The organism is Clostridium senegalense JC122 (genome assembly GCF_000285575.1).
In the GTDB taxonomy this organism is placed as follows: Bacteria; Bacillota; Clostridia; order Clostridiales; family Clostridiaceae; genus Clostridium_J; species Clostridium_J senegalense.
This window is the reverse complement of sequence record NZ_HE611054.1, coordinates 44,678-97,668: the sequence shown is the minus strand read 5'-3', so window position 1 is coordinate 97,668 and position 52,991 is coordinate 44,678. Positions and strand designations below refer to the sequence as shown.

The 52,991-nt window shown below is 27.6% G+C and carries 48 protein-coding genes, 1 tRNA gene and 1 riboswitch; of the genes, 36 read left to right on the top strand and 13 right to left on the bottom strand.

Annotated features, from left to right (window positions below; all coding sequences use genetic code 11):
* Window positions 1–33 precede the first annotated feature (33 nt).
* Window positions 34–219: a hypothetical protein gene (locus tag CSGHG_RS23415; protein ID WP_147582285.1), complete on the bottom strand. Its 186-nt coding sequence runs from the start codon at window positions 217–219 to the stop codon at window positions 34–36.
* Between the two features lie 1,203 nt (window positions 220–1,422).
* On the opposite strand from CSGHG_RS23415, the gene CSGHG_RS16475 reads away from it, so the two are divergent.
* Window positions 1,423–2,355, top strand: a complete 933-nt coding sequence (locus CSGHG_RS16475) for a PhzF family phenazine biosynthesis protein (RefSeq protein WP_010297833.1) — start codon at window positions 1,423–1,425, stop codon at window positions 2,353–2,355.
* Between the two features lie 52 nt (window positions 2,356–2,407).
* On the opposite strand, the gene CSGHG_RS16470 is transcribed toward CSGHG_RS16475, so the two are convergent.
* The 3 genes from CSGHG_RS16470 to CSGHG_RS16460 form a co-directional block, all read right to left on the bottom strand.
* Window positions 2,408–2,749 (bottom strand): hypothetical protein, encoded by a 342-nt coding sequence (locus CSGHG_RS16470; protein WP_010297830.1) that lies wholly within the window; start codon window positions 2,747–2,749, stop codon window positions 2,408–2,410.
* Window positions 2,750–2,773: 24 nt separating this feature from the next.
* Window positions 2,774–3,025, bottom strand: a complete 252-nt coding sequence (locus tag CSGHG_RS16465; RefSeq protein ID WP_010297827.1) for a DUF1871 family protein — start codon at window positions 3,023–3,025, stop codon at window positions 2,774–2,776.
* 178 nt (window positions 3,026–3,203) lie between these two features.
* Complete coding sequence (locus tag CSGHG_RS16460; protein ID WP_010297824.1) at window positions 3,204–4,574, bottom strand: aldehyde dehydrogenase; 1,371 nt, start codon at window positions 4,572–4,574, stop codon at window positions 3,204–3,206.
* 472 nt (window positions 4,575–5,046) lie between these two features.
* On the opposite strand from CSGHG_RS16460, the gene CSGHG_RS22165 reads away from it, so the two are divergent.
* From CSGHG_RS22165 to CSGHG_RS16430, 6 genes are all read left to right on the top strand, one after another.
* A complete protein-coding gene (locus tag CSGHG_RS22165; protein WP_010297823.1) occupies window positions 5,047–6,171 on the top strand; it encodes a sensor histidine kinase in 1,125 nt (374 codons plus the stop codon).
* A 141-nt stretch (window positions 6,172–6,312) separates the two neighbouring features.
* Window positions 6,313–6,939: a response regulator transcription factor gene (locus CSGHG_RS16450; RefSeq protein WP_010297820.1), complete on the top strand. Its 627-nt coding sequence runs from the start codon at window positions 6,313–6,315 to the stop codon at window positions 6,937–6,939.
* Between the two features lie 869 nt (window positions 6,940–7,808).
* On the top strand, window positions 7,809–8,744 hold the full coding sequence (locus CSGHG_RS16445; RefSeq protein ID WP_010297817.1) for an ABC transporter ATP-binding protein: 936 nt from the start codon (window positions 7,809–7,811) through the stop codon (window positions 8,742–8,744).
* 9 nt (window positions 8,745–8,753) lie between these two features.
* A complete protein-coding gene (locus CSGHG_RS16440) occupies window positions 8,754–9,875 on the top strand; it encodes an ABC transporter permease (RefSeq protein ID WP_010297814.1) in 1,122 nt (373 codons plus the stop codon).
* On the top strand, window positions 9,875–11,023 hold the full coding sequence (locus CSGHG_RS16435) for an ABC transporter permease (protein WP_010297812.1): 1,149 nt from the start codon (window positions 9,875–9,877) through the stop codon (window positions 11,021–11,023). The genes CSGHG_RS16440 and CSGHG_RS16435 overlap by 1 nt, the downstream gene beginning before the upstream one ends.
* Window positions 11,024–11,235: 212 nt before the next feature.
* The gene (locus CSGHG_RS16430; RefSeq protein WP_010297811.1) at window positions 11,236–12,546 is read left to right on the top strand and encodes a Na+/H+ antiporter NhaC family protein; all 1,311 of its coding nucleotides are present in this window, start codon (window positions 11,236–11,238) and stop codon (window positions 12,544–12,546) included.
* 52 nt (window positions 12,547–12,598) lie between these two features.
* Here the strand turns inward: CSGHG_RS16430 and CSGHG_RS22160 are convergent, their stop codons facing one another.
* Window positions 12,599–13,477, bottom strand: coding sequence for a CAP domain-containing protein (locus tag CSGHG_RS22160; protein ID WP_010297809.1), 879 nt, complete (start codon window positions 13,475–13,477; stop codon window positions 12,599–12,601).
* Window positions 13,478–14,551: 1,074 nt separating this feature from the next.
* On the opposite strand from CSGHG_RS22160, the gene CSGHG_RS23410 reads away from it, so the two are divergent.
* From CSGHG_RS23410 to CSGHG_RS22155, 6 genes are all read left to right on the top strand, one after another.
* Window positions 14,552–14,725, top strand: a complete 174-nt coding sequence (locus CSGHG_RS23410; RefSeq protein ID WP_155844784.1) for a hypothetical protein — start codon at window positions 14,552–14,554, stop codon at window positions 14,723–14,725.
* Between the two features lie 31 nt (window positions 14,726–14,756).
* Window positions 14,757–15,071, top strand: a complete 315-nt coding sequence (locus CSGHG_RS16415) for a hypothetical protein (protein WP_010297807.1) — start codon at window positions 14,757–14,759, stop codon at window positions 15,069–15,071.
* An 87-nt stretch (window positions 15,072–15,158) separates the two neighbouring features.
* A tRNA-Pro gene (locus tag CSGHG_RS16410) sits at window positions 15,159–15,234 on the top strand.
* A 411-nt stretch (window positions 15,235–15,645) separates the two neighbouring features.
* On the top strand, window positions 15,646–16,989 hold the full coding sequence (locus CSGHG_RS16405; protein WP_010297806.1) for a [Fe-Fe] hydrogenase large subunit C-terminal domain-containing protein: 1,344 nt from the start codon (window positions 15,646–15,648) through the stop codon (window positions 16,987–16,989).
* Between the two features lie 154 nt (window positions 16,990–17,143).
* On the top strand, window positions 17,144–17,800 hold the full coding sequence (locus CSGHG_RS16400; protein WP_010297804.1) for an HAD family hydrolase: 657 nt from the start codon (window positions 17,144–17,146) through the stop codon (window positions 17,798–17,800).
* A 75-nt stretch (window positions 17,801–17,875) separates the two neighbouring features.
* Window positions 17,876–18,322 carry a hypothetical protein gene (locus CSGHG_RS22155; RefSeq protein ID WP_010297801.1) on the top strand — a complete coding sequence of 149 codons (447 nt, stop codon included), beginning with the start codon at window positions 17,876–17,878 and terminating at the stop codon, window positions 18,320–18,322.
* Window positions 18,323–19,632: 1,310 nt separating this feature from the next.
* Here CSGHG_RS22155 and CSGHG_RS16390 read toward each other — a convergent pair.
* Window positions 19,633–19,938, bottom strand: a complete 306-nt coding sequence (locus CSGHG_RS16390) for a hypothetical protein (protein WP_010297796.1) — start codon at window positions 19,936–19,938, stop codon at window positions 19,633–19,635.
* 170 nt (window positions 19,939–20,108) lie between these two features.
* On the opposite strand from CSGHG_RS16390, the gene CSGHG_RS16385 reads away from it, so the two are divergent.
* Entirely contained in the window at window positions 20,109–20,618 is a 510-nt protein-coding gene (locus CSGHG_RS16385; RefSeq protein WP_010297793.1) for a GNAT family N-acetyltransferase, read from the top strand.
* A gap of 131 nt (window positions 20,619–20,749) precedes the next feature.
* Here the strand turns inward: CSGHG_RS16385 and CSGHG_RS21215 are convergent, their stop codons facing one another.
* From CSGHG_RS21215 to CSGHG_RS16355, 6 genes are all read right to left on the bottom strand, one after another.
* Window positions 20,750–21,940 (bottom strand): PLL family lectin, encoded by a 1,191-nt coding sequence (locus CSGHG_RS21215; protein ID WP_010297790.1) that lies wholly within the window; start codon window positions 21,938–21,940, stop codon window positions 20,750–20,752.
* Between the two features lies 1 nt (window position 21,941).
* Window positions 21,942–22,358 carry a hypothetical protein gene (locus tag CSGHG_RS16375; RefSeq protein WP_010297787.1) on the bottom strand — a complete coding sequence of 139 codons (417 nt, stop codon included), beginning with the start codon at window positions 22,356–22,358 and terminating at the stop codon, window positions 21,942–21,944.
* A gap of 298 nt (window positions 22,359–22,656) precedes the next feature.
* Window positions 22,657–24,042 (bottom strand): L,D-transpeptidase family protein, encoded by a 1,386-nt coding sequence (locus CSGHG_RS16370; RefSeq protein ID WP_010297784.1) that lies wholly within the window; start codon window positions 24,040–24,042, stop codon window positions 22,657–22,659.
* 290 nt (window positions 24,043–24,332) lie between these two features.
* Window positions 24,333–24,491, bottom strand: coding sequence for a hypothetical protein (locus tag CSGHG_RS23405; protein ID WP_155844783.1), 159 nt, complete (start codon window positions 24,489–24,491; stop codon window positions 24,333–24,335).
* A gap of 418 nt (window positions 24,492–24,909) precedes the next feature.
* Window positions 24,910–25,488 (bottom strand): Ltp family lipoprotein, encoded by a 579-nt coding sequence (locus CSGHG_RS16360; RefSeq protein WP_010297782.1) that lies wholly within the window; start codon window positions 25,486–25,488, stop codon window positions 24,910–24,912.
* A 341-nt stretch (window positions 25,489–25,829) separates the two neighbouring features.
* Entirely contained in the window at window positions 25,830–27,386 is a 1,557-nt protein-coding gene (locus CSGHG_RS16355; RefSeq protein ID WP_010297780.1) for an ABC-F family ATP-binding cassette domain-containing protein, read from the bottom strand.
* 260 nt (window positions 27,387–27,646) lie between these two features.
* A riboswitch (Fluoride riboswitch) is annotated at window positions 27,647–27,719 on the top strand.
* A gap of 124 nt (window positions 27,720–27,843) precedes the next feature.
* On the opposite strand from CSGHG_RS16355, the gene CSGHG_RS16350 reads away from it, so the two are divergent.
* Together CSGHG_RS16350 and CSGHG_RS16345 are read left to right on the top strand one after the other, a co-directional pair.
* On the top strand, window positions 27,844–29,082 hold the full coding sequence (locus tag CSGHG_RS16350; protein WP_010297776.1) for a chloride channel protein: 1,239 nt from the start codon (window positions 27,844–27,846) through the stop codon (window positions 29,080–29,082).
* Between the two features lie 250 nt (window positions 29,083–29,332).
* Entirely contained in the window at window positions 29,333–30,511 is a 1,179-nt protein-coding gene (locus CSGHG_RS16345; RefSeq protein WP_010297773.1) for a class I SAM-dependent rRNA methyltransferase, read from the top strand.
* 373 nt (window positions 30,512–30,884) lie between these two features.
* Here the strand turns inward: CSGHG_RS16345 and CSGHG_RS16340 are convergent, their stop codons facing one another.
* Window positions 30,885–31,067, bottom strand: a complete 183-nt coding sequence (locus CSGHG_RS16340; protein WP_010297770.1) for a hypothetical protein — start codon at window positions 31,065–31,067, stop codon at window positions 30,885–30,887.
* Window positions 31,068–31,502: 435 nt separating this feature from the next.
* Between CSGHG_RS16340 and CSGHG_RS16335 the strand changes: the two genes are divergently transcribed.
* The 20 genes from CSGHG_RS16335 (at window position 31,503) to CSGHG_RS16235 (ending at window position 52,616) form a co-directional block, all read left to right on the top strand.
* Window positions 31,503–31,787 carry an ArsR/SmtB family transcription factor gene (locus CSGHG_RS16335; protein ID WP_010297766.1) on the top strand — a complete coding sequence of 95 codons (285 nt, stop codon included), beginning with the start codon at window positions 31,503–31,505 and terminating at the stop codon, window positions 31,785–31,787.
* A 53-nt stretch (window positions 31,788–31,840) separates the two neighbouring features.
* A complete protein-coding gene (purR, locus tag CSGHG_RS16330; protein ID WP_010297763.1) occupies window positions 31,841–32,674 on the top strand; it encodes a pur operon repressor in 834 nt (277 codons plus the stop codon).
* A gap of 559 nt (window positions 32,675–33,233) precedes the next feature.
* On the top strand, window positions 33,234–33,521 hold the full coding sequence (gene spoVG, locus CSGHG_RS16325; protein WP_010297759.1) for a septation regulator SpoVG: 288 nt from the start codon (window positions 33,234–33,236) through the stop codon (window positions 33,519–33,521).
* A gap of 451 nt (window positions 33,522–33,972) precedes the next feature.
* A complete protein-coding gene (glmU, locus tag CSGHG_RS16320; protein ID WP_010297756.1) occupies window positions 33,973–35,331 on the top strand; it encodes a bifunctional UDP-N-acetylglucosamine diphosphorylase/glucosamine-1-phosphate N-acetyltransferase GlmU in 1,359 nt (452 codons plus the stop codon).
* A 23-nt stretch (window positions 35,332–35,354) separates the two neighbouring features.
* A complete protein-coding gene (locus CSGHG_RS16315; RefSeq protein WP_010297752.1) occupies window positions 35,355–36,311 on the top strand; it encodes a ribose-phosphate diphosphokinase in 957 nt (318 codons plus the stop codon).
* A 516-nt stretch (window positions 36,312–36,827) separates the two neighbouring features.
* Complete coding sequence (locus tag CSGHG_RS16310) at window positions 36,828–37,514, top strand: response regulator transcription factor (RefSeq protein ID WP_010297747.1); 687 nt, start codon at window positions 36,828–36,830, stop codon at window positions 37,512–37,514.
* Complete coding sequence (locus CSGHG_RS16305; protein WP_010297744.1) at window positions 37,514–38,941, top strand: sensor histidine kinase; 1,428 nt, start codon at window positions 37,514–37,516, stop codon at window positions 38,939–38,941. Before CSGHG_RS16310 ends, CSGHG_RS16305 begins: the two co-directional genes overlap by 1 nt.
* A gap of 131 nt (window positions 38,942–39,072) precedes the next feature.
* Entirely contained in the window at window positions 39,073–40,122 is a 1,050-nt protein-coding gene (locus CSGHG_RS16295) for a S1C family serine protease (RefSeq protein WP_155844782.1), read from the top strand.
* A gap of 328 nt (window positions 40,123–40,450) precedes the next feature.
* On the top strand, window positions 40,451–41,023 hold the full coding sequence (gene pth / locus CSGHG_RS16290; protein ID WP_010297738.1) for an aminoacyl-tRNA hydrolase: 573 nt from the start codon (window positions 40,451–40,453) through the stop codon (window positions 41,021–41,023).
* Window positions 41,024–41,344: 321 nt separating this feature from the next.
* Window positions 41,345–44,869, top strand: coding sequence for a transcription-repair coupling factor (mfd, locus tag CSGHG_RS16285; RefSeq protein ID WP_010297736.1), 3,525 nt, complete (start codon window positions 41,345–41,347; stop codon window positions 44,867–44,869).
* 177 nt (window positions 44,870–45,046) lie between these two features.
* Window positions 45,047–46,102, top strand: coding sequence for a peptidylprolyl isomerase (locus tag CSGHG_RS16280; protein WP_010297731.1), 1,056 nt, complete (start codon window positions 45,047–45,049; stop codon window positions 46,100–46,102).
* A 148-nt stretch (window positions 46,103–46,250) separates the two neighbouring features.
* A complete protein-coding gene (spoVT, locus tag CSGHG_RS16275) occupies window positions 46,251–46,802 on the top strand; it encodes a stage V sporulation protein T (protein ID WP_010297729.1) in 552 nt (183 codons plus the stop codon).
* A gap of 273 nt (window positions 46,803–47,075) precedes the next feature.
* Entirely contained in the window at window positions 47,076–48,611 is a 1,536-nt protein-coding gene (locus CSGHG_RS16270; protein ID WP_010297726.1) for a putative polysaccharide biosynthesis protein, read from the top strand.
* An 89-nt stretch (window positions 48,612–48,700) separates the two neighbouring features.
* Entirely contained in the window at window positions 48,701–50,146 is a 1,446-nt protein-coding gene (gene yabN / locus CSGHG_RS16265) for a bifunctional methyltransferase/pyrophosphohydrolase YabN (protein WP_010297722.1), read from the top strand.
* Between the two features lie 132 nt (window positions 50,147–50,278).
* Window positions 50,279–50,554, top strand: a complete 276-nt coding sequence (locus CSGHG_RS16260; protein WP_010297719.1) for an HU family DNA-binding protein — start codon at window positions 50,279–50,281, stop codon at window positions 50,552–50,554.
* 104 nt (window positions 50,555–50,658) lie between these two features.
* Window positions 50,659–50,919 (top strand): RNA-binding S4 domain-containing protein, encoded by a 261-nt coding sequence (locus tag CSGHG_RS16255; protein WP_010297715.1) that lies wholly within the window; start codon window positions 50,659–50,661, stop codon window positions 50,917–50,919.
* 90 nt (window positions 50,920–51,009) lie between these two features.
* Complete coding sequence (gene yabP, locus CSGHG_RS16250) at window positions 51,010–51,303, top strand: sporulation protein YabP (RefSeq protein ID WP_010297712.1); 294 nt, start codon at window positions 51,010–51,012, stop codon at window positions 51,301–51,303.
* A gap of 5 nt (window positions 51,304–51,308) precedes the next feature.
* Window positions 51,309–51,707 carry a spore cortex biosynthesis protein YabQ gene (yabQ, locus tag CSGHG_RS16245; protein ID WP_010297708.1) on the top strand — a complete coding sequence of 133 codons (399 nt, stop codon included), beginning with the start codon at window positions 51,309–51,311 and terminating at the stop codon, window positions 51,705–51,707.
* 136 nt (window positions 51,708–51,843) lie between these two features.
* Entirely contained in the window at window positions 51,844–52,125 is a 282-nt protein-coding gene (locus tag CSGHG_RS16240; protein WP_010297705.1) for an FtsB family cell division protein, read from the top strand.
* 83 nt (window positions 52,126–52,208) lie between these two features.
* Entirely contained in the window at window positions 52,209–52,616 is a 408-nt protein-coding gene (locus CSGHG_RS16235) for a S1 domain-containing RNA-binding protein (protein WP_010297702.1), read from the top strand.
* The last annotated feature ends 375 nt before the right edge of the window (window positions 52,617–52,991 follow it).

Sequence of the window (52,991 nt, the reverse complement as noted above, 5' to 3'; positions counted from 1 at the left end):
AGTTTTATCATAGACCTTTTTTTATGTTTTAAATTATAGCTTTTTATAAGATTTTATACTATTTGGTATTTTCAATGCAATAAGTATAGTCAAAGCACCGGATATGATAGATTCTAAATATAATCTTTGATAAAATCCGTATATTGAGGTAACAAGCATTAATATAAAACATGTAATTTGACAGATAGCCCTAAATAAACTTTTATTGTTCTTATTCATATGCACCTACCACTTTTTATTTAGTAATAACAATATATACAATATCTTTAGTCATTTAGTAAGGATACTAATTTAATTTTTAATAAAATAATAGAAAATACTAGTACTAATACGCATTGATAAAAGGATATAGTATAAAAATAACGATTAAAATAATAAATTCCAAACACTATTATTAAAGATGGTAAAGATTCTATTAAATCTTTAAATCCTAATTTTATATTTTGCTTCACTGAATAATTATTAGACCTTAATTTAGAAGGTTTATTATGAAAAATAAATATAATATTATTTAAAGATATAACACAAATACCTAATATTGTAAGTGTTAAATAATAATTTATGCTAAATAACTTATTTGTAATAACAAACTGTAATAGAAAAATAGTTGACATTGTAAAAAAGGTTATTAGAAAAGATAATATATTTTTACTAACTATATAAGCTATAATATTTTTGTTTGTAATTAAGTTTTTAATATCTAAACTAATTATATAATCAGCAACAAAATTGTATCTACAAACCATTGTTAACATAGTTAAGATACCTATTGTGTACACATTTTCAAGTTGGGGAGCTTTTAAATAACATCCTATAAATAATATAATTACTCCTAAAAAAAAGAAATTATCTCTTTTTTTTCTGCTGTGAAAAATAATTTTAAACTTTCTTTAAACCAATATCTCATATAAATCTCCTTATTTGTTAATTACAATGTATACAAATATGATTACTGTTAATATTGAAAAGGATAAGTATATAATATTAAAAATACTATCTATTTTTTATTAGAATAATCTATGTTTTTAATGGGCTTAATTTTTAAAAATAAATCCATTAATATTGATAGGATTATTAAAAAACAAGATATAAATATATTTAAGAATAAAGATAATATCCCTGCAAAAAGTAATAATAAACTTAATACACATATACTCTTTTTTATAATATAAAATTTTTTCATGATACCTCCATAATTATAGAGCTTTAAAATTAGTATTAAATATATATATTTGTAAGAAGAACATAATAATAAATGTACTTTAAAAGCTATAGGTATTATTTTGAAAAATAGTAACATGAATCCAATATGTAGTCAACTGAAAATTTACAGTTTTATAATATGTGTCTATAGTATAATAAATCTAGAAAATATAATCCTAAATTTTATGGGATACAAAACTAAAATAGGGAGTGAAAAACATGGGGATAAAAGTTTATAAGGTAAATGCTTTTACTAAGGATAGTAAAGGTGGTAATTGTGCTGGAGTTGTTTTAGATGGGGAAAAAATAAATGAATTAGAGATGCAAATTATAGCTAAAAAATTAAATTTTTCTGAAACAGCATTTGTAATACCAAAGGATAAAAGAAAAAGAAAAAATAATAAAGAAGTTTACGATTATGAGGTTAAATTTTTTACACCTACAGAAGAAGTTGAGTTATGTGGGCATGCCACAATAGCTACATTTTTCACATTGGCTAAAATGGGATTATTACCACAAAATAATGTTTCTTTAAAACAAAAAACAAAGGCTGGAATTTTAGATGTAGATGTAATTTCAAAGGATGAAATAGAGGTTGTTATGTCACAAGCTGAACCACAATTTTCAGATGAGTCTTTAAATAAAGAGATATTGTCTAAAATCTTAAATTTATGTGAAGATGAAATTGGATTTGAAAATTTGAAACCACAAATTGTTTCTACCGGTCTTAGAGATATATTAATTCCTATTAAAAGTGAAGAAGATTTAAAAAATATAAAAATAGATAATGATTTATTAATAAATTATAGTAGAGAGCTAAAAGTAGTGGGAATTCATGCATTTACAATAGATAGTAACAATAATGAAAGATTTATTGTAAGAAACTTTGCACCAGCAGTAGGAATACCAGAAGAAAGTGCAACAGGAACATCTAACGGTGCATTACTTGCTTATTTAATTAAAAATAATTTTTATGAATTAAAGGGCAATGAAGAAAAAACTATAATTTGTCGTCAAGGTATGTATATGGGGAATGCAAGTGAAATTATAGCAAAAGGAAGTATATCTAATGGAAAAATATCTATAAAAGTTGGTGGTAAATCTTATATAGAAGGTGAAGAAGAGATAGAGTTAAAACCATTAGAAATTTAATGTAATAAAAAGGGAAAGCTAGGTAATTCTAAATTACCTAGCTTTTGGGGGGTTAGATTTTGAAAAAGTTCATTTCAACTGTGTACTCATTAATTAGTATAGACAACTTTTTAGAAAAATAATCAATTTCAAAGTTACAAATTGTAGAATGTATGCCTTTATCTTTTAAAAAGTGGATAGTTCCTATGTTATTATCATCTTTACGTAGTCTTATTAAGATACTTTCTACCTCATTAAACTGCATTCTAGAGGCAATATTATCAGAATCTAGAATAAGATTTAACGTTCTATTATTTAAAGGAATAATTAAATCAATATCACATTCTCTATCTTTGAAAACTTTTATTTCAAAATCACTTACTAAATTTAAATTGTACTGTTTAAATTCATACATATATATAACCTCATTTTTAAATTATTATTTTATTAAAAGAATCTCCTTTGCTACACTTAAACATTCATCATAGGAGTTTCTAAAAGCATCTTCAAAAAAGAATAGAAAAACTTTCATGATTTTATTAGCTAACACAGCTATTTCTTTATTATCTGTGTTTTTAATAAAGTTGAAAATTTGTTCCGTTTCATAGTCATATTCATCGCTTGGTGCCGTATCTAGCAAACCAAGAGGGTCCCATTTATCAATTATTTTTTTTATATTATAAAACGTCATAGAATATCCTCCTTTTACATAATATAACTAAGTAATTTTATTATATACTATACAGAGTAGCTCTTTAAAATTAATTACCATAAATAAAAAAAGTTAATAGTTAAAAAATACTACAATTCTTAACTAAAAAAACTATTAATATAATTTAGATATACTAATAGTTTTTTTGTATCAATATTTATTTAAATATCTTTTTTAATTTAGCAAACTTTGTTGAAGTAAAAGGAGGATATCTTAGTGGAACATCCATAGCGAAATCTTTTTTTACAATAGATTTTATATGAGAAAAAGTTTCAAAACTATTCATTCCATGATATTTTCCCATTCCGCTTTCACCAACACCTCCAAAAGGTAAGTATAAAGAAGCTACATGAACTATAGTTTCATTTATACAAACTCCTCCAGAGGTTGTTTTTTGTAGTATTTTAGATATATTTTTTTCATCTTTAGAGAAAAAATATAATGCAAGTGGTTTTGGTCTATAGTTTACAACAGCAATAACTTCATCTAACGTATCAAATTCAATTACTGGTAAAATAGGTCCAAATATTTCATCGTTCATTACCTCATCATTAAAGGTTATATCATTTAAAATTGTTGGTGATATATAAAGTTCATCACGATCAATTTCACCACCAAATTCAATTTTACCGCAGTTTAAATATTTTACTAATCTATCAAAAGCTTTTTCATCAATTATTCTAGGGTAGTCTTTTGATTTTTTAAAATCTAGTCCATAAAATTTATTAATATAATGTTTTATATATTTTATTAAATCTTCTTTTACAGAACTATGGACATATAGATAATCTGGAGCTACACAAGTTTGACCAGCATTTAAAAATTTGCCCCAAACAAGTCTTTTAGCTGTTAGTTTTAAATCAGCTGTCTTATCTACAATACAAGGACTTTTTCCCCCTAACTCAAGTGTTACAGGAGTAAGGTTTTTTGAGGCTGCTTCCATAACCACTTTTCCAACAGGAACACTACCTGTGAAGAAAATATAATCAAACTTTTGATTTAGTAGTTCTGAATTAGCATCCCTGCCACCATTAACAACAGAAATAAATTCTCTAGGGAAATTTTCACATAAAAGTTTTGTAAGAACTTTAGATGTGTTAAGACTTTTTTGAGAGGGCTTTAAAATAACTGTGTTTCCTGCAGCAATAGCACCTATTAATGGAGCTAGTGAAAGTTGAAATGGATAGTTCCAAGGCGATATTATAAGTGTGACGCCATATGGCTCTGGATAAGTAAAGCATTTAGCAGGAAAATGAGCTAGTTGTGATTTTACCTTTGTAGCTTGCATCCAGTTTTTTAAGTTTTTTATAGTGTGATTAAGTTCTTCAAAAACAATGCCAAGCTCTGTTGCGTACCCTTCAAAATTAGATTTTTTTAAGTCGTTATAAAGAGCATCTAGTATTAATTGTTCATTATTTTGCAGAATAACTTTTAATTTATTTAATTGAGTCAATCTAAATTGAGTAGTAAGAGTACTACCTTTAAGAAAATAATTACGTTGAATATCAACAAGTTCTTTTATATCCATAAACAAAACCTCCATTCCTAAATTATAATTCTATAAAACATAAATTTTGCCATCAAAGTATTTGTATTCTCTTAAATAATTTAATTTTAAGATAGTCTATTTATAGGATTGCAAATTAAATCTTAAACTTATTCATTTATCAAATGAGAAAACACAAATTAATATTTTTTTTCAATAACTAACAGATTATTTTAGTTAAGAGTTAATAGTGAATAATTCTTAACTAACTATATTTGTACTTTATCTTAATAATATACCTAATAAAGTATATTATTAAGATAAAGTATATAATATACCTTAGAATTAAATAAATAATATCATTGAACTTATGTATATTCAAGAAAATAAAACAATTTAAGTAAAAAGCAATTTAATAAACAATAAATTTAAAATTAAAAAGTTATAAAGGAAAGACTGCAATAAATAAAGAATTAGTAATAAAGTTACTATAAAAAATAGGAAATGGTGTAGTATGAAAAAGATAAATGATTATAATATTTATATTAAAATTTTAGCGTTGATATTTATAGTTACTAAATCTATACAAGGAAAAGCCCCAATATTATATGTAGTTATATATTTTTTATTATGTTTAATAATTAATTTTAGTGTGTATTTATTTAAAGACAATATAGAAAAATTATTATTAGTATCAGGGATTATAATATCTTTTATAACTTCCATTACAGTAATTCCATTAGCAATAATATTTTTCTTTATAAATTTAATTGAATTTTTATATTTAATTAAGTTGTCTAATGCTTTCTTGCTAATTTTAATTTGTAGTATAGTAGTATTTTTAAAAATAGATATTGATTTTTTTTCTTTGTTTATTTTTATAGCTATATATTTTATTTATTATAGATTATATTGGGAATTAAATTTTATTAATTATGATTTACCACTAAAGATAGAAATGCAACGAAAAACTATCGACGAGTTGAATCTAAAATTGAAAAAACAAAGTAAATATAGAAAACAGGCAATATATACTTACAAACTAAAAGAAAGAAATGAACTATCTAAAAAAGTTCATGATAAAGTAGGGCATACTATAGCTGGAAGTCTTTTGCAATTGGAAGCATGTAAAATTGTATTAAATAGCGATATGGATAAAGGAAAAGAAATGATAGATGGAACTATTGACGTATTAAGGAGAGGTATGGACGATATAAGAAAGATTTTAAGAGAAATAAATCCCACTGATGAGCAAATAGGGATAAATAGAATTAAATTAATTTTAAATGAAAAAACACAGAATACTAACTTTACATTTAATGTAATTCATAAAGGGGATATGGAAAAGATAAGTAAAAAACAATGGATGCTTTTTTTAGATGTTATAATGGAGGCTTCTACAAATTCATTAAAATACTCTGAAGGTAATCATATAACTGTAAAAATAGAAGTGTTTAATAAATTAATTAAACTTCAAATAGCTGACAATGGCATAGGGAATTTAAATTTTAAAAAAGGAATAGGGTTAAATAGTATAGAACAAGAAGCGATGGAGTTAAATGGGAAATGTATAATAAATAGTTACAAAGGTTTTGAAATAATATTATTAATGCCAATGGAAACTAAAGTTAGTTCATAGTATTAGTTAGTTAAAAGTAATGGATAAAACTGAAAATCAGTTTCTTAATATAAAAAATACGTTTAGTATTACTATGAACATAATGAGTAGTAATAACCTAAACTGTTAACTCTTAAATAAAGTAAGGTAAAGGGGGAAGTTATGCTTAAATTAATTATTGCAGATGATGATTTACTTATAAGAGAAAGTTTAAAAATAATATTAAGTGCAGATAAGGAATTAGACGTATTAGAGACTTTTGAAAATGGCAAAGAAGCTGTTAATTATATTTTGACAAATAATGTTGATATAGCGCTTTTAGATGTAAGGATGCCAGTATTAAATGGAGTTGAAGCTACAAAGGAAATAACAGAAAGAACTAACACAAAAGTTGTTATACTTACAACTTTTGATGAGGATGAATATATAGACAATGCATTAAAGTTTGGTGCAAAGGGATATATATTAAAAAATAATGCACCAAATGAAATTATAAACACTATAAAAATGGTTCATAAAGGTAATTCTGTAATACAAGATAATGTACTAGAACGATTAAAGTGTAATTTTCAAAATAAAAGTGAAATAAAATTAGATAAAGAACTATTTACTCAAAGAGAAATAGAAATAATAAAATTAATATCACAAGGACTTAGTAATAAAGAAATATCATCAAATTTATATATAACAGAAGGAACAGTAAAAAATTATATATCATCAATACTCAATAAAACAGGATTGCAACATAGAACTCAAATAGCTATATATTATTTAAAAGGAAACTTGTAGGGAGTAAAATTTGGGGTTTATAAAAATTGACAATGGATAAAGGATAATTAAAAAAATTAAGAATTAAAAAAATTAAGAATTAAGAACATTATATAATTGACATTTGACAATGGACAATTGACAATGATGGAGGAAACTGGACTGCCAGTTTCTTTTTAATTTAGGGGAGTAAATTCTAAGTTTGAGAGGTTAAACTAACAAAAAACTAAATTCAAAGTTCACATCCATAACAAGAAGGACAGGCGTAACAAAGTGAAATTTCTATAAGTTATTTTCACAGTGAAATCGAAAAGTTATCAATAAAACCTAAATTAATCAAAGCCGGTCCTTAATATAGTTAAAAGTTAACAGTTAAGAATTCAGGATGAAACTGGATCACCAGTTTCTTTTGAATTTTTGGGGACTGGCTTTGATTTATTAGCTAAGAAGTGCAAAGCTAGGAGAGCATATAATTTTAAGCGAAGTAAATAAGTTTACCGTGCCTGTCCCATTTGTGATGGAGTTGAAATTTTGGTGAATTGCTTACTTAGATTTTGTTAGTAAAACTAGATTTTAAAAATACGTTCAGTATTACTAGGAGCAAAGAGAGTAGTAATAACCACAATTATTAATTATTAACTCTTAACTCTTAACTGACAAAGTTCCTCTTGTGATGGATGTAGAACTTTGGGTGATTGCTTTCTTAGGTTTTTTAGCAAAACTAGGTTTAAAAATACGTTTAGTATTATTAGGAACAAAGCGTAAATACTTTAACAATATGACTAAAGTCACATAAAGATTATGACCTTCTCCACGTTATTTGGAGAAGGTTTTTCTATACAATAGAATTAAGAAGATAATGATTGAGGAAATATAAGGAGTGTTTATATATGAAAGCTATAGAAATACAAAACCTAACTAAAAGATATAAAGATTTTTTAGCAGTAGATAATATTTCACTATCTATTGAAGAAGGAGAAATATATGGGCTTTTAGGTCCCAATGGGGCAGGAAAAAGTACAACTATAAATATAATATGTGGGATTTTAAATTCATCTTATGGAGAAATTAAAATTTTAGGAGAAACGTTAAGTATTAAAGACAAATCTGCAAGAAAATATTTAGGTTTAGTGCCACAACAAGTAGCTCTTTACAATGAATATAGTGCTTATGAAAATGTAAAATTTTTTGGTAGTCTTTATGGATTAAAAGGAAATGAACTAGAAGAATGTGTAAAAAAAGCTTTAGAGTTTACAGGACTTTTAGATATGAAAGACAGAAGGGCATCAGATTTTTCAGGTGGTATGTTAAGAAGGTTAAATATAGCCTGTGGAATTGTTCATAATCCTAAAATAGTTATTATGGATGAACCTACTGTAGGAATAGATCCACAATCAAGAAATCATATATTACAATCAGTTAAAAAGTTAAATGAAAAAGGGACAACAGTAATATATACCACTCACTATATGGAAGAGGTAGAAGAGATATGTAGCAAGATAGCCATTATGGATAATGGTAAGGTTATTGTTGAAGGTAGTAAGGAAGAATTAAAAAGTATAGTTTCAGATAAGAAAAGTTTAATCCTTAGAATTGATAACTTTGAAACCATAGATGAAAAAGAAATTAAAAATATAAAAGGTGTTACTGATGTAATTATAGATGAAAATGAAATAACTATAAATACTGAAAAAGAAATAAATAATTTAGATAAAATAATAAACTATTTTACAACAAATAAAATTGAAATAAGAGATATTGGCTATGAAGATATAAATCTAGAAACGGTGTTTTTAAGTTTAACTGGAAGACGTTTAAGAGAGTAGGTGATTTATATGTTTAAAATTATAAAAAGGATTTTTTTAGGACATATTAGATACCCGAAAAATTTATTGTTTAATATGCTATTCCCAATATTTTTAATGACATTAATAGGATTTGTTTTAATAAATCAATTTGACACTAGCAATCAAATAGAAAATTTTACTGTTTATTATAATAATGATAGTGGCAGCAAAGAAAGTAATCAACTTTTAGATGAAATAATAAAGAATAATAAAACTGAAATAATTTATTTTGAAAAAACAGATAGTATATATAAGGGGAAAGATATAGTTAGAAAATCAAGAGGAAGCTTTATTTATTTAGATGGAAATACCATAAAACTATATTCAAATGAAAAAAATAAAATAGAATCAGGAATTGTAAGTGGATTATTTAAGACAGTTAGTAATAGATTTAATGCAATAACAGAAGTTTATAAAATAAATGATGAAAATGCTATAAATATTATAAATGACAAATTAGAAGAGGATTATATAAATGTTGAAAAAGTAGAAAAAACACAAAGTCCTACATCCTTTGATTATTATGGAATAGCAGAATTGACGTTAATGAGCATGTATATATTATTCTTCTCATTATATGGTATACAAAGGGATGATAGATTATCTGTTAAAGATAGAATACTTTTAACAAAATTTTCAATAGAAAAGTATTATCTTGCAAATATTATAGGAAATTTTATGCTTTCAATAATAATAACATTACCAGGATATTTATTTTCAATATTTGTGTTAAAAACTAATTGGGGAAATAATTTAATAATATCATTTTTAATATTACTTTCTTTAAATTTAATGGTAGTTACAATGGGAACTTTTTTAGGTGTAATATTTAAAGAAAATGGTAATGCTTCTGCATTTATAGACCGTGTAATATTTCCTGTAATGAGCTTTTTAGGCGGAAGCTATCTGGCTTTCCCAGATAAATTACCAACAGTAATGCAAATAGCTACAAATATATCACCATTAAGATGGATAAATAGAGGATTTTTCAGAATGATATATCTGCATGATAATTCTATAATAACAATATCAGTTGCTTTAAGTTTAGGTATAACAATAATAGCATTAATTTTATTAACTGTTTTTGTTAAAAAGGAGAGTGTGGAGTAATGAAAAAAGTTTGGGCTCTATTTAAAAATAACTTAAGGATTTTAATTTTAAAAAATAAAGGGACTTTTATCATAACTACAATAGCTCCAATTATTATTTTACTAATCATATCAAAATATATTAGCACTGGATCTGGTTATATGAATGCAGTAGTTAAAGACGAAGATAATACGAAAAGTTCCTTGGCTATACTATCCACTATAAAAAATAATGAAGGGTTAAATGTTGAAGAAGATAGTGATATTAATATAGAGAACTCCTTTGCACAAGGGGACATAGATATTGCTATAACTATACCTAAAGGTTTTGAAAATAATTTATTAAGTGGAGAAAAACCATATATAGATATTAAAGAAAATGAAATGGGAAATTTAAATAAAGGTATTAAGACTTCATTAAACTTAGAGATTAAAAATCTTAAAGATTTAGCAGTAGCTAGTGATAAAAATTATGATGGTTATATTAAAGCTTTAGAAAATTACAGTAATGGAACTATTAAGATAGAGAAGCTTAATTTAAACGATTTAAAAGGTAATTATGTAAAAACACAAGTATTTTTGGGATTTTTAATAATGTTCATGTTTTTTAGAGCAATGTCTGGAGCAGAATTAATAAATTCAGATAAGCAAAAAAATATGTACACAAGGATATTTGTAGCAGATATTAAAAGTTCACAATATTATTTAGCAAATATATTATCTAGTTTTTTTAGTATATTAATACAGGTTATATTATCATTAATAGGATTAAAATACATTATGAAATTAGAAATAGGCATGTACTATTATCAGCTAGGAATAATATTATTATTAGTAACATTAATAGCTGTGTCACTGGGAACATTCTGCATATCAATAACAGAAACTAGACAGGAAGCAAGTATGCTTTCTAATATAGTAATTATAACTTTTCTAATGATAGGTGGATGCTTTGTTCCTGTAAGTTTATTCCCTAATTTTATAAATAAAATATCCTATTTTACACCTACAAGATGGGCAATGGATTCAATATTAGATTTACAGCAAGGTGTGCCTTTTAATGATATAATAATAAACTTATTTATAATGATATTATTTGCTTTAGCATTTTTTACAATGTCAGCATATAAAACATCAAAAACTGAAAAAATATATAAAGATTATAATTAGTTGTTAACTTATAAATTTAATTTAGTAATTTCATTAATATAAAACCTATAGATAATTAAATATCTATAGGTTTTTACAATAATTGTAGAAAAAGGTATTATTATGTTTACAATAAATTAAGAGGGGATGTTATGCCCTCTTAATTTATTGTAAAAAAATAATTATTTTACGGTAAATAAAAGTAAAAAGTGGAATTGGGAGAGGGGATTATTATGAAGAAAAAATCAATAATTGCATTAATGCCACTTTTAGTTTTTATAGTTATATACTTTGGAGTAGCTATAATACTAAAAGATTTTTATGCTATTTCGGTAGTTGTACCATTTTTAATAGCTTCAATAGTTGCATTAATACAAAACAGAGAACGAACCTTTGATGATAAGGTAATTAGTTTTTGCAAAGGTGGAGGCAATCCAGACATAATAATGATGTGTTTAATATTTATATTAGCAGGAGCTTTTGGGGAAACAGCAAAATCAATGGGTGCTGTAGAATCTACTGTTAACTTAGGTATAAATTTTTTACCATCATTTTTATTAGTTCCAGGAATTTTCTTAATGGCAGGATTCATATCTACTTCAATAGGTACTTCAATGGGAACTATAGCAGCTTTTGTGCCAATAGCATTAGGAATAAGTGAGAAAACTGGAATATCACTTGGATTAATTGTTGGTGCAGTTGTAGGAGCATCTATATTAGGAGATAACTTATCTATGATATCAGATACTACAATAGCTGCAGCTAAGACTCAAAATGCAGATTTAAAGGACAAGTTCAAGGTGAATTTTAAAATAACCCTTCCATCAGCAATTGTAACTATGGCTATATTAGTTATACTTACTCTTGGTAAAACTGCAAATATAGGTGGGGTATATGAATATCAAATTATTAAAGTAATTCCATATATATTTGTATTAGCATCAGCACTTATGGGTGTAAACGTAATAACTGTATTAACTGGTGGAGTTGTAATGTCAGCAGTAATAGGATTTATAACTAAAGATATGACTTTAAAATTGTTAGTTGATTCTATAGCAACTGGAGCTTTAAATATGGGAGAACTTATAATAGTATCTATACTTATTGGTGGTATAGTTGAGATCATAAAAGATAACGGTGGAATTGAATTTATAATTTCTTTTATAGCATCTAAAATAAAGTCAAAAAGAGGTGCAGAACTAGGTATTGCTATTTTAGTAAGTATAGTAAATTTATTTACAGCAAACAATACTATATCTATAGTTACTGTTGGACCTATGGCAAAAGAAATATCAGAAACATATGATTTAGATTCTAGCAGGGTGGCAACGCTTTTAGATGTATTTTCTTGTGTTATACAAAGTTTAATACCTTATGGAGCACAATTATTGTCAGCAGCGGCATTATCAGCACTATCACCATTTGCTATATTAAAATATACATATTATCCTGTGGTAATGGGTGTATTTACTATAATCTTTATTTTGGGAGTAAAAGGTAGTAAAAAGGATAATAAAGTATTGACCGAAGAAAAGGCAGTATAGGCCTAAAGAAAAAAAGGATGTCTAAAGTTTAGACATCCTTTTTTAATATACCTTAATCTGCAAATAATTGTGATTCATAAGCAATATTTCCGTTAGGCGAAAATACAACACCTATACCCATTCTATTAAAACTTCCATTTAATATGTTTGCTCTATGACCTGCAGAGTTCATCCAATTGTTTACAAGATATTCAGCAGTAACTGATGCTTTATCATAGCCTGTACTAGTTTGAATGTTTTCACCAGCAGTACCGTAGCTAACTCCAAATTTATTTAATAAATCGAAGGGGCCTCCGGTATAAGGTGAAGTATGGTCAAAATATCCGTATTGAAGCATTTCTTCTGCTTTATATCTAGCAGCACTTCTCATAGTTTCGTCCATTGATAATGGAGATAATCCTGCTTTTTGACGCTCTACATTACAAAGTTCTAAAACTCTATTTTCAACAGCTGTTAAGTATTCAACTGAATAGTTTTTAGGTATGCTAGGCAATCCACTAGGATTACTATTTGATGCGCTTTCATAGTTAGAATTATCTTCTGATGGTGTTTCTTCTGGAGTAGGTGTAGGTTCCGGTGTTGGAACAGATTCTTCTTTATTTCCTGATTCATTATCTGTAGGTGGTTTAACATCAGGTTTACTATTATCAGCTGGTGTTGTAGTAGTTCCAGTTGAATTGCTATTTGAAGAATTGTTATTTACAGCAGTAGAATTGTTAGTATCTACTTTAGTAGGTTCAGTAGTAGCTTCTGAGTTGTTACTACTTGTACCTTGTATTTCAGGTGTTTTCTTTTCTGTATCTTTAGAAATAGTTTCTTTAATAGCGGTTTTCGTATCGTTTATTACATCATTATCTGTATGGGCATATTTAATTCCTAGTCCCGTGCATAATGATGCCGATAATAAAATACTTATTATTTTAAATTTCATGTTGTTCACTCCCCCTGTGACTAATAGGACAATATGATATTTATTTTTGGATTTTATTCACAATATGTTGTGAGTCCTATTTAATGAGTAAAGTATAGAATAAAAAGGAAAGCCTGTACACAGGGAACTATTTCACGTAAACGTATGAAAAGGCAATGATGGATAACTTTACAAATAAACAGAAAAAACAGAAATTTGAATAATCCTAGTAAACTAGTTGGGATTACTAAGTTTACAGCAAATATATTAAAAAAGGTAAAACATGAATAATATAGAAACATAACCAATAAACTTAGATGATAAAAATTTACTTTTAGTTACATATTTGATTTAAAAAAGGATTTAAAAAGGGGTAAGACGAATTGATACAAAGTGGAAATTTAATTAAGAGTTTGTGTTGAATTTAGACTTTAACATAGTTGTTGGGATTGGCTTTGAAATTTTAGGTAGAATTAGTTAATAGTTAAATAGTTAATAGTTAAGAGTTTAGGATGAAAGTGGCAACCACTTTCTTTTAAATCTATAAATATAATTTGCTTTGCAAATTTATATAAAATTACGTTTAGTATTACTAGGAGCAAAGTGAGTAGTAATATCCTCAACTATTAACTATTCCTTCTTAACTCTTAATTGACAAAGTTCTTCTTGTGATGGAAGTAGAACTTGGAGGAATTGATTGGTTAGTTGAGGTAGAGTGTTTTAAAAATTGACATTTGACAATGGACAATTTAGGTTGAAATTGGACTACCAGTTTACTTTGAATTTAGGGGAGTAAAGACTAAGTTTATTATATAAAACAAACAAAAACTATATTCAAAATGTAAAGCCGTAACAAATGGGACAGGCACGACTAATGTAGTTCCATAAAATAGATAGTAGCTTTTTAAATTTAATTGCCATAAATAAAAAAAGTTAGCCAGTCCCCAGGTAGCTACTATGTAGCGTAGTTGTTCGGGACTGGATTTGAATTTTTAGATATAAGTATAAAGTTAGAAGAGTATCGAGTGTTAACGAAGAAAATAAACTCATCGTGCCTGTCCCATTTGTGATGGAGCTAATACTGTAAGGACTTGATTGTTTAGGTGTTTTGCTAAAACTAAGGTGTTGGGACCGACTTCGAGTATTATTGTAGAAAAACAAAAATCAATAAAAGCATCAAAACTAAAGTATAATAAAATAGCCCAAAACGCGTCTGTCCCTCTTGTGATGGTGCTAGAATTTTGGGATAGTTCTTTGCTTAGCAATTGATAATATATAAGAAAATACTGGGGGAGTTATTATGGAGAAGATATGTAATAAAAATAGTAATATAAAACCAATGGCAACAATGATTTTGATTTTAATTATTAATATTGTAGGTGGTAGAATTGATGCTTATAATAGCAATAGATTATTAATTTATATATATTGCATAGTGTTAGCTATTCTTATGACAATTGGAGTTATTGAATTAATTGAAAGTATAACTAAATATATTAATGCGGAAATTAAAACCATTAAAAGCAAAGTTTATTTAACTATTAATATATTATCTTTAGTTTTAGTTTTATGGGGTGGTGTTTTAGTAATAATGGATAAAGCTAGTTTTTTATAAGATTTTCAAAATAACATTAAAAAATGAAAAAAATTTAAAAAAAATGTTGACACAAAAAAAAGTTTGTACTATAATAAATCTTGTCGCCGGGGTGTGGCGCAGATGGGAGCGCGCGTGGTTTGGGACCATGAGGTCGCAGGTTCAATCCCTGTCACCCCGACCAAGAGAGTTGCATAGGCAACTCTCTTTTTATTTATAAAATAAATAAATAATAAATGAATAATTAACCTTAACAGGAAGTGATCACAATTTTGGTCACTTTTTGTTAAGGTTTTTTTTATTTATAAAGTTTTAAGTTGATTTTTAAAATTATCCATTTCAAAACTTTGATACTTAAAATAGTGAAATATGCTCCGAATCACCTAGAGTTCAACATTACATTTTATATAAAAATATTTTAAAATTATTAAATAAAGTTAAATTGGAACTTATTTCTATATATAATTAAATATATATGTTATATACATCTAGGTATAAAAGGGCAGTAAATGTAAAAACTAAATAGTGATTAACTAAAAAGTAATTTATGTTATATTTAAAGATAAATAACAAATAAAAGGGGCTGAGAATTGTTATGAATAGGAATTATAGTGAATATTTTAAGGATTTAATATTAGCTTATAAAAATGGTGTTTTTGAGACAAAAATAAACGAACTATTAGAAAATGAAAATGAAGATAAAGAAAAATTATGTAGACAATTATCAAGTTTATGTGGTGTTGATTTAGGATATAGTGAGGATTTTGCAGAAAAATTAAAGGATGAAATAAAAAAATATACAGGTAAAGAAAAGATAGTAACTAAGATAAACAGTACCTGTGAAAGTTGTGCGCAGGGGGAAGGTGCTTGTGAAGCTTCTTGTCCATTTGATGCAATTTTGATGAATGAAGAAAACACAGGAAGATATATTGATGTAGAGCGTTGTACTGATTGTGGTAAGTGTGTTGATGCTTGTAAAAGTGGTAATATAGTTGATAAAGTTCAGTTCTTACCATTATTTGAACTTATAAATAGTGATAAACCTGTTATAGCAGCAGTTGCACCAGCTATAGCAAATCAATTTAATGGTGCTAATTTAAATAAGATGAGAACTGCTTTTAAAAACATAGGATTTACAGACATGGTAGAAGTAGCATTTTTTGCAGATATGTTAACTTTAAAAGAAGCAGTAGAGTTTGATGCAATGGTAAAAAATGAAGATGACTTTATGATAACATCTTGTTGTTGTCCTATGTGGGTAGCAATGATTAAAAAAGTATATGGAGATTTGATAAAACATGTTTCTCCATCGGTATCTCCAATGATAGCAGCAGGAAGAGTAATGAAAAAATTGAATCCAGATATTAAAGTAGTTTTTGTAGGGCCATGTATAGCAAAAAAATCTGAAGCAAAAGAACCAGATTTATTGGGAGATATCGATTTTGTGTTAACATTCCAAGAAGTACAAGAAATTTTTGATGCTTTAGATGTGGACCCATCTAAACTTTCTGAAACTCCAACAATAGAATATGCGTCAAGAGGTGGAAGGCTTTATGCAAGAACTGGTGGTGTATCTATTGCTATAAAAGAGGCAGTGGAGCTATTATTCCCTAATAAATATGAGAATCTTACAGAAGTACAGGGCAATGGGGTTAAGGAATGTAAAGCTCTATTAAACAAGGTAATCAGTGGAGAAATACAGGGTAACTTTATAGAAGGTATGGGTTGCGTTGGAGGATGTGTAGGTGGACCAAAAGCCATTTTAAAAATGGAAGAAGGAACAAAAATGGTAAACGAATGTGCGGAAAATGCAGAGTTTAAAGTAGCAACTCAAAGTGAAAAAATGCAAGAGATATTAAAGGATTTAGATATAAAGGTTCTAAAAGACTTTTTAAATCATGATAAAACCAATATATTTCATAGAAGTTTTAATAAATAATCATATTGCCCTTTAAAGTGTAAAGAGTAAAGAGAGTCTTAAGGATAAAAACTATTTTAAGACTCTCTTATTTTCTGATATACTGAATATATGTTTATTAATAAATTAATCATTAATAGATAAAAATAATTTATAAACTAAAGAGGTGAGCGTTATGTTAACTAATATAAAAGCGGCAATATTTGATATGGATGGAACTATTGTAGATTCTATGTGGGTATGGGATAAAATTGATATAGATTACTTAGGAGACCATAAATTAGAGAAACCAGAAAACTTAAAAGATGATATAGCACATTTAAGTTATAATGAAGTAGCTATATATTTTAAAGATAAATTTGAACTTCCTTATACAGTAGAAGAAATAAAAAAGCACTGGAATGATATGGCTTATACAGAGTATGAAACAAACGTAAAGCTTAAGTGTGGAGTAGAGGAATTTTTTAAGATATTAAAGAAAAATAATATAAAGATAGCATTGGCCACTAGCAATAGTACAAGCCTTCTAGAAGCTTGCTTAAAAGCCAATGGTATTTATGAATATTTTGATGTTATAACTACAACAAACGAGGTTAGTAGAGGAAAAGACTTCCCAGACGTATATCTTTTAACTGCAGAAAGATTAGGAGTAAAACCTGAGGAATGTTTAGTATTTGAAGATATACTTCCAGCAGTAAAAGGTGCAAAAGCTGCTAATATGAAAGTTGTAGGTGTTCATGATGAACATTCTTTAAAAGATCATGAAGAAATGAAAAAGCTAGTTGATATATTTATAGCTGAATATAATGAGCTTATAGAAAAAATAAAATAGCAAAAGCATAAACCTTAATAAGTATACATATAATAAATTACATATTATAGTAATATTTATTAGGGGGCAGGAATATTGAGATTTATTTTATTGTTAGCTTTAATTTCATTTGGGGGACTAATAATTTATTCATATAATCTTACGTTAAAGCTAAATAAAGAAAGTACTAGATTAAGGGTTTTAGCTAAAATAAATAACGAACTTAAAGGTAAACTAAAGGCGTTTGAAAAGGAAAGTGGTAGTGTTGAAGTATCATATATTCCTATAAGCTCATATCATGGAAAAACTATAAACAAAACAGAGCTATACATTGCTCCAATTATAAATATGCCTAAATTAAGAGATTTAGAAATAGACACTAATTTAGAGATATTAGATTGCTGTGAAGTTTATAATATAATATGGTATGAAGTAAAAGTTATAATCCCAGGAGAAAATAAGAATACTAAAGGGTTCATAAAAGAAAAAGATATAAAAACCTTACAAGTAGTTGAAAATAATATATATTCATATAAAGCATAATCAAATAAATTAATAAATATTTATATGCGTAAATTAAAACAGAGCAAAATTGCTCTGTTTTTTCTGTGGAAAAAATAAAAGTTATACACAAATAAAATACAAAAACACAAACTTATCAACAATTTATTGAAATTTTAATTTAAATTGTTGATAAGTTTATTTGTAATTTTAAAATATTGGTTTAGGGTAAGTGAAAATTTAAAGCGCTATTTAGAAAAATGGAAAAGAAACTCTAATGAATTTATTATTTAATTTTCAAGACTAAACGGCTGAATCGACGTCCTGTCTAGGCAGTCGCTGCCCCCGTCCTTGGGGTCAGGTCATGAAAATAAAATATAACTTCATAAGACCTTCTAATTCAATTTTAAATAAAAGACTAATTTAAATTTCCACTTACCATATGTAAAATTAGGTGATATATTTAAGAATAATATGAATCAGATATAATAAATTTTGAGTTGATATAAATCTAACTAAAGCTAAGTTTAAAATGTGTAGCCATAACAAGAAGGACAGGCGTAGCAAAATATATTTCCATAAGTTATTTTCACAGTGAAATCATAAGGTTATCAATAAAATTTAAATTAATCAAAGCCGGTCCTAAAAAAATACGTTTTAGAGACAAAACAAACTAAAACTATATTCAAAATGTACAGCCGTAACAAATGGGACAGGCGCGACTAATGTAGTTCCATAAAATAGATAGTAGCTCTTTAAATTTAATTGCCATAAATAAAAAAAGTTAGCCAGTCCCCAGGTAGCTACTATGTAGCGTAGTTGTTCGGGACTGGCTTTGAATTTTTAGATATAAGTATAAAGTTAGAAGAGTACCAAGTGTTAACGAAGAAAATAAACTTACCGTGCCTGTCCCATTTGTGATGGAGCCAAGACCATAATTTATTGCTTAGTTAGATTTAAAAAACTAAATTTTATAAATACGTTGAGAATTACTAGGAACAAAGTGAATAGTAATAACCATAACTATTAATTATTCACTCTTAACTTTTAACTATCAAAGTCGAATTTGTGATGGAAGTGGAACTTTAGTAAATTACGTGTTTGAAAGTTTTACTAAAACTAAAATAGTGGTACTGGTTCTTTTCTTATTTTATTGTGGAAATAGAGCAATTGTGGAATCTACAGTTTAACCGAAGAAAATAGCCATAAGTGAGCCTGTCCCTCTTGTGATGGAATAAAAATTTTGGATAATCAATTACTTAGAAGTTTTATTTTTTCAGATTTAATAATATCCACAACTATTCACTCTTAACTCTTAACTAGTAAACTCCCTTTTGTGATAGATATATAAATTAGAGAAAATTATATTCATCTAATTCAAGTTTTGTAAAATAATAAGATACAATAACTAATGAAACTATCCAAAGTATTATTAAAACAATATTTTTAATTCCAAATGTTTTACTTAGGAAGCTTTTAAGTGCATATAAAAGTACTAAAGCTCCAACTCCACCACCAATTCCTCCAAATAAACTACCACGTAATTGGTTGCAAACAAGATATTTTCCACAAGATTTACATTGAATCCTATTAAAAGATGTTAAAAACAATACTTTTTTAAAGGGTATTTTATTTTTACAATTTGGACATTGTACCATAATAACCTCCTAATATGAATACTTTATATAATTATATTATCATTTTCAATTCAATAATATAAAATTAATGTTTTAACATCAATAATTAGTAGGAACTACTTGTAAAATTATATAAAAGAAACTAATGTTTATTATATAGACTAAAAAATATAAAAAAATGGGGGTACGTTATGGACAAGTATTTAGAAACTAAAATACCTAATTTTAAAATAAGGTTTGCAACAGAAAAGGATAATAAGTTAATTCTTGATTTTATAAAAGAATTAGCAGATTATGAAAAATTACTACATGAAGTAGTTGCAACAGAAGAGATTTTACATGAATCTTTATTTGTAAGAAAACAGGCTGAAGTTATTATCGGGGAATATAATAATGAGCCAGTTGGATTTGCGCTATTTTTCCACAATTTTTCTACTTTCTTAGGTAGAGCTAATTTATATCTAGAAGATTTATACATAAGACCAGAAATGAGGGGATTAGGATTAGGAAAATGCCTACTTTCAGCATTAGGTAGAATTGCTGTAGAACGTAACTGTGGAAGATTAGATTGGTGGTGTCTTGATTGGAATGAATCATCAATAAAATTCTATAAGAAAATGGGTGCAATACCAATGGATGAATGGACAGTATATAGAGTACAAGGGGAAGCTCTTAAAAATTTATCTGAAGAACTTAACTAATTTATATAAAATCATATCTATCGAGAGTATATTTTTGATTTGGATATAAAATTTTAAGGCAAAGAAAAAGCACTAATCTTATAAAAATTAGTGCTTTAAACTTTTATTTAATAAATATTTGAGGGTTCTTTTTATTGATAATAAGTGGATATTTGATATAGATTATCATCAGTGCCACAAACAAATACATCTATTCTACTTATAGTTTTTTCACTACAAACAGCAGAAGGTTTAAACTTTAGTTCTCCCCCTATTTTTATGCTATTGGTCCAAATTCCAGCCCATTGCATATAATAAAGTGCATTATCATCACCTTTATAAAAGACGCATAAATTCTTTTGTTTCCATGATGCTGCTGATGGTGAAGACGATATTCTTACCCCAAGATTTTCTTCATTACTCCAAGAAGAACCGTTCCAAAATTTATGTATAAGTAAATTATTTTGATTTCTATAAAATACATCTATTCTATTTCTATCCCAAGAAACTGCTGAAGGATCTGATGTTAAATTCCCACCAAGGTTTTCTTCATTACTCCAAGAAGAACCATTCCAAAATTTATGCATAAGTCCATTATCAGAGCCTTTATAAAACACATCTAATCGGCCAATATCCCATGATGATACTGTAGGTGCAGAAGTTAAGTTTCCACCAAGATTTTCTTCATTACTCCAGGAAGAACCATTCCACCATCTATGTTTTAGAGCGTTATCTTCACCTTTATAAAATAAGTCAAGTCTGTTCACCCCCCATGAAACTACGGCTGGGTCTGAGGCTAGTTTACCTCCTAAACTTGTCTCACTACTCCATGAATCTTTCCAGTATCTATATTTAAGAGAATTATCTTCTCCTCTATAAAAAACATCCAATCTACCAAAATCATAAAAATACGCTGCAGGTGCAGATGTTAACTTACCGCCAAGCTTTACCCAATCCTTCCAATCTACTATATTTATCGCTATATCCCTATTAGTTACAAATATATCATTAGAATATTTATAATTTGTTCCATAGACTCCATACATTGCTCTAGAAGCGGAATATCCGCCTGCTTTGTCTACAACCTCACTTGTAAAATAAAGTATTCTATTTGCTGCTTGATGACATACACCATCTATACCATATCTTATTCCAGTCTCATTTGTTTCACTAGGTTTTGACATAATATCTGCTTGTTTTGAGCTCCCTATATGGTTTGCTATCATCCTTCCACCACTATTTCTTCCAAAGCAACGCCATACCTTACCATCAGAGCTGGATACATAAGTGTGTTCTAAACCAGTACCACCCATTGTAAGAGCATATGCAAATAAAAAATTCATATTACATCACTCCATTCTTTAGGATATTAGGATCAATTATTTTAATATCATCCATTGGACTAAAATCAAATAACGTTTTAAACTTTTTTTCACCTAATTGATTAGCACTTTTATTTATGAATTGAGACATTAAACCATTTACTTTTTCAGCATATTCATCAGGAGAGATAAGATTATTTAAAAATTTATCATCTAATATGAATTTTCCTTTTAACATATCTTTTTGATATACCGTTAACATCTCAATATCATCAGCATTAGCATCACTACCTAACTTGTAATCAATGGTTAGCTTTAAATCTTCTGCAAGATAATTATATTCATCAATGTTATTACTTTCATCCCAATATGCCTCATAAAGTGATTTTGATTTTGATAAATGATCTGCTCTTCTTTTTTCATTTTCTACTTTATTCATCCATTTTCACGCCTTTCATGTATAGTGAAATTTTTCTTATATTTTTTCTTAATTCAATGTGTTATAACATATATCATTCTCTATAATTAAGATACTATTCCATAAAAAAAGAGCTTGAAATTCAAGCTCATAAGTTTTAATAATACAAAAAAGTAATATATTTAATATTGTATAGTGGATTGATTTTTATCATTTTTTACTATAATCCTTATTAATAGTATTAGTTCATTAAAGCAATTATTTACGTTAGAACAACAATAAATAAAATTCATGTTTCTAAATTTATTTATTACACTGGTTAAAAATAACAAATAACAGGTGCTCCAGCGTCAATATTAGAAAATATTGATTCTGCTAAATTATACGGTGCGTTTACACAACCATGAGAACCGTCTGATTGATAAATGTTTCCGCCAAAGGTTGCTCTCCAGGTTGCATCATGAATTCCAATATCTCCATTAAAAGGCATCCAGAAGGCAACCGGTGTTGCATAGTTAGGACCTGTCAATGTGGCATTCCTTTCTTTATAAACTAACTGATACGTACCTGGTGGTGTTGAATACTTACTATTTGCATTGCCTGTAACTATATCTCCGTCTACAATAAGATTACCATTTTTGTAGAACCATAAATGTTGCTTTGTAAGATTTATTTCCACATAAGTATTACCGATATCATTATCTCCTCTATATAAGGCAACTTGTGCATATGCTGGTTCCTTAGTTGTGACAGTTCCTTTTTTTATAGCTCCAATTAAATATTCCGATTCTTTATCGCTATCAATTAACCATCCATAGTTTCCACCACTAACTGCTATTGCTGTTCCTGATGAGGAAGTAAAATTTCTTGTGCCTCCATAAGTATCATAGTTACGAGATAATGCGTTCATATAATTTTTTACTGCTTCTTCATCAACTGCAACTTTAAAATCTTTATCAACCTTAAGCCAATCATTAATTTTAGAGCCATCTAATACTTCTTTATGTTCTCCAAAGGTGTAAGTAATTTTTGAAGATATATACTTATTAAGTATATCCTTAGCATCAATAATTTCCTTAGAGTTTGAAGTATACTGTGGTTTTTCATAACAATCAATTGATTCTAGATTTATTATAGTTTCTCCTGTGGAAATAGCTTTTTTTATATGATTATATAAAACATCTTTATTTACTTTATTACCACTAATGCTTTCCACTATTTCATAACCATCTTCTGTATATTTAAGGCTAGCATTTTGTGGTTCAATTAAATTACTATCATTAAAGCAAGAAAGATTATTAACAGCTTTTTTTAATAATTCTTCATCAAAAGAAATTATTTCAGGCATATTGAATTTTTTCTTATTAAACAATCCAGTAATCCAATAAAAAGGATTTTCATTCTCTTTTAAGCTTTGAACCTTATCATCACCATTATATTTTAAACCAATATCCTTCCAGATGAGCTTTTCTTTAATGTCATCTCTCTCTTCTAATACCAGGGTATAGCTCTTAATGTTAGAAGTTATTTCTTTATTCACCTCATCTACCGTTTTGCCTCCAACATTAATACAGTTAATTGAGGTTCCAAAAGAAAAATGGTTGGTGAAATATATTGATATACCTAAATATATGATAAGCAAGCTTCCCAAAGTAATAGAAGTACCTATCGCAAGTTTTTTATGTTTACTTTTAAATATTTTCATAATAATTACCCCCCTACATTATTATAAAAAATAAGACAATATAAATTTTTTAGTAGAATATAGAATTAATTTCATTTCCATAATATGTAATGATATTGATAATGCGCCTAAAATATGATAATTTTTATTAAAATATCTTATAGGAACGAATGCATATAAAAAGAGAGATAGTATTTTCCCTACCGCCCTAAATATCAACTATTTTAGTTATCCATTATTCAAAAATTATTCTACAATAATATTACTGCATATTTTTAGTATCCCTTGTTCATACCACTCATAAGTATAATTTATTCATCATAAGTATTTATATCACCATGCTGAGAAACATAAAAACAAATAGGAACATGCATTTCATAGCAACTTTCACACATTTCCTTTAAACATTCTGGACATTCTTTTATATTCTCTTCATGAAAATAGTCTTCGCATAATTCGCATTGTATCATACACTGTCACCCCTAACCATAGAATGCATAATCAAATAAATAATAAGTCAGTATTCTTGCTTATTTGCCATGAATACTTCGTCAACAAAATACATATATACATAGCCTTACTATGACAGAGTTTTATCTCCTTGTATCGTGACAAATATCCCTTGAATCTTTGACTAATTATTTTTTTCATATGTCTAATTCAAAATTATACCTTTATGTAATCTTCCTTTCAACTTTATTCGAGCTTATTTACAAAAATTTGGATACATAAAATATTGGTCAGGCTCTAAAGTGCTTAAAATTCTATAAGAAAATGAGTACAATCTTAATATGTAAATAAATGGTACGAAGAATAGAAGACAAAGAAAAAGCACCTAATTTTATACTAGATGCTTAAATTTGCTTTTTTATATTTATAAGGAATATATTATTCCAGATTGTCTATAGCATATTGTGCTTCTTCTGGTGTAAATTTCTCACCATATTCTGATATTAATTGGTCATAAATTGCACTTGGTGACATTGCCATATCTTTTTGATATATTTTTGCTTTATTTAGTGCATTTTTATTCCAATCTGCATTTATATTATCTATAGCATACTGAGCTGCCTCTGCTGTAAATTTTTCTCCATATTCTGATGTTAGTTGATCATACAATCCAACTTTGGACATACTCATATTATCGCTATATACTTTGGCTTTTTTTAATGCAGACTTATATTCTGTTGGAACATCTTCTGCTTTTTCCTTTACTGGAGCATTTTCTTTTACTGGGGCATTTTCTTCTGTTTTTTGATTCTGACTAACTTCCTGTTTATTTCCAGTATTTAATTTTGAATCATTTGAAACTGCATTACCCATAATTCCAATAATGATTACCGTGAATAACCAAAACCACACTTTTTTATAAAATGGTTTTTTGTTTTTTGCTCCACAACTTGGACAAAACTTTGCACTAGATGATATTTCTTTAGAACAATCTTTACATTGTATCATTTTACCCATTAAAATTTCCTCCTACTAAAAATATATATAATTCAATCTCCTTAATTATACATATTTCTCTTGTCCAAGTCTATCAATATTTGGTATTTATTGTTCTAATTTCACATATTTTGAAGTTAAAATTAAGCATTTTGCCTATGATACCCCTATTAGAAATTCTTACTGATATTTTCTTTTTCTCATTTCTCTTATTAATGTATTCTTAAATATATTTTATATCTCTTCAATTTATTTATAAGAATATTTTCCATCATTAATGGTATATTAAGCGATTTATACATAAAAAAAGAGCTATTGCTCATCTAACCTTTAGTTGGTTTTACAATAGCTCCTTAATTTCATTATACTATTTTAGTTGTCCATTCTTCACAATTCCAGATATCTGTTACTATGTCTTGGTAGAATTCTGGTTCGTGGCATACCATTAGGATTGTTCCTTTGTATGCTTTTAATGCTCTTTTTAATTCTTCTTTAGCATCTACATCTAAGTGGTTTGTAGGCTCGTCAAGGATTAGTATGTTAGTTTCTCTGTTTAGTATTTTACAAAGTCTAACTTTTGCTGCTTCTCCTCCTGATAGAACCATTATCTTGCTTTCTATGTGTTTTGTTGTAAGTCCACATTTTGCAAGGGCAGAACGAACTTCATACTGAGTATATCCAGGGAAGTCTTGCCAAAATTCTTCTATACAAGTGTTGTAATTTGCATCTTTTATTTCTTGTTCAAAGTAGCCTATATATTGATAGTCACCAAGTTCAACTTCTCCACTTAATGCTCTTATTTCACCCATAAGGCTTTTTAAAAGTGTAGTTTTTCCAAGTCCATTAGCGCCAACAAGAGCAACTTTTTTACCTCTTTCTAAATATAAATTTAGTGGTTTAGATAGAGGTGAACCATAACCTATAACTAAATCTTTAGTTTCAAATATCATTTTTCCAGAAGTTCTAGCTTCTTTAAAATTGAATGTTGGTTTTGGTTTTTCTTGTGCAAGTTCAATTCTATCTATTTTATCAAGTTTCTTTTGTCTTGCTTTAGCCATACCAGTTGTAGCAACGTTAGCTTTATTTCTTGCAACGAAATCTTCTAGTTTAGCAATTTCAGCTTGTTGTCTTTCGTAAGCTTGCTCTAATTGTTTCTTTCTAGCTTCATATATTCTTTGGAAATCATCATAACTTCCAACATATCTATTTAACTGTCTATTATCAACATGATAAACAAGGTTTATTACTGAATTTAAGAATGAAATATCATGTGATATTAATATAAATGCATTTTCATAGTTTTGTAGATAACGCTTAAGCCATTCTATATGTACTTCATCTAAATAGTTAGTAGGCTCATCAAGAAGTAATATGTCTGGGTTTTCAAGAAGCAGTTTTGCAAGTAAAACTTTAGTTCTTTGACCACCACTTAAATCAGTAACATCTTTATCAAGGCCTACATCATTAAGACCTAATCCTCTTGCCACTTCTTCAACTTTAGCATCTATAACATAGAAACCATTGTTATCTAATAGGTCTTGAATAGTTCCCATATCTTCAAGTAATTTTTCAAGTTCTTCAGGGGTAGCCTCTGCCATTTTATCAGTTATTGCTAACATTTCAGTTTCTAAATCAAATAGATATTTAAAAGCGCCTCTTAAAACGTCTCTTATGCTTTCGCCTTTTTGAAGTTGTGCGTGTTGATCCATGTAACCAACTCTCACTCTGTTTGACCATTCAATTTTTCCTTCATCAGGCATTAATTTACCTGTAATTATGTTCATGAAAGTAGATTTACCTTCACCGTTAGCACCAATAAGTCCAACGTGTTCACCTTTTAAAAGTCTAAAAGAAACATCTTCAAATATAGCTCTATCTCCGAATCCGTGATTCATATTTTTTACCGTAAGAATACTCATCTTCAATCTCCTTTAATATGTATATATAATTTATAATTAATTTCAAATTATGTTATAATCTTAGTCTACTATTTTATTTCATACGACTTATAGTTTAAATGATTATATTATATTATGTCAAAAGAATTTTGTGGAATATAAATAAAATAGGGTTATGCATAATTGAAAAATAGGTGCTATTATGATATATTTATGAATGTAAAAATAAATAAGAAATTAAATAGGCAAGAATACTAACCTAGTATTCCTTTGATTATGCCTTATTAACTGGGAATGAAGTTCTCCCATGAATATTCTAAACCGTCTTTACAGACTAATGACTTCTATGATTTTTTTGTCGTAGATTCATTAGTCTTTTTTACTTTCAAAAACTTTAAAGTTTTTGAATAAAGTTAAATAGGAGTTTGTTTATTTATAACTTTGGAAAACATAAATATAGAAAGGAGATAAAATTTTCATGGAATTTAAAAGACATATAAAATTATTTACCCTTATAATTTTAACAGCAGTAATTATGGGATGTGCGTCTGCTATTTTTCTGCAGTCTTTAGAGTATGTTACTAATTTTCGTATGAGTCATTATCAATTATTTTATTTAATTCCGCTCATTGGTGTAGCAACAGCATTTATATATAATAATTATGGCAAAGGCTCTCAAAGAGGAAACAACCTTATTATTGAAAGCACTCATAAGGAAACTAAAGTACCATTAAGAATGGCATTTTTAACATTTATATTTACAGTTTTAACACATCTTGTAGGTGGTTCTGCAGGAAGAGAGGGAACAGCAGTTCAAATAGGAGGGACCGTAACTAATAAATTAGCTAATATATTTAAACTAGAGGGAAAAGATAAAAAAACCTTAATAATGGTAGGAATCAGTTCTGCTTTTGGTTCTGTATTTGGAACTCCACTTGCTGGGACATTCTTTGGAGTTGAAGTTTGTTTTATTGGTAAACTAAGTTATGAGTCTATATTTCCTTGTTTTATAGGTGCGTATGTTGCAGATTATGTAACAAGTTTTTTTGGAATAAAACACTCTATACACTCTATAATTTCAGTTCCCAATATAACTATATATACATTAATTATAACTATAATTTCAGCTTGCATTTTTGGAATTGTAGGTAAACTATTCTCTAGAAGTATAAAATTCTTAAAGAAAATGTACTCTAGTAAAATAAAGAATTATTTACTTAGAGCATTAATATCATCTTTTATTGTTCTTATTATAATAGTAATATTTAATTTTTATGAATATGGAGGATTAAGTACTTGGTTAATAGATGCAGGCTTTAATGGTACCAGTTCAATAGGTGATTCTGTTAAGAAATTTATACTTACTGTACTAACATTAGCATCTGGATTTCAGGGGGGAGAAGTAACTCCTTTATTTGATATAGGGGCATCTTTAGGTGGTGCAATTGGACAAATAGCGCATATAGAACCATCATTATTAGCTGCACTTGGTTTAATCTGTGTTTTTGGTAGTGCAACTAATACACCAATAGCAACAATAATGCTTGGAATTGAAATGTTTGGTGATAGGGCAATACCATACTATATTATAAGTGTACTAATAAGTTACTATATAGGCGAACATAATAGTATTTATGGAGCTCAAGTAATAGAGACTCCTAAAAAAAGCAAATACTTAAAAGATAAAGGGTACAGCATAGAAGAAATTTTAAAATAGATTTTAAAATCTATCTTAATTTAGGCATAATCAAATAAATAATAGACCAGTATTCTTGCATGAAACTGTGCTGTACAATATAATCATAATGTAAAAAAATAAACAATAAAATATGTAAGAAACTAAAGACAGTGTTCAAAAAATAAACTAAAAAAGGGAGGATGTTGCCAGAAACAAAGAACATTGCAAAGATTAAATTATAAAATACTAAAGAATTTAATTCTTATAATTTTTGGTGACAATCAATAGAATGGCTTGTAAGTTTTATTTAGACAAGGGTAGAGGAAAAAGAACATTAAGTGGTCATCCATGGGTTTTTTCAACAGAAATACAAGGTTATGATGGTGAATATACAAATGGTGATATAGTTGAAGTTTATACAGCGGAAGATAAGTTTATAGGTAAAGGATACATAAATGATGCATCTCAAATATCTATAAGAATAATGACAAGAGATATAAATGAAGAGATTGATAAAGAATTTTTTAGAAAAAGATTAAAAGATGCTTGGGAATATAGAAAAAAGGTTATTGATACATCTTCTTGTAGATTTATATTCGGAGAGGCTGATTTTCTTCCAGGTATAGTAATAGATAAATTTGAAGATGTATATGTTATACAATCATTAGCATTAGGTATTGATCAATATAAACAAATTATTGTAGATATACTTGTAGAAGAGTATGGTGCAAGAGGTGTTTATGAGAGAAGTGATGCGCAAGTAAGGTTAAAAGAGGGTATGGAACTTAAAAAAGGTTTTTTAACTGAGCCTTTTGAAACTATGATAACTATAGAAGAAAATGGTGTTAAATATAATGTTGATATAGAAAATGGTCAAAAAACAGGATTTTTCTTAGACCAAAAAGAAAATAGAAAAGCAATACATAAAATATGTAAAGATGCAGATGTAATAGATGTATTTACACATACAGGGTCTTTTGCGTTAAATGCAGGAATTGCAGGAGCTAAGAGTGTTCTAGGAATAGATATATCTCAGCATGCAGTAGATTTTTGTAGAAAAAATGCAGAACTTAACAATCTTGAAGATACAGTTAAATTTGAATGTCATGATGCTTTTGAAATTTTAAAAGAACTTAACTATGAGAAAAAAGAGTATGATGTAGTTATACTTGACCCGCCAGCATTTACAAAGGCAAGAGAAACTATAAGAAATGCTAAAAAAGGATATAAGAAAATAAACTTTAGAGGTATAAAACTTGTTAAAAAAGGTGGATATTTAGTAACAGCTTCTTGTTCTCATTTTATGGATCCACAATCGTTCAAAGAAGCTATATATGAAGCTGCAAGGGATGCAGGTAGATTATTAAGACAAGTTGAATTTAAAACACAAGCTCCAGACCATCCTATATTATGGACAGCAGATGAAGAATCTTACTACTTAAAATTCTTTATTTTCCAAGTTATATAATTGACAATAGAGAATTGACATTTGACAATGGACAATTGACAATGATGGAGGAAACTGGATTACCAGTTTCTTTGAAAAGAGGTTTGGGACTGGCTTTGAACTTTTAGATATAAGTATAAAGTTAGGAGAGCATCTAATTTTAAGCGAAGTAAATAAATTTACCGTGCCTGTCCCATTTGTGATGGAGCCAAGACCATAGTTTATTGCTTACTTAGATTTTGTTAGAAGGACTAGGATTAAGAGTACGTTTAGCATTACTAGGAACGAAGTGAGTAGTAATAACCACAACTGTTAACTATTCACTCTGAACTCTTAACTAGCAAAGCTTTATAACTACATAAATAAAAGGCTTAGAAATATCTAAGCCTTTTATTTATCTTAATCTAATAAGAGAGTCTGTTTCAACGGATTTTACAATTGAGTTATCCATTGGTAGTTGAGAAGAAAACTCGTCTGTTCTAGAACTATTGTTTAAATTATTAGATTCTAATGCACCTTGTTGTTTTCCAAGATTATAAGCATTTTTCAAATCTTCTTCAGTAAAAATTTTTTTCATGTTACCACCTCTTAAAGAAATAAATGTTATATTTATTATTCCAAATGTTTTCTCAAATATTCAAAAATAATAAACATCCTAAAATATTTCACCTGTTTTTTATTTAACCTAAAAAGTTCTTTCTTAAATAAATAGATTGGGGAACAACTTTATATTTAAGTTTAAGCTTTTATACTTATTAAAGTAGGTTTATTTTCAGTGAAAGATGATAAAAATATATAAATACTGACTAAACACAGGGAAATATGATAATATTGTATTATATAAAAGATTTTAATCTTAAAATTTACTTTAAAGGTAACTTAATCATGTAAATATTTCACTATATTAGGTTAGAAATTATAAATCGATGTAGCACGATGGTTATATTTAAAGATTATAATATATAGATATTATTTAAAAGTTTATATTATAGGTAGAAAGGTTGTTGATGTTATGAATAAGGATATAAAAGAATTGTATGTAGAGTATGCAGATATACTAAAAGCACTAGCACATCCAGTTAGATTGTGTATAGTTAAAGGGTTATTAGATCAAGGTGAGAGAAATGTAACTTGCATGCAAAATTGTCTGGATTTGCCTCAATCTACAGTTTCTCAACATTTACAAAAATTAAGATCTGCAGGTATAATAAAAGGCAATAGAGATGGTCTTGAAGTTAATTATTATATATGTAATGATAAGGTGAAAGAAATCATATCAGTTTTATTCGAGATGTAGTATAGATTTTTATATAAATTTATTAAAATTCTTATTCAGAAAGGTAGTTAAATATGGGAAGAGATTGTGATAAGTTTAGTAGAAACCAAAGAATAGTAGGAATAACTAAAGTTTTAACTGAAACACCAAATAAAGTGGTTAACTTAAATACATTTACAGAAATGTTTAATGCTGCAAAGTCAACAGTTAGTGAAGACGTAGTTATTGTTAGAGAGACTTTAGAAAAATTGTCAGAAGGTAAAGTTGAAACTGTTTCAGGAGCAGCTGGAGGAATAAAATTTACTGTAGACATATCAGAAGAAGAAAAAGAAAAATTTGAAAATAAACTTTGTGAAATAGCAAGTGAAGAAGATAGAGTTATGGTTGGAGACTTTTTATATGTTACTGATTTAATATTTAATCCAAACATAATAGTTCCAGCAGCAAAAATATTATCATCAATATTTAAGGATTTAGACGTTGATTATGTTGTAACAATAGAAACTAAAGGAATTCCACTAGCATATGAAGTTGCTAAAAATTTAGGAGTTCAATTAGTAACAGTAAGAAATAGAAATAAAGTTACAGAAGGTGCAAGTGTTTATGTAAATTACATATCAGGAACAAATAAGAGAATACAAACAATGTCACTTTCAAGAAAAGCAATGAAAAAAAATAGTAAATGTGTATTTATAGATGATTTTATGAGAGGTGGAGGAACTGCCAAAGGTATAAAAGAATTGCTTTCAGAATTTGATAGTGAACTTTTAGCGTGTGGAGTGTTAGTAGATAACAATTCAGAAGGCCAAGAAAAGCTAATGGATAATTATATATCAATAATTGAATTTAATGGAATAAACCAAGAGGGAAGAGCTATGGTTAATCCTTCTGATAAGCGTACTTTATAGGAATACAAATTTTTATTGTATTAAAAAAACAAGCACAGCTTTAGGTAGTTAAGAGTTAAGAATTAATAGTTAAGGGTTCAGGAAGAAAGTGGCAACCACTTTCTTTTAAATCTATAAATATAATTTGCATTGCAAATTTATATAAAAAAATACGTTTAGCATTACTAGGAACGAAGAGAGTAATAATAACCGTAACTCTTAACTATTCACTATTAACTTTTAATTAGCGAAGCGTTGCAACTTTTAACTCTTAACTGAAATAATCTGTTAGTTATTGATAAAATATTAATTTGAGTTTTCTCATTTGATAAATTAATAAGTTTAAAACTTAATTTGAAACCCTATATCAAATTAAGTTTTTAAAAAGAATTTATTGTAGTGGCAAATGTAGATTTATAAATTAATTGTAATTGAATGGATGATAATTTTCGCATATAGATAAGTAGAATTCGAATAAGAGATAGAAAATACAGAAAATAAAAAATTATTCAACAAAAAGAAGGAAATTTGAAAAATATGGAGAATAATACTCTTATAGTACAGCTTGGAGGTGGAATTCATGCAAATTACAGATGTTAGAATAAGAAAAATTGCCACAGAGGGAAAAATGAAAGCAATAGTTTCTATAACTTTCGATAATGAGTTTGTTATACACGACATTAAAGTTATAGAAGGCCAAAATGGTTATTTCATTGCTATGCCTAGTAGAAAGACTCCAGATGGAGAGTTTAAGGATATAGCTCACCCAATTAATACAGAAACAAGAGAAAAAATACAAACAGCTATTCTTACTGAATACGAAAGGGTTATACAAGAAGAACCTAAAGTAGAATCAGATTCAGAATAGAGTGAAGTTTAAAATAAAAAGGAGTACACTCCTTTTTATTTTTTTATGCTTTAAAATGTATAATTTATTCAAAAAAAAGAAAAAAGTGTAACAAATTATGTTAAAAAAGAGGATTAATTAGCAAAAAAAGGTGTACTTTTTCACATAAAAGTATAAAAATATTCACTTTTATTTGCAAAACATTAGTATATAAAATATAATTAATAAGGATATAAATAATATTTTACAAATTTATTTAAAAGCAATTTATTGCTTAAAAAATTTTATGCAAAATTAATAGAAAATTAAATAGTTGAAATTTATATATATAAAAATTAAATAAAAGAGAAGTATAATTATTAATGATATATCATTAATTTTATATTAAATATATAACGTAATGAATATTTAATACATATTTTATAAAAACTTATTCATATTAAGAAATAGATTATTTAAAGAGGTGTTTTAAGTGTATAAATGTACCATTATATTAGCCGCTGGACAAGGATCGAGAATGAAGTCAGACATTCCAAAAATGTTACATAAAGTTTGCGGTAAGGAAATGATAAATCACGTTATAGATACTTTAAGAAAGTGTGATATAGAGGATATTGATGTAGTAATAGGAAACGGTGCTGAAAAAGTAAAAGCAGGTACTGAAAGTAGAAAAGTTCAATATTCTGTTCAAAAGGAACAATTAGGAACAGGCCATGCAGTAATGTGTGCTGAAGACTTTTTAAAAGGTAAAAAAGGAACAGTAGCTATATTTGTAGGAGATGGCCCATTAATTACAAAAACTACAGTTGAAAAATTATTTAGTTATCATGAAGAAAATCAGTATAGTGCAACTATATTAACTTCAATAATGGAAAACCCAGCTAAATATGGAAGAATTATAAGAAATGAAGAAAATCAAGTTGAAAAAATTGTAGAATTTAAAGACTGTAATGAAGAAGAAGTTAAGGTAAAAGAAATAAATTCTGGTATGTATTGCTTTGATATAGAATCATTATTATCTACATTATCAAAATTAAATAATAATAACAATCAAGGAGAATACTATTTAACAGATGTAATAGAAATACTAAAAAAAGAAGGAAAAAAAGTAGGAGCTGTAGATGTTCCAGTTGATGAAATTACAGCAGTAAATTCTAAAGTAGAGCTTGCAGTTGCAGAAGAGATAATGAGAAAAAGAATTAATAAAAAACACATGGAAAATGGAGTTATATTAATAGATCCTAATAATGTTTATATAAATTGTGATGTTGAAATAGGAAAAGATACAATTATTTATCCAAATAACGTTATAGAAGGAACAACTGTAATAAAAGATAATTGCGTAATTTACCCAGGATGTAGAATAAAAGACAGTATAATAGAAGAAAATGTAACAATTCAAAGTTCAGTAATAATGGAAAGTACAGTAGGAAAAGAAACAACAGTAGGACCATTTGCATATATACGTCCACAAAGTGTTATAGGAAATAAAGTTAAAATAGGAGATTTTGTTGAAGTTAAGAAATCTCAAATAGGAGATGGAACAAAAGTCTCTCACCTAACATACATAGGTGATGCAGAAGTAGGTAAAAACTGTAATTTTGGTTGTGGTACAGTGGTAGTGAACTACGATGGAGTAAATAAACATAAAACTATAGTTGGAGACAATTCATTTATTGGTTGTAATACAAACTTAGTTTCTCCAGTTGAAGTAGAGAGTAACACTTACATTGCAGCAGGATCAACTATTACAGAAAAAGTGCCTGAAAACGCTTTAGCTATAGCAAGAGCAAGGCAAATAAATAAAGAAAATTGGGTTAACAAAAAATAATAAGTAAAATGGGAGGACTACATATGATATCGCATGGTAAAAACATTAAGATTTTTACAGGAAATTCTTATCCAAAGTTAGCAGAGGACATAGCCAATATTCTAGGATTAAAAGTTGGGGAGTCAAAAGTTGGGCACTTCAGCGATGGTGAAATATCTGTTAATATAGCAGAAACAGTTAGAGGGCTTGATGTTTTTGTTGTTCAACCAACAAACTCACCAGTAAATGACAATTTAATGGAACTTTTAATAATGATTGATGCTTTAAAAAGAGCATCAGCAGGAAGAATAACTGCAGTTATGCCTTATTATGGATATGCAAGACAAGACAGAAAAGCTAAGGCAAGAGATCCAATCACAGCTAAATTAGTTGCAGACTTAATAACAGCAGCAGGAGCAGATAGAGTATTAACAATGGACTTACACGCTGCTCAAATTCAAGGTTACTTCGATATACCAGTTGACAATTTAACAGGTGCACCGATACTAGCTAAACACTTCATCGAAAATGGTTTTAAAGATCAAGATGATGTTGTGGTAGTTTCTCCGGATTTAGGAAGTGTAACTCGTGCAAGAAACTTTGCAGATAGATTAAATGCACCAATAGCAATAATCGATAAAAGAAGACCAAAAGCTAATGTATGTGAAGTAATGAACATAATAGGGGATATAAAAGGTAAAAGAGTTATACTTATAGACGATATGATAGACACTGCAGGAACTATATGTAATGGAGCAAATGCACTAGTTGAAAGAGGTGCTAAAGAAGTTTATGCATGCTGTTCACATGGTGTTTTATCTGGCCCAGCAATAGAAAGAATAGAAAACTCTTCAATAAAACAACTTATTGTTTTAGGAACAATTGAATTAAAAGAAGAAAAGCAAATTGATAAGATTAAGACAATATCAGTTGCACCAATATTCGCAGAAGCAGTTAAAAGAATATATGAAGATGTATCTGTAAGTAAATTATTTGATTAATAATAAAAAAATAATATTATAATTTATTAAAACGTAAGTATATATTATAATGGATACAAAGGTAGAGGCACAAATATCTAATAGAATTATCTCTTTGGTATTTTGTGCCTCTATTTTAAACAAGAAAAAAGTATAATAATGATAAGAAAAATTTACAGAAAAATCAAAAAACAACGGTTAAAATTATAAAATAATAGTTTAAATCATAAAAAGTATAGAATTCTAACTAATAAATTATGTATTTTTTAAGTAATAAGCTTAATTTACGAACAATTTTTGAATATTTTGTAACAAATCTTAATTTTATAGCTTGTACCAAGTATAATAGGAATAGAGACTTAAAATATGTAATAAACCATATTATATTAAATAGGTACTTTTACTCAAGAATGATAGATTTTCTATATCCAATTTTAAAAATAAAATATAATTTTTAATTGGATTTTTATACAAGTAATAGAAAAAATAAGAATAAATAGTGCGCATTTAAGTATGTTAGCTTAGGAGGTATGTGTGATGGAAGGCTCAATTGCAAAAGTGTTAGTAGTAGATGATGATAAAAACATCTGCGAGGTAATAAAAATGTATTTAGAGAGTGCAGGTTACTGTATAAAAACTGCACATGATGGTAAGGAAGCTCAGGAAAGTTTTTTAAATTTTAAACCGGATTTGGTAATATTAGATGTTATGTTACCATATGTAGACGGAATGGATGTTTTAAAATGGATAAGAAAAGATAGTGAAACACCAGTTATAATGGTAACGGCTAAGGGGGAAACTTTTGATAAAGTTTTAGGCTTAGAACTTGGTGCAGATGATTATATAGTAAAACCATTTGAGCCTAAAGAATTAATAGCTAGAGTTAAGGCTGTTTTAAGAAGGTATACAATGGAATCAGAAAGTAAGGAAACAATAACATATGATAGTTTAATTGTAGATGCTAATTCCTATAGTGTTGTATATAAAAATGAAGAAGTTAAAATGCCACCTAAGGAATTTGAATTACTTTATTATCTTGCAAGCAATAAAAATAGAGTGTTTACAAGAGAACAGTTATTGTGTGAAGTTTGGGGATATGACTATCCTGGAGATTCAAGAACAGTAGATGTTCACATTAAAAGATTAAGAGAAAAAATAGCAGGTGGGGTTAACTGGCAAATAGAGACTGTTTGGGGTGTAGGATATAAATTTGAGGTGAAATAATGATAAAAAAGAACCTATTCTCCAAAATGGTATTTATATATACTGTTATAATATTTTTGAGTTTATCGCTAATAGCTACTGTCCTGTCCATTTGGTTTAATGATTATTATATACAAAGAAAACAGCAAGAAGTATTAGAACATATAAAAATAGTTGAAGATTTATCATTAAGTTATGTTGAAGGCGATGGAAATTTAAGCTATGAAGATTTAAATTCATCATTAGAGTTTATAGGTAAATATTTTTATGAAAATGTATATCTTATAGATAGGAATGGGTATATATTTGTCTCAACAGCTGAAAAAGGTAAAGATTTAGTTGGAAAGCAAATATTTTCAGATACAGAAGTTATATTAAATGATTTTGGGGAAAAGAATACTCTAAAAGAAGTAAAAAAAGATAATCAACTATTTTCAAAAGGTGATTATGTTTTAATGAGAGATATAAAAGATAAAAATGATGAGATATCATCATTTATATTAGTTGATATATCTATGGATTATCTAAAAGATTCTTTAAGTCACATATATAAAATAATTTGGTTATCAACAGGAATTGTTATGGTTTTATCCATAGTAATAATTTATTTTTTCACCGATAAAATTGTAATTAAGCCATTACAAAATATGAGTGCTGTTGCAAAAAAAATTGCCAATGGAGATGTAGAGAAAAGAGTAGAGATAAGTAGTAATGATGAAATTGGACAGTTTGCAAAGGCATTTAACTCTATGGCAGATTCCCTAGAAAAAGTTGATAGGAATAGAAGAGAATTTATTTGTAATGTTTCGCATGATATTAGGTCACCAATTACATCTATAAATGGATTCATAAGGGGTATACTAGATGGAGTGGTTCCAAAAGAAAAGGAAAGCCAGTATCTAACAATTGCCTATGAAGAAACTCAAAGACTTGCAAGGCTTGTAAATGACCTTTTGGATATGTCTGCTATAGAAGAAGGACGAATAAAACTTGCGTTAAGAAAAATAGATATTAATGAAATAATAAGACTTAGTATATTAAAAAATGAAGGTAAAATAAAAGAGAAAAAGATAAGCGTCGATGTAATTTTTGAATCGGACGAACTTTTAGTTTATGGGGATCAAGATAGGATATTCCAAGTTATCTTAAATTTATTAGATAATGCTATAAAGCATTCAAAAGAAGGTACTCATATAAATCTATCTTGTACAACTAAAAGCGGAAAAGCTTATATATCAATAGAGAATTCAGCAAGCCATATAGATGAAGAAGAACTTAAAAACATATGGGAAAGATTCTATAAGGGGGACAAGTCGAGAACTAATAGAGTTAGTTCTGGTCTTGGATTATCTATTGTAAAGAAAATAATAAATATGTTAGATGAGGATGTTTGGGTAGAGAATACAGAAAATGGAGTAATGTTCACATTTACATTAACGTTAGTTTAAATGGCTTAAAGGAGGTGGAGCTATATGGATAATAACAAATTGGGATTTGATTCACAGATATATACAAGTAGTGATATTAGATTTCAAAAGGCTAAAAACAAAAAAAACATATATATAAAAAAATTACTAATGTGATTATATATATATTGATAGCTTCACTTTCAGGAGCAATTACTTCGAAAATGGTATTTGACTATAAATTTGAAAATTTTATGAATGAAAACTCTTTAAATGAAGAGGCCCTTATATCACCGGATAAAAAGCAGGCACTACAGGAACTTGCAGATATGTTAGCAAAATCTGTGGTTTCTATAAGTAAAGTGAGTAGTGATGAAAACTCAGAAATAAATAGTGGTGCAGGAACGATTATAAGTTCTGATGGGTATATTGTTACAAATCAACACATAATAAATAAAGCAGATGATATAAAAGTAAAATTATATGATAATAAGGTTTATTATGCTGATGTTATAGGTGTAGATGCTGTTTTAGATTTAGCTGTTATAAAGATATCAGCAGAAGGATTGACACCTATAGCCTTTGGAGATTTTTCAAAGGTAAACAATGGTGATGAGGTTATAGCTATGGGAAATCCTATTGCAACCTCTTTTAAAGGCAATTATTCTTTTGGTGACATTAAAAATGCTAATCAAAGAGTATCTGTTATGGATAGACAAACAAATAAACCTATAGGTTATACAGCTATAAAAAGCAGTACTATAATTTCTGTAGAGGATAGTGGATCTCCACTTTGCAATTTAAAAGGAGAACTTATAGGAATAAATAATAATCTTTTAAATTACTCAGAAAAAGGTACTAATGAAAGTTTAGCTATATCTATAAAAGAATCAAAAGCAATAATTGATGTACTTATGAAAAAAGGAGACCCATTAAAATTAGGATTAGGTGTTAGTGGAGAAAAAGCTATTGCCAAAGATAAGGATGATGGGATTATGGGCATATATGTTAAAGATGTAATACAAGACAGTGATGCCTATAAAGTAGGCATAAGACCTACAGATATCATTATGTCTATAAATAATTTTGAGTTAAAAGAAATTGAAGATTTGAATAGAAGTATAAAAAATTGCAAAGAAGGCGACATTGTAGTATGTAAAGTTTTTAAAAATGGGCAATGTGAGCTTATAAATGTGAAATTAGGATATTACAGAATGATATAATAAGTACAGATGTTAAAATATATTGTACATTTTTTATAAAAAGCGGCTATAGGCCGTTTTTTGTATTTAAATTTAAATTAATGTTTTAAGACCTATAATATTATTTTATAGGTTTTAGTGTGTATTTTTACTTTTTGTTATATAATATAACTTATGATAAAATAGGTTAAATTATATATAGTTAGTTAAGAGTTAAAAATTAAAATCTATAACTATTAGTAATGTTAATTTTAAAATTTCTTACTTGATAAATGAATAACCTTAGAATTTAATAAATGAGAATTAGTATAAAATATATAGATTAACGGCAGAAAAATTGGAGGTAAGTATGTATTTAGTAGTTGGACTTGGAAACCCAGGAGATAAATATGATAAAACAAGGCATAACGTAGGTTTTGATATTATAGATTTGTTAGCAAATGAGTATAATATTGATGTTAATAGGCAAAAATTTAAAGGTATGTATGGAGAAACAAACATAAATGGTGAAAAGGTAATTCTTTTAAAACCTCAGACATTTATGAATTTAAGTGGTGAAAGTGTTAGAGAGGTTTGTGATTTTTATAAAATACCAAATGATAATGTAATAGTAATTTATGATGATATAAGCTTAGAAGTTGGAAATATTAGAATAAGACCTAAAGGAAGTGCTGGTGGACACAACGGAATTAAAAATATAATAGCTCATTTAGGTACAGATGTTTTTCCAAGAGTAAAGATAGGTGTTGGAGGTCCAGCAGGTGATTTAGTTAATCATGTATTAGGTAAGTTTTCAAAAGAAGAAAGAGAATCATTAGAGAAAACTTTTAAACCAGCAATAGGAGCAGTAGAAACAATAATATCTGAAAGTACTGCAGAGGCTATGAACAAATTTAATGGATTTAAGGCCCAACCACTATAGGTCTATATTTAGGCATATTCAAAAGATAATAAGTTTGAACTATTGTTTATTTTACGTAATACTTAATAGTTAAAAGTCATATATAGTGCTACTATAAATGGCTTTAAGTTTGTTGTATTGAAGAATATATAGTTGAATTGTTATTTTTTTATATGCCTTATTTAAAATTTAAATAAGTGGTAATTTAATTAACAAAAGTTTTTATAAAAAAATATAAACTTAGTTATTTAAAAGATTGCTGTAAACATAATATAATTTAAAATTTTAGCCTAAAATCATATATGAGGCTAGGTTAAAGTTTTTAAAGTAGAGGTGATACTTTTGAGATTAAATGGAATTATGTCGCCATTAAGGAATAGTAAAGAATTTAAAGAAATATCAAAAAGTATAGAAAATAATAGATTTCCAATAGGAGTTTATGGACTTTCGGAATCTTCAAAAAGCTATTTGATAAATGCTGTATATGAAAATGTAAATGAAAAAATATTAATATTAACACATAGTGATGTAGAAGCTAAAAATATCTATGAAGATTTAAATTTATATATAGATAAAGTTTTCTATTTTCCATCTAAAGAAGTTGTTTTTTATAATGCAGATGCTATATCTGGTGATGTTAGATGGGAAAGACTTAAGATACTAAGCAATATAATAAAAAACAAATCCCAAGTAGTTGTAGCACCTATAGATGCCATAATAGGGTTATATACTCCAGTAGATATGTTTAAAAAATATATCTTTTCATTAAGAGTTGGAAAAGTAGTGGACATGACGGAACTTACTGAAAAACTTATCCAATGTGGTTATGAAAGATGTGAGATGGTTGAATCTAAAGGTCAATTTTCAGTAAGAGGTGGTATATTAGACGTATTTCCACCGGTAGGGGCATACCCGTACAGGATAGAATGGTTTGATGATGAAATAGATTCTATAAGAACATTTAACGTTGATAGCCAAAGAAGTATTGAAAAAGTTAAAACTGTTAATATATTTCCAGCAAAAGAAATAATAACAGATGAAGAAAGCATAAAATTTGCATATGAGCAAATAGAAAAAGATTTTGCGGAATCAATGAAAAACTTTGAAAAAAATAAGAATTTTGATGCTAGTGAGCGTTTAAATGCTATAATTTCTGGTAATCTAGAGTCGTTAAAGGAAACATGGACTTTTGAAACTATAGATAGTTATACACCGTATTTTTATAAAACGATGTCAACACTTTTAGATTATATTGGTAATTGCTTTATTTTAGTTGATGATGTTCAAAGATGTAATGGTAAGTTAGAGAGTGTTTATTTTGAATTTGAGCAAAATTATGAAACTTTTTTAAAAAGAGGAAATATACTGCCAAAACAAGCACAACTTTTAATGTCTAAAGAAGAAGCAATAGATATATTAGAAAATGAAAAGGTTATAACATTAGATGCTATTGCTAAATCACATAAAATATTAAAACCAAGAACTATATCTTCTTTTTCTCAAATTACAATAAGTGATTATCATGGACAGTTAGATTTACTTATAGATGATATTAAAGAAAAAAAGAAAAATGGTTATAGAATTTTAATATTATCGGGAACAAGAACAAGAGGAGAAAGGCTTATTCAAACTCTAAGGGATAGAGAGATAGAGGCTGTTTATAAAGATATTGTAGATAATATAGAACTTGGTCAAGTTGTAGTAACTTTTGGAAACCTTTTAAAAGGTTTTGAATGTCCAGATTTAAAAGTATGCGTTATATCTGATAAAGAAGTTTTTGGACAATCAAAAAGAAAAGCATCTGTTAAACGTAAAAATGTTAAAGGTGCAAGTAAAATTAAAAGTTTTACAGAGCTTAAATTAGGTGATTATGTAGTACATGCAAATCATGGTGTAGGTGTATATAAAGGGATAAAGCAATTAGAAGTACAAGGGCATAAAAAGGACTTTTTAGAGCTTAGCTATAACAATGGAGATACACTATATGTTCCAGCAGAGCAATTAGATTTAGTCCAAAAATATATAGGCTCAGAGGGTAGTCCACCTAAGGTTAATAAATTAGGTGGAAGTGAATGGATAAAAGCTAAAACTAAAGTTAAAAAATCCATAGAGGATATAGCTGAAGATTTAGTTAAACTTTATGCTACAAGGGCACAAATAAAAGGTCATAAATTTGGAAAGGATACAGTTTGGCAAAAACAGTTTGAAGATGAATTCCCATTCCAAGAAACACCAGACCAGTTAACATCAATAGAGGATATTAAAAAGGATATGGAAAGCGACAAACCAATGGATAGACTATTATGTGGTGATGTTGGTTATGGTAAAACAGAGGTTGCATTAAGAGCTGCATTTAAGTGTGTTATGGAAGGAAAACAAGTTGCATTTTTAGTACCAACAACAATCCTTGCACAACAACACTATAAAAATATGGTTAAAAGATTTTCGGATTTTCCTTTAAAAGTAGATATGGTAAGTAGATTTAGAACATCTGGACAAATAAAGGAAACATTAAAAAAATTGAAAGAAGGAAATGTTGATATTTTAGTAGGAACACATAGATTACTACAAAAGGATGTTCAATTTAAAGATTTAGGTCTTTTAATAGTTGATGAGGAACAAAGATTTGGAGTTACTCATAAGGAAAAAATAAAAAATCTTAAAAAGAATGTAGAAGTATTAACATTATCAGCTACACCTATACCAAGAACTCTTCATATGTCTTTAACAGGAGTAAGGGATATAAGTGTAATAGAGACTCCTCCAGAGGATAGATATCCAGTACAAACATATGTAGTAGAGTTTAATGAGCAGTTAATTAGAGATGCTATAATGAGAGAACTAAATAGAGATGGACAAATACTTTTTGTTTATAATAGAGTAGAAACAATAAAAGATATGGCTGCTTATCTACAGAAATTAGTTCCAGAAGCTAGAATTGGAATAGGTCATGGTCAGATGACAGAAAAAGAATTAGAAAAAGTAATACTAGATTTTACTGATTACAAATATGATATGCTTGTTTGTACAACTATAATAGAAACAGGGATAGACATTCAAAATGCTAATACTATGATTATATATGATGCAGATAGAATGGGACTTTCTCAACTTTATCAGTTAAGAGGAAGGGTTGGAAGAAGTAATAGGATAGCTTATGCTTACTTTACGTACACAAAAGATAAAGTCTTAACAGAAGTTGCAGAAAAGAGATTAAAAGCTATAAAAGATTTTACGGAGTTAGGGTCTGGATTTAAAATAGCTATGAGAGACTTAGAAATAAGAGGCGCTGGGAATATAATGGGTTCATCACAACATGGCCATATGGCAGTAGTAGGTTATGATTTATATTGTAGAATGCTTGAAGATTCTATAAAACTAATAAAAGGTGATATAGAGAATGAACCTATAGAAACTACTGTAGATTTAAAAATTGATGCATTTATCCCATCTAACTATATAGTTGATGAAACACAGAAAATTGAAGTATACAAAAAAATTGCATCAATTGATAGTTATGACTATATGATGGAACTGCAAGAAGAAATAGAAGATAGATTCTCTGATATACCTCCAACAGTTTATAATTTAATGAATATAGCATATCTTAAATTTTTAGCTAAAGAAGTTGGAATAATTGAGATAAAAGAAATCAAAAAAGAAGTTGTACTAACTTTTGAAAATAAAAAATATTTAACTCAAAATATATTAAATGGTATTTTGGATAAATATATTAAGAAAATTAACTTCAAAATAGGTGAGACACCTGGTATGTCGTATAAAATAATAGAAGATAAAAAAGAAAAACTTCTAGATAACTTAATAGAACTTGTAAAATTTATGCAAAGTTTAAATGAAAAAAAATAGTAAAGTTACAAAACATAAAATTGTATAAATGGTAAATGTTTTAAAATATAAAGTTTTATGCTAAAATAAAATCAAATGTCACACATATGAAATAAAAATAAATTAAAATAATCAGAGGAATTTTATTTAAATAGATGTTTATATAATGACTAGATGATTTTGAATGGAGGATTAATTGTGAAAAGTGTTAAAAAAATAGTAGCTACATGCTTGATAGCTGCAATGACAACTTCTTTAGTAGGATGTAATTTAATAGAAAGAACTCCAGAAGGTGTTGCTAAGTCAACTGTTGCAAAAATTAATGGGGAGAAAATAAAAAGGTCCGAAGTAGATGCTAGAATGAAATCTATAGAATCTCAAATAACTAAAGAAAAAGGTGAAGATTACCTAAAATCTGAAGAAGGAAAAACTCTTTTAACTCAATACAGAACTCAGATGTTAAACCAAATTGTAGGAGAAAAAATATTACAAAACAAGGCTACAGAACTAAAAGTTATGCCAACAGAAGAAGAATTTAAAACTGAAATAGATAAAGAATATAAAACTATAACTGATTCTTTTGATAGTGAAGATAAATTTAAAGCTGCTTTACAACAAACTGGAGAAACAGAAGAAAGTTTAAAAAATAATATAAGAAATAAATTGATATATGATAAAGTTCATGATGCGGTAGTTAAAGATGTTAAGGTAACTGATGAAGAAATTAAGGCTCATTATGATTCTAATATGGATAAATACACAGAGCAACCAAACAAAACAAATCTTAAACATATATTAGTTGGAACAGAAGAAGAAGCTAATGCTGTAATAGAGAGATTAAAAAAAGGTGAAGATTTTGATGCAGTAGGAGAAGATATTAAAGCTAAACAAGCAGAAAAAGATGCAGCAAAAACAGATGATAGTAAAAAAGAAGACGCACAAACTTCTGCTAATAGATTTGAAGATTTAGGTTGGGTTGAATTTGAAAACTCTGGATTTGATGCTACGTTTATGCAATTTGCAAAACCATTAACAAAAGGAAGTTACACTACAGCACCAGTTCATACTCAATGGGGATATCATATTATTAAATGTTATGATAAACAAGAGTATCCAGTTAAAGCGTTTGATAAAGTAAAAGAAGAAATAAAAACAGAACTTCAAAAACAAAAAGAAGAAACTACTTGGAATGAAACAGCAGAAAAGTGGCAAAAAGAAGCTAATATAAAAACATATGAAAAAAATTTAAAATAATATAAATAAAAAGAGGTTATAACTGTAGTTATAGCTTCTTTTTTTCATTTAAAATGAAATTTTTATAAATGTGTATAAAATTTCAAATTTAGAAGGATAATAATAGCATAATATAAAACAATTAACTTCAAAAGAGGAGGAATCATTGATGAAGGCAACAGGAATAGTAAGAAGAATAGATGATTTAGGTCGTGTAGTTATCCCTAAAGAAATAAGAAGAACTCTTAGAATAAGAGAAGGAGATCCATTAGAAATATTTACAGATAGAGAAGGTGGAGTTATATTAAAAAAATATTCTCCAATAGAAGAATTAAGTGAATTCTCAAAAGAATATGCAGAAGCACTTCAACAAACAATAGGTAATATAGTAATTGTTGCAGATAAGGATAGCATAATATCTGTAAGTGGATGTTCTAAAAAAGAATATATGGATAAAAAAGTTACTAATGAAGTGGAAAACTTAATGGAAGGTCGTAGAGCTGTAATTTTAGGCGAAGGATCAGAAAAAGTTATACCATTATATGAAAGTGAAGATGAAAATACATATAAATCTCAAGTTATTAGCCCTATAATAGCAGAAGGCGATGCTATTGGAGCAGTAATAATAGTTTCTAAAGAGGAAAATGTAAAATTTGGAGATTTAGAGTTAAAATTAGCTGAAACAGCATCCGCCTTCTTAGGAAAACAAATGGAACAATAATGGCATTTATATGCCATTATTTTTTTGTCTTCCAACTACATCTATTACTATTGACTAAAAATCACTGTATTAAACATACAAGCTAAATAAAATAAAAAATACATTAATATTTCACTTAAAGTAATAAACGCACTGAATAGTAAATAAATTAAAATAAGGACAACCTTATTGCTTATAAATGGTTTAAAACGTAGATGTAAATTTAACGATAAAAATTAAAGTTTGAAATTTACTATTTTAAAATAGTGGTTGAATACTAATTGGGGGGATATTATGAAAAAGCAATCATTGGTTAAAGGTACTGTGATACTGGGATTTGCAAGTATATTTGCAAGGTTTTTAGGACTGTTTTTTAGAATACCTATTCAAGGGTTAATAGGTGATGAAGGTATGGGTTACTACCAAATGTCATATCCTTTATATATGACATTTGTAGCTTTAGCATCAGGTATACCAATAGCTATGTCTAAAATTATAGCTGAAGTTAATGCGAAAAATGATTATGAAGGAACTAAAAGAATTTTAAAAGATACACTAATGTTTATGATTCCAATAGGAATAGTTGCATCAGCTATTATGTTTAGCTTTGCAAAACCAATAATAACAGGATTAAAATGGCATCAAAATTCATATATAGCTTTTCTTGCAATATCAATAGCACCAATATTTGTTTGTATTATGTGTACATTTAGAGGATTTTTTCAAGGAATGCAGAATATGACATATACAGGTATATCTCAAATAGTTGAACAGTTAGGAAGAGTTATAGGAGGAGTTTTATTTGCTTACTTATTATTACCTAAAGGAATAGCCTTTGCGGCAGGTGGTGCAGCACTAGGAACAGTAATTGGAGGGATTTTAGGTAGTATATATTTAGTTATTGCATATATGAGACAAAGACCTATAAAAAGAGTAAATAAAAATTTAAAAACTAAAAGTATGATAAGTGAAATTGCAAAGGCTGCATTACCTATTTCCATAGGAGCAGCAGTAGGTACTGTGATGTCACTTATTGATTCAATAATAGTTCCTGAGCGTTTATTAGTAGCAGGTTTTACTTTAGAAGAAAGTGCAATTCTTTATGGACAAATGACAGGAAAAGCATTAACATTATCTAACGTACCACTAGCTCTATCTATGGCATTATGTGCAACTTTGGTACCTATAATATCAGAAGCATATTCAACAGGAAGAAGATTTGAGCTAGAACGTAGAGTGGAAATGTCCTTTAAACTTTCTTTTGTAATAGCACTTCCTTGTACAGTGGGGTTATATACACTAGCAGCACCTATAATGCATTTAATATTTTTAAAGGATGTTGCAGGATATAATATTCTTAAATTTGTATCATTAACAATACCTTTTGTAATAATAACTCAAACAACAACAGCGCTATTACAAAGCGTAGGAGCTTATTTAAGACCAGTATATAATTTAGCTATAGGATGTATAATAAAGGTGGTAATTAGCTATATGCTAGTTTCTATAACTGTTTTAAATATATATGGTGCAGTAATAGGAACAATGGTTGGGTATATAGTCACCGTTGTATTAAATATGATTCAAATTAGAAAAATTTTTAATACAAAAATAGATTTAGTGGAAACTTTGTTAAAACCAGCAATTGGTACATTACTTATGGCTTTTTCAGTTGTTTTTGTCTATAATACTGTCTATAAGTATACAATAAGTAATACAATAGCATGTTTATTTTCTATTTTTGCAGGAGTAATAATATATTTAGTGGCAATTATAACATTAAAAGTGTTTGAGATTGAAGATATTAAAGGCAAATTTATAAAAAATTAGGTATATGAAAAGAAATAATAAACTAAAGATTCAAAGTATATTTGGTCTATTATTTATTTGATTATGACTTAGACAGGAGCGTGAAACAATTGATAAAAATAGTAGGATTAGGACCAGGAGCAAAAGAAGCGCTTACCATTGGAACGTTAGAGCTTTTAAGAGATAGTAAAAATGTATTTTTTAGAACAGAAAAACACCCTAATGTAGAATATTTAAAATCTTTAGGTGTAAAGTTTAATAGCTATGATAGTGCATATGAAAACAGTGAAAGTTTTGATGAGGTTTATAAATCTATAGCTGATGACATAATAAATAAACATAATAGTTTAAATGATATAGTTTATGCAGTACCAGGCCATCCATTAGTTGCAGAAAACTCTGTAACATTGCTAATAGAAAAATGTGAAGAATTAAAAATAGACTATGAGATATTACCAGCAGTTAGTTTTGTTGATGCTGTTATGGAAAGTTTAAAGTTAGATCCTATAAATGGGATAAAAATAATAGACGCTTTTGATATAAAAAATCAAATTTTAGATAAAAGAGTAGGACTTATAATAACACAGGTATATAATAAATTTATAGCATCAGAAACAAAGCTTGCGCTGCTAGAATATTACAAAGATGAAACAGAGATATATTTTGTAAGAGCAGCTGGGGTTAAAGGATTAGAAAGCATAAGAAAAATAAAATTATATGAGCTTGATAGACAAGAAGATATAGATTATTTAACATCAATTTATATACCTAAAAAACTAGAGGAAGTAAAAGATTTTTATGATTTATTAAATATAATGGATACTCTAAGAAGCGAAGATGGATGTCCATGGGATTTAGAACAAAGTCATAAATCATTAAAAAGATGTTTAATAGAAGAAACTTATGAAGTTATAGAAGCTATAGATGAAGAAGACGACATGAAACTTACAGAAGAACTTGGAGATGTATTACTGCAAGTAGTGTTCCATAGCCAAATAGGCAAAGAAGAGGGTTATTTTAACATAAATGATGTTATAGAAACTATTTGTAATAAAATGATAAATAGACATCCACATATATTCAGTAATGTAAATGTTAAAAATAGTGAAGAAGTTCTAAAAAATTGGGACGAAATAAAAAAAGAAGAGAAAAAGTATAAAAGTTACACTGATGAACTTACAAGCGTACCTAAGGTTTTACCAGCACTTTTAAGAGCAGACAAGGTTCAATGCAAGGCTGCAAAAGTAGGTTTTGATTGGGCAGATGTAAAACCAGCTATGGATAAGGTAATTGAAGAGTTAAATGAAGTAAAAGATGTATATAATGGCGAAAATAAGTCAAGAATACTAGAAGAAGTAGGTGATTTAATATTTGCTGCGGTAAATGTTGCTAGACTTCTTGACATAGACCCAGAAATTGCATTAAATTATACTATAGATAAATTTATAAATCGCTTTAAGTTTATAGAAGAGTGTGCAATAAAAAAAGGTTTAGATCTTTTAGATATGACTCTTGAAGAAATGGATGAGTTATGGGAAGAAGCTAAACGTATGTAAATATTAAATACTTTTACAATAAATAAAAAAGCAGAAATTATTTGCAAAACATGTTTATAATATGCTATCTTATACTCAACGATAAATGAAGTTGTGAATGAAGAAGCGTTTTAATATTAAGGAGGTACAATCGTGAACAAATTAGAATTAGTTACAAATATGGCAGAAAAATCAGGTTTAACAAAGAAGGATGCAGAGACTGCTTTAAAAGCATTCATAGAGAGTGTTGAAGAGGCATTATCAAAAGGAGAAAAGGTTCAATTAGTAGGATTCGGAACTTTCGAAACTAGAGAAAGAGCAGCTAGAAAAGGAAGAAACCCAAGAACTAAAGAAGAAATAGATATACCAGCATCAAAAGCACCAGTATTTAAAGCTGGAAAAGAATTTAAAGATATAGTAAATAAATAATTTATTATAAATTTAAAAGAAAAAACCTGGATTTAGTTCTAGGTTTTTTTTATATACAAAAGCAATTATAATAAATATATAATATTAATTTTGAGGTGGGAAGAATGAGATTAGATAAGTATTTAAAAGTTTCTAGAATAATAAAAAGAAGAACAGTTGCAAAAGAAGTTTGTGAAAACCAAAGAGTTTTAATAAATGGGAAAGTAGCAAAGCCAGGAACAGTAGTTAAAGAAGGGGATATAATTGAAATACAGTTTGCAACACAAGTGTTAAAAGCAAGAATTATAAATATAGCAAGTCATGTTACAAAAGAAGATGCTAAAAATATGTATGAAATTATATCTGGTGAAGAAGATAAAGAGTAGTAATTTATATTAAAAAATTATATTTGTTTGCATATATCTTGAATGAATACAATATTTATTAATAGGGAGTAAGTATTCAGGGAGGATTATATGGAAAATAAAAATAATAAAATTGAAGATAAAAAAAGTTACTTAACCTTAGACTCAAGAAAAAGAATGACCATAGATGGTGTTGAAGAAATTATAAGTTTTGATGAAGAACAAATACTTTTAAACACTGTTTTGGGTGCAATGGACATAAGAGGCGAAAATTTAAAAATGAATAAACTAGATGTGCAAAATGGAGATGTTATGATTAGTGGCAAAATAACATATATTGTATACACAAGCGATGAAAAAAAACCAAGAAAGGGAAAAGGGGCTTTATCAAAGCTTTTTAGGTAACAATTATGTTATTTACAATGGAGAGACAAGTATCACTCTTAATTTTTAGCATTTTAAGTGGTATGATAATAGGAGTACTTTTCGATATTTACAGAATAATTCGTGGATTTGAAGATGTTGGTAAAATAATAACAACTATTCAGGACATATTATTTTGGACAGCTACAGGATCTATAGTGTTCTTATTTATGATGTACACTAATTATGCATACATGGATTTTAATATTTTTATATATATTGCACTAGGTTTATTTATTTATATAAAATTTATTAGCAGAACGTTTATAGACATGTTAAGACAGGTAATGTATGGAATATCAACGTTTATAAGAAGAATTTTTTATATTTTGTCTTATCCTGTAAGAATTTGTTTAAATAGAGTAAAAGGAAAAATAAAAAATTAACATAAAACATCTTGAACAAATGAACAATACAAATTAAAATATACTTATATGTTAATGATAAGTATATTTTAATTTTTTATAATTGCAAATATATTCTTAGTACTTATTTTTTATTTGTCTATGGGTGGTGAGTATTGTGTTTAAAAATAAAAAATGTAAATATATAATTTTAGGATGTTTAGGTATATATATATCTTACGTTTTAATTCAACAACAGGTTATAATGCATAGGCAGAATAAAGAACTAACAAACTACACTGTAGAACACGACAGATTAAAAAAAGAAAATAAAAAATTACAGGATGAAGTTGAGCTATCCAAAACCGATAAGTATATTGAAAAATTGGCTAGAGAAAAACTAGGACTTATTAAAGACGGTGAGACTCCTGTAATAGACAACAGTGTAAGTGAAAAATAGACTTTATGTTGTTTATAGCGTAATATACTGTAGATGACATAATATATAAATTAAAACATTATTTAAGGAGGAGTCTTTTTAATATGACCTTAAAGGCTGGAAGTATAGTAGAAGGTAAAGTAGTGAACATAACTAATTTTGGTGCTTTTGTTGAAGTGGAAGGAAAAACAGGTCTTGTCCATATTTCGGAAGTATCAGATGTATTTGTAAAGGATGTTAGAGAACATCTAAAAGAAAATGATGTTGTTAAAGTGAAAGTAATTTCAGTTGATGACAATGGAAAAATGAGTTTATCTATAAAGCAAGCGGGAGTACCTAAAAAATCTTGCAAACCTATGGAAATAGATTGGGATAAGGAAAAATCGAAAAGTGGATCTTCTTCATTTGAGGATAGAATGTCTAAATTTCTAAAAGACAGTGAAGAAAGATTTCAAGATTTAAAAAGAAGTCAAGATAATAAAGGCCGTGGCTACAATAAAAAAAGTTATTAATATAAAATAAAAGAGTGTTGAACACTCTTTTTTTTAACTTGTAGTTTAAATTTTGAATTTTTGCACAATATAAGTATATAATTCCTAATCATATATTAAGGCTTAAAATAAGAATGATAAAAAATATAAAATGCAAATTTACCTTTGAAACCTAGAAGATTCATAGTGAAAATGAATAAAATCACATAAAACAATTCAGAAAAAAATAAGTTTAAAAATTCTGACAAAAAACCAAAGTTTACTAAACGTTGAAAATACTAGCGTTAAAGGAAAATTGCATGTTATAAAAAAACTGTTGACAATAGTTTGATATTACACTATAATAAATATTGTCGTCAGGCAGTGATGACAAAAAATGCAACAAAGCAACAAAAT

Coding starts and splice junctions, on each gene's coding strand:
- spoVG (WP_010297759.1), top strand. CDS start 33,234: ATGCAAATTACAGATGTTAGAATAAGAAAAATTGCCACAGAGGGAAAA.
- CSGHG_RS16400 (WP_010297804.1), top strand. CDS start 17,144: ATGTTAACTAATATAAAAGCGGCAATATTTGATATGGATGGAACTATT.
- CSGHG_RS16385 (WP_010297793.1), top strand. CDS start 20,109: ATGGACAAGTATTTAGAAACTAAAATACCTAATTTTAAAATAAGGTTT.
- CSGHG_RS16475 (WP_010297833.1), top strand. CDS start 1,423: ATGGGGATAAAAGTTTATAAGGTAAATGCTTTTACTAAGGATAGTAAA.
- CSGHG_RS23405 (WP_155844783.1), bottom strand. CDS start 24,491: ATGATACAATGCGAATTATGCGAAGACTATTTTCATGAAGAGAATATA.
- CSGHG_RS16470 (WP_010297830.1), bottom strand. CDS start 2,749: ATGTATGAATTTAAACAGTACAATTTAAATTTAGTAAGTGATTTTGAA.
- purR (WP_010297763.1), top strand. CDS start 31,841: ATGGGAAGAGATTGTGATAAGTTTAGTAGAAACCAAAGAATAGTAGGA.
- CSGHG_RS16390 (WP_010297796.1), bottom strand. CDS start 19,938: ATGGTACAATGTCCAAATTGTAAAAATAAAATACCCTTTAAAAAAGTA.
- CSGHG_RS16430 (WP_010297811.1), top strand. CDS start 11,236: ATGAAGAAAAAATCAATAATTGCATTAATGCCACTTTTAGTTTTTATA.
- yabP (WP_010297712.1), top strand. CDS start 51,010: ATGGAAAATAAAAATAATAAAATTGAAGATAAAAAAAGTTACTTAACC.
- CSGHG_RS16255 (WP_010297715.1), top strand. CDS start 50,659: ATGAGATTAGATAAGTATTTAAAAGTTTCTAGAATAATAAAAAGAAGA.
- CSGHG_RS16360 (WP_010297782.1), bottom strand. CDS start 25,488: ATGGGTAAAATGATACAATGTAAAGATTGTTCTAAAGAAATATCATCT.
- CSGHG_RS16235 (WP_010297702.1), top strand. CDS start 52,209: ATGACCTTAAAGGCTGGAAGTATAGTAGAAGGTAAAGTAGTGAACATA.
- CSGHG_RS16310 (WP_010297747.1), top strand. CDS start 36,828: ATGGAAGGCTCAATTGCAAAAGTGTTAGTAGTAGATGATGATAAAAAC.
- CSGHG_RS16450 (WP_010297820.1), top strand. CDS start 6,313: ATGCTTAAATTAATTATTGCAGATGATGATTTACTTATAAGAGAAAGT.
- CSGHG_RS16465 (WP_010297827.1), bottom strand. CDS start 3,025: ATGACGTTTTATAATATAAAAAAAATAATTGATAAATGGGACCCTCTT.
- CSGHG_RS16375 (WP_010297787.1), bottom strand. CDS start 22,358: ATGAATAAAGTAGAAAATGAAAAAAGAAGAGCAGATCATTTATCAAAA.
- CSGHG_RS22165 (WP_010297823.1), top strand. CDS start 5,047: ATGAAAAAGATAAATGATTATAATATTTATATTAAAATTTTAGCGTTG.
- yabQ (WP_010297708.1), top strand. CDS start 51,309: ATGTTATTTACAATGGAGAGACAAGTATCACTCTTAATTTTTAGCATT.
- CSGHG_RS16355 (WP_010297780.1), bottom strand. CDS start 27,386: ATGAGTATTCTTACGGTAAAAAATATGAATCACGGATTCGGAGATAGA.
- CSGHG_RS16315 (WP_010297752.1), top strand. CDS start 35,355: ATGATATCGCATGGTAAAAACATTAAGATTTTTACAGGAAATTCTTAT.
- CSGHG_RS16415 (WP_010297807.1), top strand. CDS start 14,757: ATGGAGAAGATATGTAATAAAAATAGTAATATAAAACCAATGGCAACA.
- CSGHG_RS16435 (WP_010297812.1), top strand. CDS start 9,875: ATGAAAAAAGTTTGGGCTCTATTTAAAAATAACTTAAGGATTTTAATT.
- spoVT (WP_010297729.1), top strand. CDS start 46,251: ATGAAGGCAACAGGAATAGTAAGAAGAATAGATGATTTAGGTCGTGTA.
- CSGHG_RS22160 (WP_010297809.1), bottom strand. CDS start 13,477: ATGAAATTTAAAATAATAAGTATTTTATTATCGGCATCATTATGCACG.
- CSGHG_RS16335 (WP_010297766.1), top strand. CDS start 31,503: ATGAATAAGGATATAAAAGAATTGTATGTAGAGTATGCAGATATACTA.
- CSGHG_RS16370 (WP_010297784.1), bottom strand. CDS start 24,042: ATGAAAATATTTAAAAGTAAACATAAAAAACTTGCGATAGGTACTTCT.
- CSGHG_RS16460 (WP_010297824.1), bottom strand. CDS start 4,574: ATGGATATAAAAGAACTTGTTGATATTCAACGTAATTATTTTCTTAAA.
- CSGHG_RS16270 (WP_010297726.1), top strand. CDS start 47,076: ATGAAAAAGCAATCATTGGTTAAAGGTACTGTGATACTGGGATTTGCA.
- CSGHG_RS16405 (WP_010297806.1), top strand. CDS start 15,646: ATGAATAGGAATTATAGTGAATATTTTAAGGATTTAATATTAGCTTAT.
- CSGHG_RS16345 (WP_010297773.1), top strand. CDS start 29,333: ATGGCTTGTAAGTTTTATTTAGACAAGGGTAGAGGAAAAAGAACATTA.
- CSGHG_RS16445 (WP_010297817.1), top strand. CDS start 7,809: ATGAAAGCTATAGAAATACAAAACCTAACTAAAAGATATAAAGATTTT.
- CSGHG_RS21215 (WP_010297790.1), bottom strand. CDS start 21,940: ATGAATTTTTTATTTGCATATGCTCTTACAATGGGTGGTACTGGTTTA.
- CSGHG_RS16305 (WP_010297744.1), top strand. CDS start 37,514: ATGATAAAAAAGAACCTATTCTCCAAAATGGTATTTATATATACTGTT.
- CSGHG_RS16350 (WP_010297776.1), top strand. CDS start 27,844: ATGGAATTTAAAAGACATATAAAATTATTTACCCTTATAATTTTAACA.
- pth (WP_010297738.1), top strand. CDS start 40,451: ATGTATTTAGTAGTTGGACTTGGAAACCCAGGAGATAAATATGATAAA.
- CSGHG_RS23415 (WP_147582285.1), bottom strand. CDS start 219: ATGAATAAGAACAATAAAAGTTTATTTAGGGCTATCTGTCAAATTACA.
- CSGHG_RS16340 (WP_010297770.1), bottom strand. CDS start 31,067: ATGAAAAAAATTTTTACTGAAGAAGATTTGAAAAATGCTTATAATCTT.
- CSGHG_RS16440 (WP_010297814.1), top strand. CDS start 8,754: ATGTTTAAAATTATAAAAAGGATTTTTTTAGGACATATTAGATACCCG.